A 56,583-nucleotide genomic window follows, 5' to 3' on the forward strand; every position below is an offset into this window, starting at 1 on the left:
ATACGGTAGGAACGAGCAAAGACATTCCGGGCGTGCGCAAATATATCGCGGTGGACGGCGGCATGACCGACAATCCGCGTCCGGCGCTTTACGAGTCCAAATACGAGGCGCTTCTAGCCAACCGTGCCAACGACGCAGCGGAGGAGGTCGTCTCCGTCGCGGGCAAATGCTGCGAGAGCGGCGACATGCTTATCTGGGACTTGAACCTGCCAGCCGTTCAATCCGGCGACCTGCTCGCCGTGTTCTGCACGGGAGCTTACAACTATGCGATGGCCAGCAACTACAATCGCATCCGTCGCCCTGCCGTCGTATTCGTTAAGGACGGCCAAGCGGATCTCGTCGTCGCTCGCGAGACGTACGAGAACATCGTCGGCAACGACGTCATTCCGGCCCGCTTGCAGAAGCAGGCGGTCGCGAAATAAAATTTTCTTCCGGCGTAGAGGCTGTCTCATAAGTGACTTATGAGCAGCCTTTGCTTTATCTCGATTAGTGTTTTTGTGGGGATGTATCTCCTTCCGGTTGCTGTTGGAATCGTGAAATCGGAATGGGTAAACTCGTAACAAGGAGATTTCACGATTCCAAAGGCAAACGCTCCGCTCCTCCAGGAGATACATCCCCCCTTCTTTTCATCGAGATTAACTACGAAAAACACAAAAAGAAACCGTCCTTTGGTAAAATGGAGGTACCACCCACCCATCTCAGAAAGGAACGGTTTCTTTGTACATTCACTATACCATGGACCAAGAAGCCTCTCAAAAGGCAGTTCGCGTTCTCTGTAAGGATCTGCTCCCACGTCTACAAAAGTATGAACAGCATCAAGAGATCCTCGGAGAACGGAACAGCTTTAGCAAAACAGATTTGGACGCGACGTTCATGCGGATGAAGGAAGATCACATGCGCAATGGTCAACTGAAACCGCTGTTTCGCTGCGAGAGCAAGGAAACAACGGAAAGTGGATTTGAAATTCGGAAGAGGCACTACCGGAGTGCGGGCTGTGAAGGTTGTCGACTTAAGGACGCCTGCACAAAAGAACAAGGGAATCGGGAAATCAGCGTCAGTCTGAGGGATTTGCGTTACAAACAGCAAGCACGGGAAAGACTCCGTAGCGAAGACGGGTACGCACAATCGGTTCGGCGGATGATTGAGCCGGAGAGTTTGTTTGGGCAAATGAAGCATAACCGGGGATTCCGGCGTTTTCTACTTTGCGGCTTAACAAAATTAAGCTTAGAGGTCGGATGGCTTTCGCTTGCCCATAATTTGCGTAATGACGGCGCAGGGTTAGCCCCCCAACGCCGCCATTTTTCAATCAGGCACCTTTTTTCTCCAGCGAGCTGTTCTAAAAGTGAGCTAGAACTTACTTTTGCGACAGCTCCGTTTTTTGCTGCGCACGATGGCACGGCTGCGTGGAAATGTTGTAAAATGAGATGAACCGAACTAGAGGAGGCAGATTGTTTTGGCTAAACAAGCGAGTATTAAAATGGCGGACGGCAACGAAATCGTCCTTGAGTTGTTCGATCAGGACGCTCCGAATACGGTGGCAAACTTCGAGAAGCTGGCTAACGAGGGCTTCTATGACGGCATTCCGTTCCACCGCGTCATTCCGGGCTTCGTCGCGCAAGGCGGTTGTCCAAACGGAAATGGGACGGGCGGCCCCGGTTACACGATCAATTGCGAGCACAACCAGAACAAGCATGAGCGCGGCAGCTTGGCGATGGCTCACCGCGGACCGAATACCGGCGGCAGCCAGTTCTATATTTGCTACCGGCCTCAGCCGCATCTGGACGGCGTACATACTGTATTCGGCAAAATAACGTCCGGTATGGAGCACGTGGATGCGTTACAAGGTCAAGAGAAGATGGAATCGGTGCGCGTAAGCTGACAATAATTCCAACCTAACTGCTTGCAAATTGGCAGGCGGAGTGATACACTGACTAACAATAGTTGCTTATCCTTCGGGGCGGGGTGCAATTCCCCACCGACGGTGATCGGCAGCGTCCTCGGCCATCGATCTCATCGAAGCCGCTTGCGCCGCCGTCAGTCCGTGACCCGTCATTGCCGCTTCCGGTCCAACCGGCGACGGCTTTGCGGTGGACCTGGTGAGAATCCGGGACCGACAGTAACAGTCTGGATGGGAGAAGGAAGCACAGCGGCCATGCCGTATTCTTGAAAAGCGTCGACTCGTGGTTGGGAGAAATCAGAGAGATCTTTTACGGCTTTGATTGTTCCTTTTTTCACAAACCTGCGATGGAGACGGGTTGTTTCAGCATGCTTTCGATCTTGTTCTATTCGATCGTAACGAGCTGTTCTCTTTGCTTTTCGAAATACGACTGAAGGTCTGTTTAACGCTGTGCATTTAACGCCCCCTGGAGAATTTACGCCCGGGGGCTTTTTTGTTTGATCTCGGCGGGAGAGGAGGAGACGGATGGAAATACTGAATGACGAATACTACATGCGGCTAGCCTTGAATTTGGCGGACGGAGCCTCCGGTCAAACCGGCGTCAATCCCGTAGTCGGCTGCGTTGTAGTCAAAGAGGGTCGGATCGTCGGCTTAGGCGCGCATCTGAAGCGGGGGGAGGGCCATGCGGAAGTTCATGCGCTTAATATGGCTGGAGAACAGGCCAGCGGGGCGACCGCTTATGTCACGCTTGAGCCTTGCAGTCATTACGGGCAGACCCCGCCTTGCTGCGAGCGTCTAATCAAGGAAGGCGTATCGCGCGTCGTCGTCGCTGCGGTCGATCCGAATCCGCTCGTTGCCGGACAGGGGCTTGCAAGACTTCGGGAGGCTGGCATCGAGGTGTTGGCAGGCGTCCTGGAAGCGGAAGCTGCGGTTCAGAACGAGGCGTTTAACAAGTTCATTCGCACCGGACTGCCCTTCGTCACGCTTAAGACGGCGATGAGTCTGGACGGACGCATCGCCACCCGCACCGGCCACAGCCGATGGATTACGGGAGCAGCCGCCAGGGAGGCCGTACATACGCTGCGGCATCGTCATAGCGGAATTATGGTCGGCGTTCAGACGGTTCTGGCCGACGACCCGGAGCTGACGACCCGCCTCAGCGTGCCCGCGCTTCATCCGGCTCGCATCATTGTCGATTCCAAGCTGAACATCCCGATTACGGCGAGAGTGCTGAACGAAGCCGCCCCGACAATCGTGTTGACTACGCTTCGCGCAGATGAAAGCCGTGCCGAACGTCTTAGGCAGCTTGGCGCCGAGGTGCTGCGTTGCGGCGATGGCGAACGCGTCGATCTCGTGGCGGCGATGAGGGAGCTGGGGACGCGAGGCATTAGCTCCGTGCTGCTGGAGGGCGGAGGCGTGCTCAACGGCGCTATGCTGGAGGCGGGCCTCGTCGACAAGGTTAACTTGTTTTACGCTCCGATTATCGTCGGAGGAGAAGGCGCTCCATCCGCGTTCTCCTATGTCGGCCCGAACGAGATGTCCGCGGCGCTTCGGCTTTCCGGAGTGTCGATGCAAAGCTACGGGGACGATTGGTGCGTGAACGGGTATCCGAGCAATCGGCTTGACCGACCGGCGAACGAAGCGGGATCGCAGGAGCGCGCAGGTAAGGGGGATGTTCAAGATGTTTACGGGACTTATTGAAGAGATGGGCGTTCTGCGCTCCGTGCAGCGCAGGGGAGAAGCAATGATTATGGGCGTCTCGGCCTCCAAGGTTCTGGAGGACGTCAAGCTCGGCGACAGCATCGCAGTTAACGGGGTGTGTCTAACCGTCGTGTCGTTCGACCGAACGAGCTTTGAGGTGGATGTCATGCCCGAGACGTATCGCCATACGAACCTTAGCTCGCTGAAGCCCGGCGCTCCCTTGAATTTGGAACGGGCGATGCAGGCGGGAGGCCGCTTCGGCGGGCATCTCGTGCAGGGCCATGTCGATGGCGTCGGAACGATCAGAGGACGAACGGCGGAAGCCAATGCCGTCGTCTTCGCAATCGAGCCCAACGATCCGGCCATGCTGCGCCACGTCGTGCAGCAGGGTTCGGTTACGCTGGACGGCATTAGCTTAACGGTCGTCTCGACGAATCGGGACGAGGCAATTTTCACGGTATCGATCATTCCGCATACGCTGCGCGAAACGGTTCTGCAGCACAAGCACCCCGGCGATTCGCTGAATATCGAATGCGATATTCTCGGCAAGTACGTCGACCACCTGCTTGGCTGGAGAGATCAAGCGGCCAGCACGCGTAAAACTGGCGGCTTGACCGAATCGATGCTGCGCGACAACGGGTTTATGTGAAAGGAGCGACCAACATGACAGAGCAACATTTTGACCGGATCGACGACGCGATCGAGGACTTGCGCCAGGGGAAAATCATTATCGTCGTCGACGACGAGGATAGGGAGAACGAAGGGGATTTGATCGCGCTGGCCGACAAGGCGACGCCGGAAGTGATCAACTTCATGATCAAGGAGGCCAGAGGGCTGCTTTGCGTGCCGATTACCCAGGAGCGGGCCGAAGCGCTTGACTTGCCGCCTATGGTCAATCACAATACGGATTATCACGGCACCGCGTTTACCGTATCGGTCGACCACGTGTCTACGACGACGGGAATATCCGCTCATGAGCGTTCGTTGACGGTTCAGGCGATGATCGATCCGGCGGCAAGGCCAAGCGACTTCCGCAGACCGGGCCACATTTTCCCTTTGATTGCCAAAAACGGCGGCGTGCTCAGAAGAGCCGGGCATACGGAAGCGGCGATCGATCTGGCAAGAATGAGCGGGTCCGCGCCTGCGGCCGTTATCTGCGAAGTTATTAAAGAAGACGGGACGATGGCAAGGCTCCCCGATCTGCAGACGTTCGCCAAGGAGCATTGCCTCAAGCTGATCACGATCAAGGATCTGATCCATTATCGCAATGAGAAGGAGAAGCTGGTCAAACGCGAGGTCGCGGTCAGAATACCGACCGATTTCGGAACGTTCCAAGCAGTCGCCTACACGAACGAAGTCGATCGCAAGGAGCATGTCGCTTTCGTCAAAGGAGAGCTAGACGGTTCAAAACCGGTGCTTGTCCGCGTGCATTCGGAGTGCTTGACGGGCGACGTCTTCCATTCTCATCGCTGCGATTGCGGTCCTCAGTTGGAAGCGGCGCTCAGACAGATCAACGAAGCGGGCAGCGGAGTACTACTCTATATGCGCCAGGAAGGCCGGGGCATCGGTCTGATCAACAAATTGCGCGCTTACGAGCTGCAGGAGCAGGGATTGGACACGGTGGACGCGAATATTCAATTGGGATTCGCTCCGGATCTTCGCGATTACGGCATTGGGGCGCAAATTTTGAAAGATCTCGGCATTCGCGACATTCGGCTGCTGACGAACAATCCGCGCAAGATCAAAGGGCTGGAAGGCTACGGTCTGAACGTCGTCGAGCGCGTTCCGATACAGATGCAGGAGAACGAAGACAATACGGGATATTTGCATACCAAGAAAGCCAAGCTAGGCCATCTGCTATCGTTCCAAGGCGAGCCTGACTACAACATTTGAGGGGATGAACGTACAATGTCAATCGTATATGAAGGTCACTTAGTATCCAAAGGGTTAAAATACGCAATCGTCGTCGGAAGATTCAACGAGTTTATTTCGTCCAAGCTGCTCGGAGGGGCGCTAGATGCGCTGAAGCGTCACGGAGCGGAGGATAGCGAAGTGGAGATCGCATGGGTTCCGGGAGCTTTCGAAATTCCGCTGATCGCCCAGAAGCTTGCGGAGAGCGGCAAGTACGATGCGGTCATTACGCTGGGCGCGGTTATTCGCGGCTCCACGCCGCATTTCGACTACGTCTGCAACGAAGTGGCCAAGGGAGTCGCCGCTATCTCGCTCAAGACGGGCGTGCCGACAATCTTCGGCGTGCTGACGACGGACAGCATCGAGCAAGCGGTGGAGCGCGCGGGAACGAAGGCTGGCAACAAGGGCTGGGACGCGGCTACGACGGCCATCGAGATGGCGAATTTGACGCGGGCGATCTCGGGCTGATAAGATTTCATTTTAGAAGGTAATAGGGACGTGCGTGAAGGCAGGAGGAAACCCGCGTGGCAATGCTGTACAAGCTGGAGACGTTCGAAGGTCCGCTCGATTTGCTGCTCCATCTGATCGACAAGGCGGAAATCGACATTCAGGACATCTCGATCAGCGACATTACCGATCAATATATGGAATATTTGGCGGCGATGCAGGAGCTCGAGCTTGACATTACCAGCGAATTTCTTGTGATGGCGGCGACACTGCTCTCCATGAAGAGCAGGCAGCTGCTGCCTAAGCCTCCGGTTACCGAGGAACCGTGGCTAACGGTCGATGAGGACGACGATCTCGACCCTCGCGAGGAACTGATTCGCAAGCTGATCGAATACCGCAAATTCAAGTCGGTGGCCGGACAGCTGCGCGAGAAGGAATGGGATCGCAGTCAGGTGTACACGCGAGAGCCAACCGACCTAACCCCCTTCGAGAAGGCGATCAAGACGAATCCGGTCGAAGGACTGCACGTGGACGATCTCGTCAAAGCGTTCCAGAAAGCGATGAGAAGACTGGCCGGACGAAACCGGGTTTCTTCGATTCGCAAGGACGAAATTTCGGTCAAGGATCGAATTCTCGACATTATCCATACGCTCAAGAGCCGTTCGACCGAAGGAAAGCTGCTGTTTTCGCAATTGCTCAGGGAAGAGGAAGATCGCGAGGAAATCGTCGTCACCTTCCTGGCAATTCTGGAATTAATGAAGCGGAAATGGATTTCCTGCCATCAAAACGCACTGTTCGATGAAATCGTGTTGTCGTGGACGGGGAGAGAAGAGAACGATGAATTACTCGACATTGAAATCGGTACTTGAAGGCCTGTTGTTCGTATCCGGAGACGAAGGGATCAGCGCGAAGACGGCCGCCGAGGTCGTCGAGACGGACGTAGCCGTCGTGGCGGACGTGCTGAAGGATTTGCAGAAGGATTTCTCCAAAAAAAGCCGCGGAATCCGGATCGCCGAAGTGGCCGGAAGTTTCCGGCTGACGACGGCCAGCGAGCATGCGCCGTTTTTCGAGAAGCTGGCTTACTCTCCCTCGCGTTCTTCGCTGTCGCAAGCAGCGCTTGAGACGCTGGCGATCATCGCCTACAAGCAGCCGATTACACGGATCGAGATCGAAGAAATACGCGGAGTGAAGGCGGATCGGCCGCTTCACCATTTGGTGAACAAGGATCTGATCGAGGAGAAGGGCAGAGCTGATGCGCTTGGCCGTCCGATCCTATACGGCACGACTAAAGCGTTTCTCGACTATTTCGGATTGCCCGGCATCCAAAGCCTGCCTGAACCGACGTTCGCCGACGGTGACGACGAGCTGGAGGAGAGGACAAAGCTCCTGTTCGACCGAATCGAAGGTCGACAGCTTTCTCTGGAAGATTTGGAACGGGAATTGGAATGAACGAAAGCCAGAAGGCCATACTACCCCTATGAAAGGCGGGGGAGGTATGGCCTTCTGGCTTTGGATCGCCTCGGCGGCAGCTGCGGCGGCGCTGGTCGCGGCATGGTTTTCGCCAATCAAAATCCGCGTCCGATACTCGCGCAGCGGTCGATTGGATCAGTTGGTCGTTGTCGTTCAAGCGTTGTTCGGTCTTTTCCGTTATCGGATTCTGCTCCCGTCGGTTGTCATTCGCGGCTGGAACGTCGTATACCGCGAACAGAGGACCGGCGGATTGCCTGGAAGGACGCAAGGAAGCAAAGCAAAGCGGATAGTGGGCAGAAAAACGATTATGCGGTACATAAGAGCTTACCGCTCGATACTCGTTTCCACGAAGAGGTTCAAACAATGGGCGAGACAAACGCTGAAGAAAGTGGAATGTACCCGGTGGAGACTCGATTTTCGCGTAGGCACGGGGGACGCGGCATCGACTGCGACTTTGACGGGCTTGCTGTGGGCCGTATCCGGCTGCGCTTCAGGCATCGCTAGCCGCATGCTCGCTTTCCGTACCTCGCCGTATGGCGAGGTGACGCCGAACTATTCCGCACCCGAGTTTACGGTTGTATGGGAAGCGGACTTTCGCATTCGACTGGGAACGCTCCTAAGGGCATTTCTTAAACTCGGGGTAAACAGGATTCGCGTCGGCAAGGCGCTGCGGGCATGGCGGAGCTGGCTGACGCCTCCCAAGGAAGGTTTAAGCTAGTCGACACGAAGCTTGAACATCCCGCAGCAGGCAGCAAGTGGACGCATAAAGGCGTAGGGGATTCGGGCAAATTAGGTACACGAAAGGAGGAGTTGAAGATGTCACAGCATCAGCATCCGATTAACGGCTTAATGCAAACCGCAATGGAAAATATCAAGGATATGGTCGACGTCAATACGATCGTCGGAGAACCGGTGCAGACTCCCGACGGGAGCGTTATTATGCCGATTTCTAAAGTCGGCTTTGGCTTTGCGGCGGGCGGTAGCGAATTTTCGGCGATGGAGGATGGATCCGACCATTCCGGAAAATCCCGTTCTCACGAACAAGAAGGTCACCATGCCTCGGTTTCGCTTCCGTTTGGCGGCGGCAGCGGCGGCGGCGTATCGATTACCCCGATTGCCTTTCTAGTCGTCGGCTCTCAAGGGGTTAAGGTCGTGCCGCTGGACAATCAGACGCATCTGCTGGAGCGACTGATCGACGCCGCCCCGGAATGGGTCGACAAGTTAAAGCACGCCTTTATGCGTAATCCGAATTCTACGGAGACCATTCGAACGGTCGAAACGAAAACGTCGAACGATTCCTCGTTAATGTAAGTTCCGAAATACCGACGAAGCGCCGACTCCTGAATAACGTCAGGAGGCTGGCGCTTTTTTGAGCCCGGAAGGAATCTATCCTCATACTTTAGGACATGCATACATAAAATGGAGTCAGAAGTGCCGTGAGCGTTCGATGCGTCCGGTAATCAAGTTCAAATTCGAGGAGGATCGGCATGCTGCTGTTTTTGGCCCGTCGTTTCAATATTTATCGTTTGTACGTGCTTAGCATCTGTCTGACAATTGCCGCAGCATTGTCCGCCTCGTCGGCAGCCGGAGCCGCTCGCCCGTCAGAGAAGCCTCCCGCGAATCAAGCCAAAGCCGCCGCGCTTGCCGATGTCGCATCCGGGCGGATTTTGTACAGTCAACATGGGGACGAGCCGATGAAGATCGCCAGCTTGACGAAAATTATGACGGCAATTGTGGCGATTGAACACGGCAATTTGGAGGATAAGGTAAAGGTGAGCAAACGGGCGGCCGGCAAGGAAGGTTCCTCGCTCTACTTGAAAGCCGGAGAGACGATCACGCTGCGCAACGCGCTGTACGGCCTGATGCTGCGCTCCGGCAACGATGCCGCAATCGCGATCGCCGAGCATGTTGGCGGTTCCGTCGAGGGCTTCGCTTTTCTAATGAACAAGAAAGCCGAGGAGCTCGGCCTGGAGAACAGCCATTTTATGAATCCGCACGGACTGGACGAGCCAGGTCACCATTCCTCTGCCAATGATCTGGCCAAGCTTGCCGTGTATGCGCTGCGCAACCCCGAATTCAAGAAGATCGTCGGAACGCAGGTACGATCGGCGCCGAATCCGAACGATTCCTGGGATTACAAATGGGTGAACAAAAATAAAATGCTGCAAATGTACGAAGGGGCGGACGGAGTCAAGACCGGCTACACGAAGCAGGCGCTGCGAACGCTGGTCAGCTCCGCGACCCGGGGCGGCCAGCAGCTGGTGGCGGTTACGCTCAACGACCGGGACGACTGGAAGGATCACGCCAGTCTGCTGGATTACGGCTTTGCCCGATTTCCGCTCGTTCGCGTTGTCGGCGCGGGGGAACCGTTGAAGGAATATCCTTTCGAGACGGCAGAAGGCTTTGCCTATCCGTTCGCGGAGGAGGAGCGCGAACGTCTGGAAATCCGACTCGTTCCGCTTAATCCGGAATCCGTGCAGTATCGTCTAGGCTATCGCGGCCAGCTTAAGTTCATGCTGGACGGCCGCCAGGTCGGCGGAGTGCCGTTAGTGGCCGACGCAGAGCGAGAAGCTTCTACGCCGAAGTCCGGTCAAGCGCAGCCTCAGGCCGATCGCCCGTCCGTGGCCGCAACTGCCTCGCAGCGCACGTTCGGAACAGCGTTTCAAACGGTTCTGAAAGCTTTGTTACTGCAAGGAGGGGAATGAGCAGTGGTAAACTGGATATGGATGGGAATGATCGTGTTCAGCGTTATATACGGCGCCGCGAACGGGAAGATGGAGAAGGTTGCGGAAGCGGCGTTCGGCGGAGCGCAAACTGGCGTAACCGTATGTCTCGGGTTGATCAGCATACTTGTGTTTTGGATGGGGCTAATGCGAATCGCCGAGGAAGCGGGCCTTGTCCGTAAGCTGGCGCAGTTGATGGCTCCAATCGTCCGCAGGCTGTTCCCCGACGTTCCCGGGGATCACCCGGCAATGGGCTACATTTTATCCAATATGAGCGCCAACTTGCTCGGTTTGGGCAATGCGGCCACTCCGATGGGCATCAAGGCCATGCAGGAGCTTCAGAAGCTCAATCCCGAGCCGACCGTCGCCACCCCGGCGATGTGCACGCTGTTGGCGCTTAATACGGCCAGCATTACGCTCGTGCCGACGACGATTATCGCCATCCGGATGAATTTTGCGGCCGTTCATCCCGCGGACATTGTTGCGCCGACTCTGTTGGCTACATTGATCTCGACCGGGGCAGCTATTTTGGCGGACAGATGGTATCGCCGCCGCAGCAAGCTTCCGCCTGCCTTTAAAACAAACTGGGGCAACGGCGCGGGCGGCGCCTCTGTCAATCCGCCTTCCGCGTCCGCCGGAGGGGGCTGAGCGCATTGATCTCGATCATTCAGATCGTCTCCACCTGGACGATTCCCGTACTTATCGCTTTTATTCCTCTTTATGCATCGCTTCGCAAAGTGCCGGTTTACGAGACGTTTGTGGATGGGGCGAAGGATGGCTTTGGAACGGCGATCGGCATCATTCCTCATCTTGTAGGAATGATGACGGCGATCGGCATGTTTCGGGCCTCCGGCGCGTTGGACGCTCTAATCGGCGTCATTCGCCCGGCGCTTGAGCTGATAGGCATTCCAAGCGACGTATTGCCGCTTGCCCTGCTGCGGCCGATTACGGGAGCGGGGTCGCTCGCCTTCGTCACCGATCTGATCAAGGAGCAGGGACCGGACTCCTTCGCGGCGCGTGTAGCGTCTACGATCCAAGGCAGTACCGACACGACCTTGTACGTCTTGACTGTCTACTTTGGGGCAATTGGCATTCGCAATGCTCGCTATGCGCTCAAGGTTGGGTTGTTCTCCGACCTTGTCGGATTTTTCGCCGCGGTATTCGCTTGCTGGTTGTTGTTCGGCTTGGTATGATGGGTTAGAGGTGAAAGTCGTGGAGGAAAGATTACAGAAGGTTCTTGCGAACGCAGGCGTCGCTTCTCGGCGCAAATGCGAGGAACTGATAACGGCCGGCAAGGTGACGGTCAACGGAAAAGTCGTGACCGAGCTCGGTGCCAAGGCCGATCCGGCCGTGGATACGATTACGGTGTCCGGCAAGGCGATCAAGAAGGAAGCTAAAATTTATTTGATGTTCAATAAGCCCAAAGGAGTCATCACAAGCGTCTCCGATCCCAAGGGCCGGAGCGTTGTGACCGATTACTTGAAGGAAGTTAAGGAGAGGCTGTATCCGGTAGGCCGGCTCGATTACGATTCGGAAGGGCTGCTGCTGCTGACGAACGACGGAGATCTGGCCCACAAGCTGACGCATCCAAGCCATCGCGTGCCGAAGACGTATCATGCGACGGTTGAGAGAGTGCCGCACGGAAACGCTTTGGAGAAGCTCGCGAAGGGCATCAAGCTGGACGACGGCATGACCGCTCCGGCGGAGGTCGAATATCAAGACATCGATCCTGAGGGCAAATACGCCACCATAGCTATAACGATCTACGAAGGTCGCAACCGGCAGGTGCGCCGGATGTTCGAAGCGATCCGCCATCCGGTGACGCGGCTGAAACGCATCTCCTTCGGCGGTCTGTATCTGGACAACCTCCAGCGAGGCAAGCACCGCAAACTTACCGCGGAAGAGCTGGGGAAGCTTCGCGAGATCGCGGATTCGGTTCAACTTGAAGAAAAATAGGATAAACCGTCGAGGGGCTTAGGCTTTTTGGCGGTTTTTTCTTTTTGGAAGGTCTCTTTAGCCCCTTTTGAAAGCCATTTTCACTCTACATTCTCCCCGCGAAACTCCATGTCGCCTCTCGAATTTCTCCCGGCCCAATTGTGCTAATTTAGACAAACAAAATAATGAAATGCCCGTAAAATCAACGTATACTTGATGTGGTTGATTGAAGCTAGACAAACTATCCGGTAAAATGGAACTAACCGAAACGCAGGTGGTGTTGACACGATTATGGGACGTTATCGGAAGCCGATTCAATATGCGATTTTAGCCGTCGTGATCCTGATCGGAGGATTCGCGATCGGCAATTCGTTGTTTTCGAAAAGCGTGGTCCTTGCGAAAGGCGACAAGCCGCCAACCTTTCGTCTGGCCGACCTGAACAGCCAGGTGCACGACATGACAGATTACGAGGGACAGCCTCTCATAATCAATTTTTGGGGAACCTTCTGTCCGCCGTGTCGCAATGAAATGCCCGCTTTGCAGCACCAGTACGACAAGTGGAAGGATCGGGGACTGAAGCTGATTGGCATCAATCTGAGCGAAGACAGACTGACGGTCCAAAGCTTCATTCGTCAGATCGGCGTCGATTTTCCGATTTTGTTGGATAAGGACAAGCAGACGGAAAGGAAGTACGGACTCAAGCAGTATCCGACAACGTTTTTCATCGCTCCCTCCGGAGAAATCCAGGAGGTCGTGATCGGCGGCGTGCTGACGGAGGAAGAGATCGAGCAAAGGATAGAACGACTCATTCAGTCGAAGTCGTGACGCCAGTCAGGGAGGATTAACCGTTGTTTCAGAACACGAAGTGCGAATGCGGCCATCAAAATCCTGTCGGAACGGTGTTGTGCGAGTCCTGCGGCAAACCGCTCGACGAAGCGCTGCTGAAGGATGAGAAAGCGCTGCTGGAAATGAGGTACGACGGCGTGGCCCGGAGATCGCAGAAAGCGAATCCGCATTTCGTCGATCGGATATGGAATTTCTTTTCATCGGTAAAAATTGCCGTTTATTTAATCGTAATTACGCTGATCGGCGCGTCGCTGGGAACGATACTGCAGCAGGAGAGCACGCTCATCAACTTGACCGAGCGCTCCGAATTTGCCGCTTATTACAAGGAGCAGCACGGTACGTTCGGCGTGATCTATCATGCGCTGGGACTGTCGCGGACGTATGAATCCTGGTGGTTTATCGGGCTGCTCGTCATGATCGGAACCTCGCTAGTCGTCTGCAGCCTCGATCGTGTGCTGCCGCTGTACCGTGCGCTGTCCAAGCAGCAGATTCGCAAGCATATGCAGTTCATCAACCGTCAGCATGTCGTCTACTCCGGAGAGCTAACGGAGGACAAGCAGGCGTGGCTCGATCGGTTCGCGAAGGAACTGAAACGCAAGCACTATCGCGTCTTGCAAGAGGACGGAGCGCTGCTGGGGGAGAAAAACCGGTTCAGCCGATGGGGACCGTACATTAACCATATCGGCCTTATCGTTTTTTTGCTGGCGGTGCTCGGCCGGAGCATTCCCGCGTGGCACATGGATCAATACTTGACCCTCTACGAGGGGGAGACGCGGCAAATTCCGGGAACCAACTACTATATTAAAAACGACAAGTTCACGCTTGACTATTATTCGGAGGAAGAGCTGGCGAATAACCAGAAGGGCACGAAAGTTGTCAAGCTGTACGAGACGAAGGCACGCCTGTACGAATGCACAGACGCCTGCAACGATCTGACGCAGGAACCTGTTCTGAAAGAGGTTAAGCAGCACGACATTCGCGTGAACAGCGCCCTTACCTATGATGGGCTCAGAATTTATCAGAACAGCTATATGGAAAAGGTTCGCTTCATCTCGGTGCATCCGACACTGAAGGACGTCGCCGGAGGAAGCGATATCGGCAGCTTCGATCTGAGGATGGATCAGCCGGAGGCGGAATATAAGCTTGGGGATTATACGCTTAAGCTCATCGATTATTATCCCGACTTCGGATTGGACGAGCAGACGAGGCCGATGACCAAATCGCGCGATCCGAACAATCCGGCGTTTGTGTTCCGAATCACGGGTCCCGACGTTCAGGACAAAGGCGAATTGCATATTTACTTCGCTATGCCAAGCGAGAAGAGCAAGTATTACGAGAGCATTCTGAACGAGAGCTTTAAGCAACGAGGAGACAGTTCGGGGCGCTTCTCCATTCAAGTGGAGAACCCGATTGTCGACGGGAAGATGAACAATATTGAATATTCCGCTTTCACCACCTACCTGAACATTCGCATGGACAAAGCAATGCCTTACGTGTGGGTCGGCGCGGCCATCTCCATGATTGGTCTGATTATGGGCTTTTATTGGCAGCACAGGCGGATATGGGTCCGGATCGACGGCGATTCGCTGTCGCTCGGGGGACATACGAACAAGAATACTTACGGCTTAAGAGCCGACGTGGCGGGAGCGCTGGGCAAAACCGGCATCGCCGTGGATCCCAAAACGCTCGATAACAGGAGGAATGTACGTTGAGTTGGTTGGATTTTAGCAGTGACGCATTTATCGCAGCCTTTTTTCTGTATTGCGCGTCCTTTATCAGCTATGCGATCGCGGTCGGCGGCAAAAAGTGGAGCAACCGCAAGCCGGCCGAGCATGCCGCTCGCTGGGGCAAAATCGCCTTCGTGCTTGCCGCGGTCGGCTGGCTGGCCCACCTGACGTTTTTCTTTACTCGTTGGTACGGCGGCGGCCATATTCCGACGAGCAATATGTATGAATTTATGACGTTCCTCGGCATGGCGATCATGTTTGCGTTTATTGTCATCTATGCGATTTACCGCAACATGATGCTTGGCGCGTTTACGCTGCCTCTGGTTATCATCATCATAGCGTACGCATCGGTATTTCCGTCCGAGGTTCAACCGCTTATTCCGCCGCTGCAAAGCATATGGCTAAAAATTCACGTGACGATGGCTGCAACGGGCGAGGCGTTCTTCGCGATCGGATTCGCTGCAGCTCTCGTGCAGCTGATCCGCGTCGTCGATTTTACTCGTACGGATAAGGCGGGACGTCGCGCTCAATTTTGGACGGAGTTTTCCCTGTACGTCATCATCGTGCTCGTCGGCTTCATTGTAGCGGTATTCGCTTTCCGCGGCGCAGGGTACGAAGCGACCTTTAAGCAAGAGACGGTCACGATCGACGATGCCGGCAATGCGCTCACCAACACAGGCGAAGTGAAGTACACCTTGCCTCCGATAGTTGCGCCGTATAACAGCGAGACAGTCTCTTTCCAATCCTTCATAGGTCTTGAGAAGCCGCTGTTCGAAGCGCCGTCCTGGATGAACGGAGTCAACGCGGGTCGCAAGCTGAACACGGTTATCTGGTCCGTCATTGCCGGTTCGCTGCTCTATGGTTTACTGCGGCTCATTACGCGCAAGAAGCTGACGGCGGCGATCAATCCGCACCTTTCGGACATCGATCCCGACGATCTGGAGGAAATCAGCTATCGTGCCATCGCGATCGGATTCCCGGTGTTTACGCTTGGGGCGCTAATCTTCGCCATGATCTGGGCGGAAATCGCCTGGTCGAGGTTCTGGGGATGGGATCCGAAGGAAGTGTGGGCGCTTATTACGTGGCTGTTCTATAGCGCTTATTTACATCTTCGTCTGTCGAGAGGCTGGCAGGGAACGAGGTCGGCTTGGCTTGCCGTCATCGGTTTCCTCGTCGTGATGTTTACGCTGGTCGGCGTGAATCTCGTCATTGCTGGATTGCATTCGTATGCCGGGGTATAATGGGGCACATAGGGTATAAGAGTCGAGAGGAGCGTTTGGACGCATGAATACGGGAAGTCGGATTTTGGTCGTGGACGATGAGGAACGCATTCGCCGATTGCTGAAGATGTATCTGGAAAAAGAGGGCTACGAGATCGAAGAGGCGGAGGACGGAGAGACGGCTCTCCGCAAAGCGCAGGATGAGGACTTCGATTTGATCGTGCTCGACCTGATGCTTCCGGGAATCGACGGGATCGAAGTGTGCTCCCGTCTGCGTCAGCAGAAGGCCACTCCTGTGCTCATGCTGACGGCCAAAGGCGAGGAGGTCAACCGCGTACAAGGGTTTGAGGTCGGCGCCGACGACTATGTCGTCAAACCGTTCAGTCCGCGGGAAGTTATCTTCCGCATTAAAGCGATTTTGCGGCGGTCTTCGGCCACGGCGTTCCTGTCGAAGGAATTGAATACGAGCAATAACATCGTCTTCCCTCATCTGGTCATTGAGCATGACGCGCATCGCGTAACGGCGAGCGGCCAGGAAGTGAATTTGACGCCGAAGGAATACGAATTGCTGCATTATCTGGCCAGCACGCCCGACAAGGTGTTTTCCCGCGAAGAGCTGTTGAAGGACGTCTGGAACTACGACTTCTTCGGAGATTTGCGGACGGTGGACACGCACGTCAAACGGCTGCGCGAGAAACTCAATCGCGTCTCGGCGGAAGCGGCGGCGATGATTACGACCGTATGGGGCGTGGGCTACAAGCTGGAGGCGACGAAGTAAAGCATGGCCATTCTGCGAACCGTCGTCGGCAAAATGTGGCTGACGATCATGGGCTTGGTCGGCGTTGTCATTATCACCATCGGTTTCTTTTTGCTCGAATATATCGATATCAAATTTGCTAACCCGGTCATGATCAAGCATCTGTTCATCTACTCTGGAATCGTCGGCTTTCTGTTAACGACTTTCTTCGCCTTTTTCCTGTTGACCAAAATTACGAACCCGCTTCGCGAAATGAAGGACGCGGCCAACCGAGTCGCGCAGGGTGACTATACGACGAGGGTAGCGATTCGGTCCACCGACGAGATCGGGGAACTGGCGAATACGTTTAACCAGATGGCTTCGGAGCTGCAGACGCTGATTCGGGACATTCAACATGAGCGCGATCATCTGAGCAGCGTGCTTCGCAGCATGACGGATTCGGTCATCTCGTTCGATTCCGAGGGCGAGGTTATTCTAACGAATCCGCAAGGCCAGCAGCTGCTCAAGGATTGGCAGACGGTCGACTGGGCAGAACAGGACGAAGAGGCTCAGCAGCAGGATGAGCGCGTTCCCGGTCCGCTTCGGGAAACGTTCCGCAACGTCATTGCGGAGGGCAAAGAGCTGACCGTCAAGGTTCATGTCAAAAGCGGGGTTTGGTCGGTCGTCATGACTCCGCTCGTCTCGGCCGATTCCGTTCGCGGAGCGGTTGCGGTGCTGCGGGACGTGACCGAGGAATTCCGCGTCGATAAGATGAGGAAGGATTTCGTCGCCAACGTTTCGCACGAAATCCGTACCCCGCTGTCGATGGTGCAGGGCTATAGCGAGGCGCTCGTGGACGATATCGCGTCAACTCCGGAGGAACGCAGGGAGCTCGCGCAGGTCATTCACGACGAGTCGCTGCGGATGGGACGGCTGGTGAGAGATCTGCTCGACTTGGCCAGAATGGAAGCCGGCTACTTGGAAATGAATTTTCAACCGGTCGACGTGAATGCGCTTGTATCCCGGGTCTATCGAAAGTTCGCCGCGCTTGCGAAGGAAAGGCAGATCAAGCTGACGAAATCGGCGGACGACCCGGAGCTCACGCTCGAGGAAGGCGATGCGGATCGCCTGGAGCAAGTGCTGACGAATCTGATGGACAATGCGCTGCGCCATACCCCAGCGGGAGCGGCGATCGCCCTGGAAGCCAGCCGAGTCTCTGCCGTGCAAGGCAAATGGCTGGAGCTTAAAGTGATTGATCAAGGTCAAGGCATCCCGTACGAGGACTTGCCTTACGTGTTCGAGCGATTCTACAAAGCGGACAAGGCGCGCAAGCGCGAGACGACCGGCGGCGGCACGGGACTTGGACTGGCCATCGTCAAAAATCTGGTCGTTGCACACGGGGGGACGATTAGCGTATCGAGCGAACCGGGTGCGGGAACGACTTTTACAATTATGCTCCCTATGATGACAACCCGTAGAGCAGGCGGGGGAAGTTCGCAATAATGAAGAGAAGTTAGCAAGGAAAGATAAGCGATTCGCAACTTGGTTTTCCGCCGAGGCTTGCGGGTCGCTTTATTTATTGGAGGTGTGCTATGTGGAGATTATTAGCGATTGTTGCCGCCGTATTTTTAATAGCAGGCTGTCAGAATAAAGCTATTCAAGACCCGTACACCTTGCCTAAGCTCCAACAAGTGGAGCCGGCAGAACATCAGGTAATCGTTCGACTATTGAACGATGCTATGCTAGGGAAGGAAGTATACTCTCTCAAAGATTTGGTAGTAGACCCCGAATCGTATAAGAACGGTAATATTCAACGCGGCGATGTCGTTTATTTCTTCTATCCGGCTGAAGTTTTATCGAAGTACCCCGAGATTGAACTGCAGCAGGCGTTGCGGGTAGTAGCCCTAAGCGGCGAAACGATCAGCATGAAACGGGGACAAGTTTTTATCAACGGCGACAAGCTCGACGCTTTCTATGGCAAGGATATGAATAATGATGTGAAAGTGTTGAAGAAAAAGCTTAAGGAACCCGATTTGTTTGATTTTGAAAAGGAAAACTTCAATAATTTGATTCGAACGGTTGAAAGCGAAAATTTGGAGGAGCAGGTTGTTCCCGAAGGCATGTTGTTTTTGCTTGGGGACAATCGAATGCGCGCCTTAGACAGCTACTTTTTCGGACCGATCGCTGAGGAGAATATTATAGGTAAGGTAATCGGTTATACGAAGTGATCGTTTTTTTGATTATGCCAAGCCAGGGCAGTCCCGGAGCAGGTAAGGGGGCAGTCCTGGTTTTTTCAATCTATGGTTTGAGTATGGACGCGATTTCACAATAATACGCTATATGGACGACCGGAGAGCAGCGCTACAATAAATAGAATCCATACGGGAGCGGACCTGTCCGAATGCTCAGACGACCGGAATCAGAGGAGGGCGAGGCATGGCGCTGATCGTGAGTTTCAGCCGGGCTCCCTTGCACTTCCCTTCACTGCGCGCTTCGAGCTGATATCAGCTGAGAATCTGCGCGCTGACTGGCGCGATGCTGGCAACCGGGCTTGCCGTCCTGTCCGTACCGTTATCCCGCTTGCAGCTTCACCAAGCGCTGAAGCTAGGCGAAGATTAAGCAGATTTATCTAGATAGGTGATGGGCAAATGTTGGCGGTTGCTTTATAATAACATAAGGAATTCAAAGTAAAAGCAAACAAAAACAACTGGGAGGAATTTACTTATGCCGAGTTTACGTTTTAGAGAAGACGGTACTTTTACAATTGTTCAGTTCACCGATTTGCACTGGAAAAACGGGGACGAGAAAGATTTGCAGACGCGCTCGCTTATGGAATTGGTCTTGAAAGAGGAAGCGCCCGATCTGATCGTGTTTACCGGGGACTTGATTTACAGCGAAAACTGCGAAGATCCGAAGCAGTCGCTGCGCGAGGTCGTTCGAACGGCGGAGGAGAGCGGAATTCCATGGGCGGCGGTGTTCGGCAATCACGATTCCGAGGTGACTATAACCCGAAGCGAGTTGCTTGACGCATTGCTGACCAGCAAGAACGGGTTGAGCGGGCATACGCCGAATGTAAGCGGTTATGGAAATTACGCCCTGACGGTCGGGGATAACGACGGAAAAGCCGCGGCCGCCCTATACTTCCTCGACAGCGGCGACTATTCGGATCTGCCGAACGTGGACGGGTACGCCTGGATCAAGCGGGATCAGATCGAGTGGTATGAAGCGGAGTCGCAGCGATTGGAGAAGATGAACGGGGGAACGCCGCTGCCGTCGCTCGCTTTCTTCCATATTCCGCTGCGTGAATACGCCGACGTATGGGAGCGTCAGCCTTGCTTTGGCCACAAGCACGAGAATGTATGCAGCTCGCAGATCAATTCCGGCTTCTTCGAAGCGATGGTGAAGCGCGGAGACGTTGTCGGTACCTTCGTCGGACACGACCATATTAACGATTACTGGGGAGAGCTGTTCGGCATCCGTCTTTGTTACGGGAGAGCCTCGGGCTATAATACATACGGCAAAGAGGGGTTCAACCACGGCGCTCGCGTAATCCGTCTGGCCAAGGGAGAGCGTCAGTTCGAGTCCTGGTTGCGGCTCGACGACGGCAGCATCGACCGGCAGACGAGCGGCAATCAGGAGCGGAAAGGAGACTAAGGCTCTATGAGCAGAAAGCTCAGTTTTCGGGACGACGGAACGTTCGTTATCGTGCAATTTTCCGATGTAGAGTTTATAGCCGACGGGGATCACGATCCGGACACGCCGGACATCAACGCTGAAACAAGAAGAACGATGGAGACGGTCATTGCCGCCGAACGGCCCGACTTGATCGTATTCGCCGGCGATGTGACGGCCAGCGCAAGAGGCAACGACCCGCTTGCCTCTTTCCGGCAGGCTATTGCTCCGGCCGAGGAGCGGGGCATTCCGTGGGCGGCGGTGTTCGGCAACCACGATTCGGAAGGAGCGGTCGCCCGCAGCCGAATGCACGAAGAGCAGCTGGCGCATCAACATAACGTCGCCGAAGCGGACCCGCCCGATCTGAGTGGAGCGGGAAACTTCAGCATTACGCTTGTCGATCGCAGCGGCTCCCCGGCAGCGGAGATGTATTTTCTGGACAGCGGCGACTACAGCGCGCTTCCATCAATCGGCGGCTACGACTGGATTCGTCGGGATCAGATTCGGTGGTACACGGAGCTGTCTCGCGCCAGAGCCGACGCCAACGGCGGAATTTCGCTGCCTTCGCTCGCCTTCTTTCACATTCCGTTTCCCGAATATCGCGAGGTATGGGAGCAGCAGATTTGCGAAGGTCACTGCTATGAAGGGGTAAGCGCACCTCGGATCAATTCCGGAATGTTCGCCGCTATGGCGGAAAGAGGCGATATTATGGGCGCCTTCGTCGGGCACGACCATGCCAACGATTACAGCGGAACGCTGCACGGGATTCGTCTTTGCTACGGCCGTTCGACCCGCTATGTAAGCTACGTTGACGGGGTGCGCCAAGACCGCTTCCCGACAGGGGCGCGCGTCATTCGGCTTAAGGCCGGGGAACGCAGCTTCGAAACGTGGATTCGCCAGAACGACGGCAGCGTCGCCGAGCTGCCTGTGCATCACCCAGAACGCTAACGAGGAAAGGGAGCGATCGGATGAGATGGCAGACGTACGACGCGAACGAATGGCTATACCCGATACGGACATTGCTCTGGACGGAACGCGAGACATCGTGCTGGAAGCGGCGCGGGGCACATCTGTCGGATACCAGATTCTGTGGGAGGAGTTACCGTCCGATGCGGAGCTATCATGGGAATGGGTTTCAGGCGGCGGGGAGCATTCCCTGCGATCCGAAGCCGTTGAAATGTTCCAGTTGGTAGACGCGAAGGTAAGCGAGAATACGGGTCCGGATTACTCCACCGTGCCGGTCGGAACGCCGGCAGACTATGTGACAAGGCTTGCTCCGTTCAGCGTGTACGATGCGCTTCGTCCGGTCGGCCGCGCGTTTCGCGTCGGCGGGAGCAAGACCGCGCTGTACGTCTGCTTTCGTAATCGATGAAGCCTTACCCCCGCAAAACTACTTGGCGCAGGCCAATGGGTGTTCGAGGATAACGTGTGGATTCCCTATTATGCGTCTCGAAAAATGGATGAGGTCGTCGTGCAGCTGCGGGAATTGTACGAGAACGGCGCGCTGGACCCCGATTTCTATTACATGAAGGAAGAGGACGCCTTGTCCAAGTTTGCGCAGGGCCAAGCCGGCGCTCTTGTCTACCGCGCAACTCCAAGCAGTCTAAGCCGGCTGGAAGAGCTGTGGAACGACTATCAGCCGAACCGCAGCTTTCGCGATTCCGTCGATATTTTACGCTTATGGCCGTCTGAGGAGGGGCAGCGTTATTATTATGTCGCGCAGACCTACTGGTCGGAGACGTTTTTTAACGCCAAGATCGGCGACGAGAAAATGAGCCGGGTATTGCAGCTGTACGACTATTTGCTCTCGCCGGAAGGGCAGAGGCTGACGAGCTACGGCCTGGAAGACGTCGATTACCGGTTGGAGGACGGTCATGTCGTAATGATTCGGCCGGTCAACGAAGGCAGCGGCAAGCCGGATGCGATCTCCAGCGTGTATCCATCCATTCCGATTTTCCGTTCGCTGGCGTCCTGGGGCAAGGAAACCGAGTTTCGCTTAAACGAGCTGAACAAGATCAGCTTTGGAGAAGAGAACATCCTCAAAAGCTTGTCCGAGATGGAATGGCTGATCAACAACGCCGTAGCGACGCCCGCTTACCACAAAATCAACTCTCTGTCCACGCCGGCCAAAGACAAATTAAGCGCAATGATTAATCCGCTCGAGGACGTCATTAAAGTGGTGATCAGCGGGGACGATCCGGTCGCCATGTGGCAGGATTACGTGCGGCAGTACAAGGAGCTTGGCTTGGGCGAGGCCATTGCTGAGGTTAATGGGGCGCTGAGCCGCCGAGATAACAGCTAAGCGAAAATGAGAAGGGAGCCGTCCCGTAAGCAGAGTTGCTTACGAGACGGCTCCCTTTTGTGTTCGTTGCGCTGACCCTATCAGTCCAAATGAACTTCCTTAGCGTTATTCAGATCCGGCAGAGCCGTGATCTCGCTCAGCACCTGCTTCGTAACGCCTTTGTCGACGCCCAGCACCATCACCGCTTCGCCGCCGACGATTTTGCGTCCGACCTGCATCGTGGCGATGTTGATGTCCTGCGTACCGAGCAGCGTGCCTACGCGCCCGACGATACCCGGCTTATCGTGATGCGAGATAAGCAGAATATGGCCTTGCGGCTCGACGTCGACCGGAAACTTGTCGACCTGCGTAATCCGCGGTCCGAAACCGTTGAGCAGCGTTCCGGCGACGAGGCGTTCTTCCTTGTCCGTGCGCAGCGTAACGCTGACTTGGTTCGTGAAGCCTTTAGTCGCATGTGATTTGGTGACGACGATATTTACGCCGCGAATTTTAGCCAGGTGCATCGCGTTGACGACATTGACCTGATCGGAGCCGAGGTGATAGGCGAGTACGCCTTCCACAACTCTGCGCGTCAGCGGCTGCGTGTCGACGTCCGCCAGTTCTCCCGCATAAGTGACGGCGATCTCTTTAACCGCGCCCACGGCGATCTGCGCCGAGAAGCTGCCGAGTTTCTTGCCGAGCTGGAAGTAAGGCTCCAGCTTGTTCATGACGTCGGCCGGAACCGGAGGCATGTTCACCGCGTTCTTGAACGGCTCGTTGCGCAGAATGTGCAGCAGCTGTTCGGATACGTCGATGGCGACATTCTCTTGCGCTTCGATGGTCGATGCGCCGAGGTGAGGCGTCACGATGATTTTCGGGTGCTTCAGGAACGGATGCTCGGGAGCCGGCGGCTCTTCCTCGAACACGTCGAACGCCGCGCCTGCAACCTGTCCGGCGTCGATCGCTTCGACCAGCGCCTGTTCGTCTATGATTCCGCCGCGCGCGCAGTTAATGATGCGTACGCCGGGTTTGATTTTTGCGAATTGCTCTTTGCCGATCATATGGCGGGTTTCCGGAGTCAGCGGCGTATGAACCGTGATGAAGTCCGCTTCCGCGATAATGTCCTCAACCGAAGCTTTGCGCACGCCCATTTTATCGGCGCGTTCTTCAGTCAGGAACGGATCGTAGCCGAGCACGTTCATGCCGAACGCCTTGGCCCGGGAGGCGACTTCGCTGCCGATCCGGCCCATGCCGAGCACGCCAAGCGTCTTGTTGCGAAGCTCGACGCCGACGAACGATTTGCGATCCCATACGCCGCCGACCGTTTTCAAATAGGCTTGCGGGATATGGCGTGCAACGGCCATCATCATGGCGAAGGTATGCTCGCAGGTCGTGATCGTATTGCCGTCCGGGGCGTTGATTACGATAATGCCGCGCTTCGTAGCGGCTTCCAAATCGATGTTGTCTACGCCGACGCCCGCGCGTCCGATAACCTTGAGCTGCTTGGCCGCTTCCATAATGCGCTCGGTGACGCGCGTCTGGCTGCGTACGAGCAGAGCGTCGTATTCGCCGATGATGGCGACCAGTTCGTCCTCGCTGAGGCCTGTTTTCTTGTCGATAGTGATATCGGACGCTTCAACCAGAAGCGAGATGCCCAAATCGCTGATCGGATCCGATACGAGTACTTTGTACATGTGGAACCCTCCTTCAAAGTATATATAGGTTAATTCCAACGATTTGGAAGTCCCATTAACCTATATAGAAAACACCCTCAACCCCCGATTGTCCGCATAGGGCGGATTACGGAGCGTAGAGGGTGAATCCGCAAATTCACTGCTTTAAGTATCGACTTGCCACGAGCTTGATTCCAACTGCCTTTCCTATTTTATAGCAATAGGGCGGACAATTGCAATGGTGAATGTGAGACAATTGACGCTTTGTAGCGTTAAAGGACTAAAAAACTATTTTCCTGACGAAAAGAACGGGAGCTGCGGAAGCTGTTCGCTTGCGTACAATCTCGATTTGACTTCTTTGAAGTAATCGCTCGTCACCGCTTCGGTGCTGATCAGCAAATCCGCAACTGCGTTGAAGCTTTTGATCTTCCGTTTGTCGGCTTGGCCGGAGGCGATGAATTGATCGACCTTGGCCGCCAAATCGTGAGGCAAATACTCGGTAAGGGCGGCTTGCCCGGACATATAATCGGAAGAGGCTTTCAGTTTGACGATGAGCGGAAGTTTCTTCCAATCGGCAATCGAAATGGCACTCATGCCGTCGATATTGGCCGGAATGTCCGCATTGACGGCTTCGGCCCACTTCAGCATCGAACCGAAGTAATCCTTCTGTCCGTTCAACGCAAACTTCAGAGCTTCTTTATAGTAAGAGTTGGCATCGATTTTATCGAGCGCGGCCTGGGCGGAGCCTTCGTTTACATTCGCGGCCAAAGCGGCGAAGCCTTCCTCGAACAGCTTTAGGCTTTTCATGTAATTCGTTTGCGCCGATTTAAGCTGCGGGGAGACGGGCGCAACATAAACCCCCTTGATTGCGTCGTATTTAAGCTGGGCGGTTTTGGCGAGTTGCTTAAGCGTGGCCGAGCGGTCGGACGTCGAATCGCTCAACCACTTGTTGCGCGCTTCGAGCCAGTCGTTTTGAAATTCACGATACGACAAAAATACGGTATGATAGAAGGAAACCAAATCCTGCTGCTGGTAGGCGTTTGGCTGCGGAGAGGCGGTCGCCTCCTCGGCTGGTTCGGATATTTGACCGGCTTGAGCGCGGTCGGTGCCCACTTTGACTCCGTAGAAAAAAGCGCCAATCGCGACTACGAGCATGAGCAGGAAGGCAAGGGAAAACATAAGATCAGAACGGTTCAGACGCTTCTCCATCGGTTGCTCCTTTTATTAATGTTCTTTGTAGTGATTAATAGTCCTAGTATAGAAAAAAACGCCACTTTTGAACATACAAAAAAATGCAAAAATCGAGGGATCATGGGAAAATTCGACATTCGCAACATAAAGATTCGTAAAGTCACGGTAGATCAGCTGAACGATAGGATGTTGCTCGCCAATCTCTATGTGACTCAGGCGCTTACTCTTATTATCGGTATTGTATGGATATTATTTCAGCGCAGAAATCCTATAGAGCTGTTTTATTTTCCGGAAACTTGGGAATTTGCCGTCTGGGGCTGCGGATTGACGGGGCTAGTGCTGTTATTCGATCTGTCGATTTCCAGATTCGTGCCCGAGGAAGCTTCGGACGACGGCGGAGTGAACGAACGGATTTTCCGAACTAGGCCGATCTGGCATATCGCAGTCATTTCCTTTGTCGTGGCGGTGTGCGAAGAGCTGCTATTTCGCGGCGCCGTGCAGCATGCATTCGGGCCGTATTGGACCAGCATTTTGTTTGCGGCCATCCATGTTCGCTACTTGCGTCATTGGATCCCGACGGGAATGGTATTCGCGATTAGCTACGGATTGGGCTGGATTATGGAATATACGGGCACTTTATGGGCGCCGATTGTGGCGCACTTCCTGGTGGACTTCATTATGGGTTGCATTATTCGTTTGCGGAGGGAAGAGAAATGAAGGAAGACCAAACGTCCCCCTTATCTGCATGGGAACGTTACGTGTCGGCCAAGAAAGCCGCTTTCGGCGCAGAGAATGACGAGGAAGCGCTGACTCTGGATCAACTGGAGGAGGCGATCGCGCAGGCCGCTGCGAGCGCGGGCGTGCCGGAAACCGGCATGCCCCCTCGCGCGGAAGTCCATCCCGTCAAAAGAAGCCAGATTTCGAAATGGTTTTACTTGACGCTGGTCGTCCTCTTCGCGCTGCTGGTCGCAGGCTTGATCTGGTGGGGACGCCAACAGCAGGTTTACAGCTCGATATCGATTGCGTTGGGATCGACGAACGAATAGCCTTTATCTTCAAGCTGCGTCAGCAGTTCGTCCAGCGCCTTGGCCGTCCAAGGCAGCTCGTGCATGAGAATGTTGCTGCCCGGATGCAGCTGCTCCAGCACATTGTCGATGACCGTTTGAGGACGTTTGTCTTCCGCCAGCTTGTTCATGTCCCAATCCAGCGAACCGTTCGACCAGGTCATGAACAGCAGCCCGTTGTCTTTGGCGATCTGGCGAACGGAATCGTTTGACGCGCCGAACGGAGGGCGGAAGTACACTGGGGCTTTGCCGATCGTTTCCTTGACGATCTCCTGCACGCCTTCGATTTGCTCCTTGATTTTCGGAGCTTTTTCTTTTTTTAGATCGATATGATCCCAAGAATGGTTGCCGATCGGCTGCCCGCGTTCGTCGATTTTTTTCAGCAATTCGGGATTTGCTTTGACGCGGTAGCCGTTGACGAAGAAAATCGCTTTTGCCTGGTGCTTGTCCAGCGTATCGAGCAGAGGGTCGAGCGTCTCGGGAGATTTAGGGCCGTCATCGAAGGTCAGAAGCACGACTTTGTTGTTGGTTGTCTCCTTGTCGATGGGGACGATAAAGTAGTTTTTGTTCATGCGATAAGCCTTCTCGACAGGCGTCGGTTCGGGCTCGGCGCTCGTTGGCGGAGTCGATTCGGCAGGAGTCGACTCCGAGGGAGACGGTTCCGACAAGGCGGACGGGGAAACCGTTGCCGTCGTTTCCGGTACGATTGCGGAAGCCTCGGGCGAAGCCGACGCGTTCGGCTTGCTTGCGCCGCCGCAAGCGGAGACAAGAGCACTGAGCAGCAGCAGGGAAGTGCAGATCGAAATCAGTCGACGATTCATGTTGTAATTCCTCCGTTTGTCATTCATTAGCATGTTTGATTGTAACATATGCCGCCCTGTATCGCCTTATTTTCGACAGAGCCGTTTCCTTAATTTGATCCGCATGTCCGCTGCGACAGGAGCCACACTAACGTTAATAAGGGGGTGGCAATTGTGAAAATAGGGACTTTCGTAATGGGAGGACTGGCCGGAGCTGCGCTTGCCATTTGGTTCCAGCGCAATCGGAACCTGACAGCGGCTATGGCGACCGCAGGCCAGAATGTCAAGGAGCGCATGATGGGGATGAAGGACGACGCTGTCGAGAAGGCGATGAACATGAAGTTCGCGAGCAGCTTCCGTCGCCTTGGCGCAGAAAGCGGCAATGAACAGCATCGGCATCATACCTCTCGCCAAGCTTCTTCGCATTCGAATTTAGACGAAGAGGAAGGCGGAATGGAGCAGATCCGCAAGCTGATCTCGCAGGACCCGGAGGTCGGCAAGGAAGTGGATGCAATTCTTGGTCAGAACGGACATCCTCACAATTAGAACTGCGATTATCGGCGGCATCGTTTCCCCTTGTCGGGAGGAAACGGTGCCGTTTTTTTGCCGTTCGAGGGTTTTCCCTAGTGCATTTCGGCGGGAGAAGTGATAACATGATCTCAAGCAACTTTTCATTCACGCATTATATGCATAATCATAAGCTGTTATCACCGGCAGAAGGAGGATCCTGTCATGAGGATGGAGCGGCTTAGCCAAGACAAAATTCGGATTTTCCTCACGTTCGATGATTTGACGGAGCGCGGGATCCAGAAAGAAGATATGTGGCGCGAAATTCCGAAAGTTCATGAGTTGTTCAGCGAAATGATGGACCAGGCCTATAATGAGCTTGGATTTGATGCATCCGGACCGCTTGCGGTAGAAGTGTTCGCCATGCCTGCGCAAGGAATGGTCGTGATCGTTACCCGCGGCAAGCTGGAACGCGACTCCGAATCCGTCGTCGAAGACGAAGAAGAAGTATACGAACTGGAAGTGACGCTTGAACAAAGCGAAGCCATCATATATCGCTTCAAGGACATCGAGGATGCGATCGGCGCCGCGAAGACGCTTGCCGGCCGCCTAACGGAAGACGGTAAAATGTATCGGTATCAGAACCAGTGGGTACTGGTGTTCGACCCTGCCGGCTTGGAAAGCTCAAGCTATCATGCGCTGATTGCCGTGCTCGCCGAATATGGCGAAGCGACCTCGATTACGCCCGCCGTGCTGGAGGAGTACGGGAAGCTGATAATCGAATCCGACGCGATCAAAGTATTGGCGGAGCATTTTGCGAATTAACCCGTCAGTTCCGTTGTTCGATTCATGAGGAGTCGCCTGCGATTGCGGAGCGACTCTTTTGTAATGAAGCTGGGGAAGGGGGAACGACTGAATGCTGATTGTGTCAGTGCTGGCGGCTGCCATCGTGCCGGGGTTTGCTTTACTGGCCTATTTTTATTGGAAAGACCGCTATGACACCGAACCGATCTCCATCGTGCTGAAAATGTTCATGTTCGGCGTACTGATCGTGCTCCCGATTATGATCGTCCAGCGAAGCCTCGTTCTTTGGTGGGGAGAGTCCCCCTTCGTCTATTCCTTCATCATTTCTTCCGGCGTTGAGGAATTTTTCAAATGGTTCGTGCTGTACCATATTATTTACAACCACACGGAATTCGACGAGCCGTACGACGGCATCGTATACGCCGTCGCCGTCTCGCTAGGTTTCGCCACGTTGGAGAACGTTCTGTATGCCTTCCTGCAGCCGGCGACGTTCGGAACGCTATTTATGAGGGCGTTGCTGCCTGTTTCTGGACATGCCTTGTTCGGCGTGCTAATGGGCTATTCGTTCGGCAAGGCCAAATTTTCCGTCGGCAAGGGCGTCAAGCTGCATTTGTGGCTCGCCTTGCTTGTTCCGATCGTCTGGCACGGTTTTTACGATTTCATGCTGCTGACGTTCCCGCCGACATGGCTCTGGACGGCCGTTCCATTCATGTTCCTGCTGTGGTTTATTGGAATGAGAATGGTGAACAACGCCAACGCGGTGTCGCCTTTTCGCTTCCTTAAGCGCGAGGAAGAGGTTAAATTTTAGCCGATCCGTCGATACTGGGAATGGGAATATCCGGTATGAAGGAGAGGATGCCGTTGTCGCAGCGGCTGAAGGTGACGATCAGGTGCAATCGATGCAACGAAAAATTCGTTTTGCGCGGACGCAAGGAACACGGCAAAGTCGATACCGGCTTTAAAATGTGTCTGTGCAGCAATGCGGACGATTTCGAAATCGTAGAGGAAGCGCTCGGGTAACGATGCTGCTTCCTCTTTTTCATGAATTCCAAAAGTTCGATTTTCAGCACGGAGATGAAAGTTGGCGCATAATGTCAGCCCCTTATTCCCACAATAACGGCATTACCTTGTGGCAATGAAAGGGGTCGGCTTTTCATGTACGCACGTTTAAGCTCCGTTATGTTTCCGATCTTTACGCTTATGTTTGTCGGAGCAATCGTCTGGGGATACCAGGAGCACCAAGAAAAAAATTCAGTATTGATCAAGGCGGAAAACCAGTATCAGCGCGCGTTTCACGACTTGAGCACCCATATGGGGCGGCTTCACGATCAGATCGGGGAGACGCTTGCGGTATCCTCGGTGTCGCACGGCATGCAGCGCAAAGGCCTCGTTAACGTCTGGCGGCTGACGAGCCAGGCGCAGAACGAGATCAATCAGCTTCCGCTCGCCATGCTCCCGTTTAACAAAGCCGAGCAGTTTCTGTCCAGAATATCCAACTTCGCTTATCGGACGGCCGTTCGCGACTTGACGAAACAGCCGTTGACCACCGAGGAAGTGAAGATGATGAAGTCGCTGTACAAGGCGTCCGACGATGTGAATCGGGAACTGGGCAAAGTACAGGATGCCGTCCTTAAAGACCGACTGCGCTGGATGGACGTCGAAGTCGCGATGGCGAGCGAGAACGGGCCTCGGGACAACACGATTATCGACGGCTTTAAGGCGATGGACAAGCAGATGGGCGCCTATCCGGAGACCGATTGGGGACCTTCTGCGATGTCCTCCGATCGTAAGCTAAGCACGTCTGGATTGGACGGCAAACAAATGACTCCCGAGGAAATCAGAAGGAAGGCGCTCGAGTTTTTGGGAGCGCAGGCTCGCGGCGGCGAGGTCAGCGTTAGCGAGGACGGCAGCAAGACGGATATGCCGGCTTACACGGTGTCCGTTCAAGGGAGCGGGGGCGCGACGATTCAACTCGACTACACGCGCAAGGGCGGACATCTGCTCTGGTTTATGAACCCCCGGGAGGTCAAGTCGCGCAAAATCAACTTCGATACGGCCCGCAATAAAGGCTCGCAGTTTCTTGTCAGACACGGCTATCCGGATATGACGCCCATCTCTTACGACGAATACGATCATGTCTCCGTATTCACTTACGCGCGTACGATTGACGGAGTAAAAATCTATCCGGACAAGGTGACGGTGCGAGTTGCGCTGGATAACGGCGAGATCGTCGGCTTGCAGGCCAGAGACCACGTTTTCGCCAAAAAGCTGCTTACTCCCGGCAAGCCGAAGCTGACCAAGGAGCAAGCTCAGAAAGGGCTAAACCCCGACTTCCGGGTCGAGAACCACTCGCTTTCCTTGATCGAGAACGACATGAGGGAGCTGACTTTGTGCCATGAATTTGTAGGCAGAGTCAACGACCACCGTTATCGGATCTATTTGAACGCGGAGACCGGTCTGGAAGAAAACATCGAGCAGCTCACAGACGCGGAAAAGTCGCTCTTTAAATAAATGCATCGGCGAGGCTGTCCCACAAGCGCTTCAAGTTGCTGTGAAAGATAATCGATGCACAAGTGAAGGGGATGTACCTCCTTCCGCTGCTATACGCTCCTGGACCTGAATAGGTAAACCCGTGATAAGGTCGCTTCAGGAGCGTATGAGGCAGTCTCCAGGCCACGATTGACCTCCAGTATTTCCAGATAATTCAAGAAATTATCCGTATAATCGTCGAAGGCGCTTTAGTGACACGCAATCCCTGATCTAGCTTGATTTATATGGTTTTTCCTACAAACGTCCGTCGTTGAGCCTGAGTGGAGCAGCTTTGTATGGTTTTTCCTACAAACGTCCGTCGTATGAGCTTGAGTAGAGCAGTGTTGTACGATTTTTCGACTAACCTAGGGACGGCCTCATTTTCATTCCCCAATGTTCGCCCCCGTGATATAATATGTCGGTACGCAATGAAGTTGCTCCGAACATGTTTGCATGGAGGGTTAGGGATGCTGCCAAAAATCAATCAGATGATGTACATACAAACCGAATCCGAACCCGACTCGGAGTCCGTCACGCTCCGTTCGCGCGTAGCCGACGTGGACGACAGGAATATTTATATCGAAATTCCGTTGAACGAGAAAAACCGCCGTTTATACCGCACGAGCGTCGGTGAGCAATTGTTGGTATACTATTTTACCCAGGACGGAGTTAAGCATCTGTTCAACAGCTCTGTGCAAGGATTTCGCAAGGAAGCGGTTTCCCTTGTCGCCATTCGCAAGCCCGACCCGGAACAGATCACGAAGGACCAGAGACGCAGCTATTTGAGAGTGGAAACCAATCTGGAGATCGGCGTCAAACTTGGAGACAAGCTGCGCTTCGTAGCCGTAACCGAAGACCTTGGAGGCGGAGGCGCTTCTTTCCTCTGCGAACGCAGGTGGCCGATCGAGCCGAATGTTACGCTCTCTTGTTGGTTATTATTAAGCTATAGGGGCGGATCGATCTCGCATGCGAAATTCGAAGGAGAAGTCGTCAGAGTGCTTCCCGTCGAACCGGACAAAAATCTGGTTATGCTGCGTTTCGCGGATATTACCGAATCCGACCAGCAGAAAATTATTCGCTATTGCTTCGAGCGCCAATTGGAGCTGCGCAGGGATTAACGCCTGCCGCACAGCCGACGGTTCCGCGTCTTGAGGCTAAGCTTGGAGGCAGCGGAATGGCGGCAAAAAGCAACAAAATCGATCCTGCCGATTTTACGGCGTGGTCGGATCGCGCGGAAGCATGGATCGTCAAGGCGATCAAAACTCTTCTCGTGCTTTTGATCCTGTCCCAGGTAGCTTTGCAGTTCCCCGAAATACGGCAATGGCTGGCGTCTGCGGATCACTCCGAAGGGGTTCCCTATCGGAATTCACCGCCTTGACGTCTTGTTTTTTTGCATAGAGTGTAGCCCTGTGGTATAATTTTCTCGATCCGTGCAGGCTCAGCCTGCCTTATTTTTTGATATCAAGGTTTTCTTGTTGTCTGCTGTAGGAGGCTAGCTGTTCGCTCATGGACGTATCTCACACTCATCGGATTAATATCGCGATCGACGGGCCTGCGGGAGCAGGCAAAAGCACGGTCGCCCGCAAGGTGGCAAGCGCCCTTCAATATGTCTACATAGATACGGGGGCTATGTACCGAGCGGTTACGCTGAAGGTGCTCGACTCCGGGGTGCCGAAGGATGACGACGAAGCTGTCGGCCGATTGGCGGACGGACTGGATATTGTTCTTCTGCCGGGAGGCGACGGCCAGCAAGTGCGCGTGAACGGCGAGGACGTTACGGCTAAGCTGAGATCGCTCGAGATCAACCGCAGCGTTTCGTATGTTGCGCGGTTGTCGCGGGTTCGCTTGCGCATGGCCGAGCTTCAGCGCAATATGGCTGCAGGCAAGGGCGTCGTCATGGACGGTCGGGACATTGGAACGCACGTGTTGCCGGACGCTGAATTGAAGGTATTTCTGACCGCGACTCCGCGAGAGCGGGCGAAGCGGCGTTTCCTTGAGCTGGAACCGGGAACGGAGATTACGCTGGATCAATTGGAACGAGAGATTGAGGAACGCGACCGGCTCGACAGAGAGCGGGAGATAGCGCCTCTCCTCCAGGCTGCGGACGCCCGCTTGCTGGACTCCACGGGCATGACGGTGGACGAAGTGGCGGAAGAAATCGTACAATGGGGACTTGCGGCAGTAAGAACCATTTCAGCGGAGGAGAAGTAGACTATGTTATACCGGATTGCCAGAGCCATTCTCCGAGTCTTGTACGCGCTTCTCTATCGGCTGGAGGCCAGAGGAATCGAGAACATTCCCCGCGAAGGCCCGGTAGTGCTGTGCAGCAACCACAGGAGCTTGCAGGATCCCATCACTTTGGGGGTATGCGTACCCCGCAAAGTTCATTATATGGCCAAGGAAGAGCTGTTTCGCATTCCGCTGTTCGGATCGTTGATTCGAGGAGTAGGAGCGTTTCCTGTTAAGCGCGGAGGCGTGAGCAAGGAAGCGATTCGCACAGCGATTACGCTATTGCAAGGCGGCAATGTGATGGGAATTTTCCCGGAAGGCACTCGCAACGAAGCGGTGGGCATGGGCAAACGCGGGGCCGTTACGATGGCAGTTCGCGGCAAGGCCATTGTCGTTCCGGTTGCACTGGTCGGCGAATACCGTATTTTCCGCAAGATGGTTGCGGTATACGGCGCTCCGATCGATCTGAAGCCTTTCGCGGAGCAAGGCACGACCGAAAGCATGGAGGAAGCGACCGAGCTGATCATGTCCAGAATTAAGGAAATGATGAAGACGGGACAGCCGGCGTCTTGACGGATGCATGTTTCTTGTCGGAAACCCTCATACTAAAGGCATTATTTGGTTCTCATGTTTTCGGGTAAGTAAGATTTAAGCGCCGCGAAGCGCGAGCCTGCTGGCCGGGCTGCGCGGGTTTAAATAAAGTTGGGGTAGATCTGAGGAGGTAATTTTCATGTCTGAAGAAATCAACGTTCAGGAAAACGCGGCAGAGCCGGTGGCGGATAACGTCAGCCAGGACGCGCTGGAAAATGTCGTAACCTTGAAGAAAGGGGACACCGTGAAAGGTACGGTGGTCAAAATCGACGACAATCAAGCGTACGTTAGCCTTGGATATAAATACGACGGCGTTATTCCATTGCGCGAGCTTTCTTCCGTGAACATCGACAACGCGGCTGAAGCAGTGCAGATCGGCCAAGAGGTCGAAGCGAAAATCGTTAGCATCAACGACGCCAAGGAATCGCTTGTGCTGTCCAAGCGTCAAGCGGACGCACCGCGCGCCTGGGATGAGCTGCAAGCGAAGTTCGACAACGGCGAAGCTTTCGAAGTCGTCGTAACCGACGTCGTTAAAGGCGGCCTCGTGGCCGACGTAGGCGTACGCGGATTTGTTCCGGCTTCCATGGTAGAGCGTCATTTTGTAGAGGATTTCAGCTCCTACAAAGGCCGCACGATCAAAGTCAAGGTGAAGGAAATCGACCGCGAGAACAACAAGGTCATTCTGTCCGCCAAAGACGTTCTGGAAGCTGAGTACGAAGAGAAGAAACAACAGATTATGGGCAGCCTGGAGCCGGGCCAAGTGCTGGAAGGCAAAGTTCAACGCCTGACTCCGTTCGGCGCGTTCGTCGACATCGGCGGCATCGACGGTCTCGTCCACGTTTCCGAGATCGCTTGGCAGCACGTTGCCCATCCGGCGGATGTCGTATCCGAAGGACAGGACGTTAAAGTAAAAGTGCTGAAAGTCGATCCTTCGATCGGCAAAATCTCCTTGAGCATCAAGGCCGCTCAACCGGGTCCATGGGAATCGGCTGTAGGCCAATTCAACATCGGCGACACGGTAACGGGCGTCGTTAAGCGTCTCGTTAGCTTTGGCGCATTCGTTGAAATCGCTCCTGGCGTCGAGGGACTCGTTCACATTTCGCAAATCGCGCATCGCCATATCGCGACGCCTTACGAAGTGTTGAAGGAAGGCCAAGAAGTTCAAGCTAAAGTTCTGGACTTCAACCCTGCGGAGAAGCGCGTCTCCCTTTCTATCAAAGAAACGGAAGAAGCCCCGGCTCGTCCGGAGCGCGAAGCTCGTGCGCCTCGCGCGCCTCGCGAAGAGTCGAACCTGCCTCCTGCGGAAAGCATGAGCTTTAACCTCGGAGAGCGCTTCGGCGACAAGCTGAGCAAGTTCAAGTAATCGTTACATCGTTAATCGATGGAGCCGTCCCGTATTCGGGACGGCTCTTCTTTATTTTCTCGCGGCGATAATTTTACACAAAAGTGCCTTTCATTTTCTTCCTGTTTAATAAATGGCGTCTAGAATGAACTTGCAGTCAACCATTTTGGGAGGGAAATAAAAAATGATTAAGCTGACAAGGAAGCTTACGGCACTTCTGCTTACTTTATCGCTTGCAGCCGCCTCGTTGCTGGCCGGTATTACCGGAGCAGTCGCGGCCGATACGGCTCCGACGATTACGATCGCTCCGATCGACCGCGCGATTGTTCTAGCCGGACAGAAATTCGACTTTCGGGTAGAGCTGAACGGAGCTGCGGTTAAAAAAAGCGAGCTGAAGGTAACTGTAAACGGACAGGATGCGGAAGCTTATTTCGGCAAAAAAGGCGTATTCACCAACGCGAACGCTAACAGCTCCGAGCTTACGATCCGTCAAGTCAGCTTCTCCAAGGCGGCGAAAATCGGAATTAAGGCCGAAGCGAAGGCGGCCGGCAAAACGGTAAAAAAGACCGTGTTTTACGAAGTATACGAAGCGGTAGGCAATCCGAAGAAGGCGAAAAACGTCGTTCTGATGATCGGGGACGGAATGAGCGCCAACATCCGCACCGCCGCTCGCGTCGTCTCGAAAGGAATCGACGAGGGCAAGTTCAACGGATGGCTGGAAATGGAGAAAATGGAGTACATGGGGCTAGTCACGACTTCCGGAATGGATTCGATCGTGACGGACTCCGCCAACTCCGCTTCCGCTTATGCGACCGGCCACAAAACGGCGGTTAACGCCGAAGGCGTATACCCGGACAATACGGAAGACCCGCTTGACGATCCGCGTGTCGAGAACATCGTAGAGCTCGTTAAGCGAACGAAGAAGATGTCTACTGGCGTAGTTACGACGGCGGACGTAACGGATGCGACTCCGGCGGCGATGGCGACTCATACCCGGAAAAGAAGCGCATCGGAAGCGATCGTGAACATGTTTCTGGAAGCGGGCTCGCGGCCTGACGTAATTATGGGCGGCGGTCTCGAATGGTTCCTGCCGGAGAGCGCCGGAGGCAAACGCAAGGACGGAACGAACAAAATCGATGCGTTTAAGTCGCTCGGCTACACTTACGTGACGAATGCGACGGAGCTGAATAAGGCAAATAGCGCCTCCAAGCTGCTTGGCTTGTTCAAAAAAGGCAATCTCGACGTCTACTTCGACCGCGAATATACGAAGCCGGTGAACAAGGCGATCGTCGGCGAATATACGGATCAGCCTACGCTGCTGGAGATGACCTCGCAAGCACTGAACGTGCTCGGCAAAAACAAAAACGGCTTCTTCCTGATGGTCGAGGGCGCTTCGATCGACAAGATGGCGCACCCGATGGATCTCGAACGCTTGATCTGGGATACGATCGAGTTCGACCAAACCGTCGGCTTAGTGAAGCAATATGCGGCCAAGCATCCGGACACGCTTATTATCGTAACGGCGGACCACGGCCATTCGATGACGCTTAACGGCACGTACAATACAGAGGCGGCAAAAGGCAAGACGGGCGAAGAACTGAGAGAGTTCGTCGGCACCTACGCGGATTCCAATTTCCCGACCTACGTCGACGCGAACAAGGACGGGTTCCCGGACGACCCGGATTCGACCTGGAAGCTGGCTGTAGGCTGGGGCAACCATCCGGATCACAACGACGACTTCCTGACGAATCCGACGCCAATTAGTCCGACGATTCAAGACCCGAACGTTACGGATAAAGCCTGGTACATCGCCAATCCGGACAAGGACCCGAACGGTATCCACTTTACGGGCAACATTCCGCATGACGAGGCGGTAGAAGTGCACACTTTCGACGACGTGCCGGTCAACGCTTCGGGTCCGGGGGCTCAGCTATTCTCGGGTTACATGGACAACACTCAAGTATTCCGCAACATCGTAACGGCGCTGGGCATTAAGGCGACCTCCAAGTAACGCTATAATATCGCAAGCAGGAGCCTCCGGAATTACCGGGAAGGCTCCTGTTTGCATAGACGAGGTACTATGACTACCCTGCCCAGTATGAGCGTCTACGTCAGTTGCACTCAAGCAGTTGAACCGCCGTGTACCGAAGGGTATTGTACGGTGGTGTGGAAGGTCGGCTGCTCAATTAATAGGTAGCCTCCTATCCGATTGATTAGGGGGATGAAATACCTGCTTCGATTAGTAAGGCATCGATTTGCTCAATCGAACTGTCGATTAAATGATAATGATCTCCTTGAACTTCGATCATGCTGTATCTTTCTGCATTGTAGTAACTAATCTGTTTGCTCGATTTATTCTTATAGATGATCTCGAACTCAAAATTGGGTCCAATAGCAACAATAGCACCTGTAATTAATTGAGCGCTTTTAACTGCATCGGACAACTTGGTGTACTGCTCTAATGTATCAAGCTTTCCGACTAAGTTAGACGTACTCCCGCCTTCATAAATGTTTATAGTTGATATGAGGGATGGCGAGAGCTCGCCCAGCAATTGATCTTCGTGAATCCTATACACGGGCTCATCAATATCTGGCGATTGCGATTCTTGAGACGCTTGAGTACTGCAACCTGCAAAAATAGTCAAAAAGAGAGGTACAGTGACAAACACCCGTCTGATCTTATGCATGATAAATTCCTCTCAGCGAATGGAACATTAGGATATCCATCGTACTATTTATTTGGATTTACAGGCTTATTTGTATTAGACGTGTACAAGGTTACCCCATAGTCTGCAAGGAAGTTAACTAATTTCGTTGTGTATGCGACGGAACTTCCTGTGGAGTCGTTTACTCCACCTGAATAGGGTCCGATAATACCATAATTATAAGCAGTAAATACAATAGAACCACTATCTCCGCCTATACCTAAGTACGGGAGACTTGCTTTAGTGAACTTAACTGTGTTTGTCAAAGGAACGCCGCCCACAGTTACGGATGCATCAATTTTCTCAATTGTTCCGCAAGTTACTTCTGATGAAGCACCAGATTTACATACGAGAGCTCCTACAATCGACGGTCCAAGTCCCGAGTGTGTACTGTCGTATTCGCAATTGGAACAGGGGTTATAATAAAATTTATTCGTTATACTTCTGGTGGTATCTGTAAGTAATATTAAACCGATATCATAATTGCCCGAAAAAACAGATAGATGTTGGGTTCCGACCGATGTTGTATATTGATTAACGGTACTTCCGATACTTGTTAAACAATGTCCAGCTGTAATTAAAAACTCTTTCAAATCTTTAGTTGCAGTGGCCGTAGTTGAACAACCGCCGGTACTAATCTTGATACCTCCACCTAATGTTGTAAAGTTAGCGTCCCGTGCAAGCATTGGTTCTGCCTGCATGTTTGTTTGAACAAATTCGACATTTTGGGATTGTGTTGAAACAGATATTTTGCCATTTCTTCATTTTTCACTTCAACTATAATTTTCTGATTATCGTCATCGATATAAGAGGAGATAAAATTACTAAGATCACTCTTAAATAATGTCGTATCGACTTCTTGTTGGATTTTCACAAGTTCTGCATGAGATTTATTAACAGATTTAAACTTTAAGAGATGAATAGGAACCGCACTGCTAATGGCTTTGATGAAATGATCGGTAATATCATTGTTCTTCGAGAATAAAAAAACATACTTAAAACCATCATTATTATTTTCAATTTTGAAGAATCCGTATTCGTATAGGGATTCCAAGCTTCCGAAGTGCTCTGAGATTACTGATAAGACTACGTCATTATACTGTTGTTCAATACTTAACTGTAATTCTTGAGATGATGTTAGTGGCAACACCGGTTTAACTGGTTGCTGTGAAAGATCCATATTACTATTATCTGCAGAAACCAATTGCAAACTACTTATTACAAAAATCAATGCAATCAATAAAGTTATTAGAGTGCGGAAACGTGATTTTTTGCTGTGCATGTGTGGAGTGCCTCCCTAAAAATGTTAGTTTTACGTCAAGAACTATACCTAAATTAAAATTTTTTACACCCCAACTCCTTTCCCCTGTTATTACACAAAATAATACATCTTTTATACTCATATGGAAATGGGTGTAAAATCATAATTTGTGTGTAAATTCATGTCGACTCGTGTTGTTTTTTCTGGTTTTCCCCTAATCCATGTTTGACAATATGCGAATCGCTCACTTCGCAGCATTTTTTCCGACCGGTAAGGCGCATACTACGCGAATGGAGGTGGGGAGATGTCGCCATTATTCGGCGCCGCATTTCTGTGGCTGGTCGCCGCGATCTTGTGGTGGAGCGGCTGGAGGGAGGAATCGACGGATGATTTGCCGGGTTGGGCGGTTGGGTTGTTTCTGGCCGTATGGCCGTTGGCCTGGCTGGGAAAAGTTCCTCTTACCGGCTCCTTATCGGTAAATGGCGCATCGGTATGGACGTTGTTTTCCATCGCGCTGGTCAGTTGGCGATTGCCGACGGCAAGAGGTTGGACAGCCGTATGCGGAGGACTGCTGATCGGTTCGGTAGCGGTATTGGCCGGTAAATTGGCGTATATCCCTTCCGGCTTTGCTCCCGCCGGATCGTCTTGGGCGATCGCTGCGCTGATTGGCTGGCTGGCTGCGCTGCTGCTTCGTACCGCCTCCGAGCAAGCTCTGGCTGTTACGGTATGTCTGTTCCTGATCGAGGTCGCTCACGCTTTTGCCCGCGCCCAATCAGCCGAACTGCCGGTCGCGGTGCCGGATGAGGGGCTGCTGGCTTGGTGGATCGCGTTGTTCTGCGCCAGATTGTGGACGGCATTTGTCAAAGCGGCGGGCGAGTGGGTCAGAAAAGGGGCGGTTAAGACAGGCGGAAGATGAGGAGGACAAAAGATCATGATGCTGGATTGGCTGCATTCTCACAAGGAGCTGACCGCCGTCGCGATGGGGACGGCATTCGGTATGGCCGCCCGCATCGCCATGCTGCGCAGCGATTATCGGCAGTACCCGGCGTATCCGCACGGCAAAATCATTCATCTGGCGCTCGGGCTGATCGCCGGCGCGCTTGGCGCGGTCGCCGTTCCGGCCCTGTTCAATAAGGATTACACGGCAATCACGTTCCTGTCGCTTGCAGCGCAGCAGTTTCGCGAAGTGCGCAATATGGAGCGCAATACCCTGACGGCGATCGACGAGCTGGAGCTTGTGCCGCGAGGAGCTGCCTACATCGAAGGGATATCCGTTGTGTTCGAAGGCCGCAATTATTTGGCGATCTTTACAGCGCTGCTGACGAGTCTGTTCGCTCAATGGATTGCTTGGTGGGCGGGTTTGGGTGCCGGCGTTCTCGCGCTGGTCGTCTCTCATTTTTTCATGAGGGGGAAAAAAATTTCCCATATCGCTCATGTCCAAATGGCTCCGATCAAGCTGGACGGGCCGAATCTGTATATTGGCGATATCTACATGATGAACGTCGGTCTGGACGAGAACAGGGACATTATCCGCGAGCAGGGAATCGGATTTATACTGACGCCTAAGAGCGACGACGCCCGCGTGACAATCGCCAATCTAGGACAGCGTCAGGCGATTCTCCACGACGTCTCCACTCGTCTTGGCGTGTACCGCGACGAAGGAGACCCTGGGCTTCTGCCGATTGCCAAGCTCGGCTTGCGAACGGGACAGCTGGGTCTGCTCGTGCTGCCCCGGGAGAAGGATACGGACAAGGCCTATGAAGCGGTGAGAGGCGTTCCGTTGCTGGAAGCGGCGGTGCGCAAGCCGACGAAGGCGAACCGCAAAAGCTTGGAGGCGAAATCCAATGGCTAGAATCGTGGGCATTGTGACGACCAGGCGGGAGGAGGTCGGAGGAGGGGCGCCGATCTTCTACGCGGAGGACAGGGCGCGTTTGCAGCAAGTTTCTCATCTGCTGGAGAAGATTTTGGACTGCGCCGCCCATACGATCGACGAAGACTTGTTCATTATTGTAGAGCGGGAATAGCGAGAAAATGGCAATATCCGTTAGCCAAGCCGCCCGATTTTTGGTATGATGAAATTTGCGATTGTTTCAGATGCCGAACGCGCCCTGCAGGAGGACGTGCGGATTTATTGAGGAGTGGAAACCAATATGGCAAGACCGATTATTGCGATCGTAGGGCGGCCCAACGTAGGCAAATCTACGATTTTTAACCGGATTATCGGCGACAGACTGGCGATTGTCGAGGATAAGCCGGGCGTTACGAGAGACCGGCTATACGGAACGGGCGAATGGAACGGGCGTTCCTTTAATATTATCGATACCGGGGGCATTGAGATCGACGGAGAGGACAGCTTGCTCCGCTCCGTACGCATGCAGGCCGAGTTGGCGATTGAGGAAGCCGACGTCATTATTTTTATGGTCGACGCCAAAGCCGGAGTCACGAACGCGGACGAAGAAGTGTCGCAGATGCTGTTCCGCTCGCGCAAGCCGATCGTGCTTGGCGTGAACAAGGTCGACAATCTCCAGCGCATGGACGATATTTACGAGTTCTATTCGCTTGGTTTCGGGGACCCGCTGCCCTTGTCCGGTTCGCACGGAACGGGAATCGGCGATTTGCTCGACGCGGCGGTAAGCAAGCTGCCGGTCAAGGAAGACCAGGAATACAACGACGACGTCATCAAAGTCGCGTTGATCGGACGGCCCAACGTGGGCAAATCTTCGCTCGTGAACGCGATCCTCGGGGAGGAGCGCGTGATTGTGAGCAATATTGCGGGCACGACGCGCGATGCGATCGATACTCCTTTTGAGAAGGACGGCCAGAAGTACGTGCTGATTGATACGGCCGGCATGCGCAAGCGCGGCAAAGTATACGAATCAACGGAAAAGTACAGCGTCATGCGGGCCATGCAGGCCATCGAGCGGGCGGATGTCGTGCTCGTCGTCATCAACGGGGAAGAAGGCATTATCGAGCAGGACAAACATATTGCCGGTTATGCGCACGAGAACGGCAAGGCCGCTATTTTCGTCGTGAACAAATGGGATATCGTCGAGAAGAACGACAAGACGATGCAGCATTTTACGAACTCGATCCGCGAGCAGTTTCTGTTTATGACCTATGCTCCGGTCGTATTCTTGTCCGCGCTTACGAAGCACCGTCTGACGAAGCTGTTCCCCGTCATCAATCATGTGGCGGAGCAGCATGCGCTTCGCGTGCCGACGAACGTGCTGAACGATATTTTGACCGACGCGATTGCGATCAACCCGCCTCCGACGGACAAGGGACGCAGACTGCGTATTAACTACATGACGCAGATTGCCGTCAAGCCGCCGACGATGCTTATATTCGTCAACGACCCCGAATTGATGCATTTTTCTTATGAGCGTTACTTGGAGAACAAGATCAGGGCGGCATTTGCGTTCGAGGGTACGCCGCTCAGGCTGTTCACTCGTAAGAAGTCCGATCAAGAATAGGGGAGACCGTACGTGGTAAACACGATTATCGCGATTATCGTCAGTTATTTGCTTGGCTCGATCTCATTCAGCATTCTCGTCGCCCGCTGGCTCAAGAAGATCGACATCAGGGATCATGGAAGCGGCAATGCGGGAGCGACGAACACGTTGCGCGTGCTGGGCAAGGGCCCTGCTATCCTCGTCTTCTTGCTCGATATCGCCAAAGGCTCCGCAGGCGTGCTTATCGGCTCTTGGCTTAGCGACGGCAGCGCAGCGGTGGAAGTCGCTTGCGGCTTGGCGGCGATCGCGGGCCATAACTGGCCGATCTACTTCCGCTTCAAGGGCGGTAAAGGGATTGCGACTACGGTCGGCGCATTGGTGGTTTGGGCATTTCTTCCGACGCTGATCGCCGGCGTCGTAGCCATCCTCGTTATCGCGGTGACGCGGTACGTTTCGCTAGGCTCGATGATTTTCGCCGTGCTGCTTCCGATTCTCGTATTTTTGTTTGACAAGGATACGGCGTTTCTGTGGGGAGCGCTCGTCGTCGCCGTGCTGGCGATCGTCCGTCACCGCAAAAATATTACGAAGCTGATCAACGGCACGGAAAATAAACTCGGCAGCGGCAAAAAGGGTGAACCTCATGGCGCATAAGAAGGTAGCCGTCCTCGTGGCGGGCAGCTGGGGAACGGCGTTGTCGCGCGTGCTTGCGGACAACGGGCATCGCGTCCTGCTCTGGACGCGAAATGCGGCGCAGGCCGACGAAATCAATCGACTGCGCCGCAACGAGAAGTTTCTGGCCGGCGCGGAAATTCCGGAAGGCATTACGGCGACGACGGATATGGCGGAGGCGGTTAGCGACGCCGAGGCGGTACTGTTCGTGTCTCCGTCGGCGGCGATGCGCGACGTTGCCAGACAAGCGGCGGCATACATAGGCCAAGACGCGTTGGTCATCCATGCGACCAAGGGCTTTGAAACCGATAGCCTGAAACGGATGTCCACCGTTCTGTCGGAGGAGCTCGGACGGTCCGAGCAGCGCATCGTCGTTCTGTCGGGTCCGAGTCATGCCGAGGAAGTGATCCGCCGGCATCCTACGACGATCGTCGTAGCGGCCAAAGAAATTGCCTGTGCCGAATCGGCGCAGGATTTATTCATGAACAGCTCGTACTTCCGCGTCTACACGAACCCCGACTACGTAGGGGTCGAGACGGCGGGAGCGATCAAGAACATTATCGCGCTGGGCGCGGGCTTGTCCGACGGTCTCGGCTACGGAGACAACGCCAAAGCCGCGCTTATTACGCGAGGCTTGGCGGAGATCGCCAGACTGGGCGAAGCGATGGGCGCCAATACGCTTACGTTTGCGGGCTTAGCGGGGGTGGGCGATTTGATCGTCACCTGCACGAGCCAGCACAGCCGCAACTGGCGAGCGGGTTCCATGCTAGCACAGGGACTGCCGCTGGACGAAGTGCTGCAGCGGATGGGGATGGTGGTCGAGGGAGTCCGAACGACGAAGTCGGCCTACGTGCTTGCTCGTCAGCACGGCGTCGAAATGCCGATTACGGATCAGCTCTACGCCGTCCTGTTCGAAGGACGTCCGCCGGAGCAGGCAGTGGAATCGCTGATGGGACGCGTGAAGACGCACGAGATCGAAGAAGTCGCTTCGGAAGCCAGTCGCGGCCGCACATTGCGCTGATGCGCATATGCCTGCCAAGAAATAAGAAACGCCCACACCTTCCCGGCTATCTCCTCATAGGATGCAGTGCAAATACCCGGAGGAGGGGAAGCATGGATAAATTTCCGAAGGACCTGCTTGGCGCGGTCAACAAAAAGTCGGGCAAAAACATTTCCGAAAAATCGGTCAAAAAAATCGCCAACAATGTGACTTCCACTACGATGCAAAGCGAAGCGCAGATGCGGCAATTGATCAAACAGGTGTCCGCGATGGCGAACGTTCCGGTAACCGAAGAGACGATCAAGGAGATCATCGGCACCGTGAAGAAGAGCGGAATGAACTTGAACAGCTTGGAGTCGCTCGTCAAAATGATGATCAAGAAGTAACCTGCCCGCGTGTCGCCGCTTGGTCTAAGCTGGCGGCGCGCGGGTTTCTTGTGGGCGTTTTTTGTCATCTATCGTGTCGAATGGTATAATATTAAGCATTTGAGCTTGTTGGAAGAGGGAGGCGACAAATAATGGTTCTAATGCTTCAAGCATATGCGGCGGCCAAGCTGGACCCGATGAGTAAAATGTGGATGTCCTTCATCGGGATCGGACTGATGGTAGTCGCGGCTCTTATTATTACATACGCTCGCACCAAAACGAAGGGCTGGGTTCGACTCGTTCTTACGCTTGTTGCGGTCGTCGTGCTGATCTACGGCATGATCAGCGGCTTAATCTCTATTATATAGTTCTTTTTTTTGCAGGAACGGGGGAGACTGGCATGATTACTTTAACGGGACGAACCGTAACGAAAACCGTCGAGACGCAGTTGGGCAAAACTCTGCTCAAGATCGCCCAGGAAGCGTCGATAGACTGGCAATTCAATTGCGCGAGAGGAACTTGCGCGAGATGTCGATGCATCGTGCAGGAGGGGGCGGAGTTGCTCGCGGAATCGAGCGACGCCGAGTGGGACCGTCTCGGTCCGGACGAGATGGACGCCGGCTATCGGCTTGGCTGTCAAGCGATCGTAGAGCGGGAAGGCGTTATAGTTGCTGTCAATAAAACGTATTTCTAAGTTGGAAATGGAAGTGGCCGATATGGGGAGCGATGTTCCGACAGACGCCCTGACCGAGCTGGCCTCGGTGCTGAAAGACGAGGAAGTGCGATTCGTAATCGGAGGCAGTACGGGGCTGGCGCTGCGGGGAGCAGAGCTGGGACGGCCGCCTCGGGATCTTGACATTTATATCGACGAAGAGGATGTCGGCTTGGCGCACAGGCTGCTGCGGGCCTATGCTCTGGACGAGCCGGAAAGCAGCGTGACGGACCGATACCGTTCCACGCTGTCTCATTATCGGATAGCAGGAGCGATGGTTGAGCTGGTCGGCGGCTTTCAGGTAACTGCCTGCGATTCGGTGTACTTGACGGAGGTCAGGGAGATGCTGCATCCGGCATGCGATCTGATCGATCTAGGCGGCATCGGGTTGCCGGTCGTTCCGCTCGGACACGAGCTGATTTTTAATTTGCTGCGCGAGCGGCAGGATCGTGCCGAAGCTGCCGGCAAGCTGATCGCCGCGGATCCGGCGAGACATATTACGAAGCTGCGGTTGCTGCTGGAACGAAACCGGATGGCAGAGGGCGTCTCGGGACTTGCGCTGAAGCTGGCGGGAGCGGGAGAGCCTACGGGCTTGGCGGAGCTTTCGAATCGGGAGGGACGGCCGTGACGGCGCGACATGTGGTCACATTCGAGCCGGACGGACGAAGCGCATCCGTCCGAATCGGTTCGACGCTGCTGGAGGCCTCGCGCAGAGCCGGCGTTTCAATCCGCACCCGCTGCGGAGGCGTCGCAGGATGCTTGATGTGCAAGGTAAACGTGTCCGCTGAGCAAGCGGCATGCTTGAGCTCCCCTACGCCAGCCGAATTTCGTAAGCTGGGTTCGCTGCTGTCGGAGGGCGTTCGCCTGTCGTGTCAGGCGAGGACGAAGGGAGACGTCACCGTGGTCGTGCCTGAAGATCCGCTTAAAGCGGCGATTCGCAAGAAGCTGGCGGAGCAGCAGGAAGACGATTGGTGGAGTTAATCGATGAGGCAGGGGGAAGTAAGGTGAAGGCTCGTTTTATGCAATTCGTCGGATTGGCGTTTTCCGCGCTGCTGCTTGTCGCTTTGACGGGCTGTCTGTATCCGGAGGATCGAACGCCTCGCAATGACGCGACTGCCAGAGAAGCGGTGCTGACCATTCAGGACGCCGTCGATCGTTTTCAGGAGCAGACCGGCGTGCTGCCGATTCAGAATGCGGCCGAGACGGTGCCGCTGTACGAGAAATATAAAGTCGACCTGGGCAAGCTGAAGCGGATGGGCTATATCGGCCATATTCCGTCGGCCGCTTTCGAGAACGGAGGCGCTTATCAGTTTCTGATCGTCGACGAGGAGAAGAAGCCTCTCGTTAGGCTGCTTGACGTAACCGCGTTCCAGGCGGTAGACGGCGTACAGAAGAAGATGGACCAATACCGTTCGTCCCGAGGAAATCGGCTTGCGGCGGGAGACGAGGCTTATCCGGGGTTCCGTACGGTCGACTTTTCCAAGCTGGGCATGAGGGACCCGGAAATTCGCAGCATGTTTTCCAATCAGACGCTGAACTGGCTTGTCGACGATCAAGGAAAAGTATATGCGGACTACGGGATTGACATTGCGACGGCGATCCAAAAGGCGGGTACGCAGCCTAGCGCTAACGAAGATATGCGCCGCGAGCTCGTGGAAGCCTCCTATTTCGTTCCCGTGCGTTCCCCGGAGTATCGCTGGGTCGACGGAGAGCCCCGGGCTATCGCACCGTAACTTAGCTGCGCTATTCTTGTAATATTATAAAAAAGACGAAGAGAGATGACATACGTGTCTCTCTTTTTTCATATGCTCAGGAGGGAAACGAAGGAGAGCGCGGCGAGCGGTGGCTTGTCAGCAAACATTTTGTGCGGACGGCGTCATAATCGTGACATTCGCACATACAATGTTACTAGTCCAAGTTCGTGTACGAGTTCCGCCCTGACGGCGGGTCACGAAAGTTTCGCGATTACGATGGGAGGGAATCTCAGTGGAAAAAGTGGACATTTTCAAAGATATCGCCGAACGCACCGGCGGCGACATCTACCTCGGGGTCGTGGGTGCCGTCCGCACGGGCAAATCGACCTTTATCAAACGGTTTATGGAAACCGTTGTACTGCCTAATATTGCTTCGGAGGCCGATCGGGTCAGAGCGATCGACGAACTGCCGCAGAGCGCGGCGGGCCGCACGATCATGACGACCGAGCCTAAGTTTGTGCCGAACAATGCGGTGCAGCTGAAGGTGGCCGAGGGGCTGGAAGTAAACGTGCGTTTGGTCGATTGCGTCGGCTATACGGTCGATGGGGCCAAAGGCTTTGAAGACGATGGCGGGCCGCGTATGATTACGACGCCTTGGTTCGAAGATCCGATCCCCTTCCAGGAAGCGGCTGAGATCGGCACGCGCAAGGTGATCCAGGAGCATTCGACGCTGGGCGTCGTCGTGACGACGGACGGCTCGATTGCGGAGATTCCGCGCAGCGCCTACGTGGACGCCGAAGAACGGGTCGTCAGCGAGCTGAAGGAAGTCGGCAAGCCGTTCGTACTGATCGTCAACTCCGCGCGGCCGAAGAGCGAGGAAGCCCAAGCGCTTCGCAGCGAGCTGGCCGTTAAATACGATATTCCGGTTATGGCGGTCAGCGCCGCCACAATGGGCGAAGAGGACGTCATGGGCGTGCTTCGCGAAGTGCTGTACGAGTTCCCGGTACACGAAGTCAACGTGAACCTGCCGAGCTGGGTTATGGTGCTCAGCGAAGGTCATTGGCTGCGCTCCGCTTACGAGAACTCGGTTCGGGAGACGGTCAAGGACATCCGGCGTCTGCGGGATGTGGAGCGCGTCGTCGCGCAATTCATGGAGTACGATTTCGTTGCCCGCGCCGGCCTCAGCGGCATGAATATGGGGCAAGGGGTCGCCGAAATCGATCTGTACGCTCCCGACGAGCTGTACGACAAAATCCTGATGGAGGTTGTCGGCACGGAAATTCGCGGCAAGGATCATCTGCTGCAGCTGATGCAGGAGTTTTCCCACGCTAAGCGGGAGTACGACCGGTTCTCGGAAGCGCTCGAGATGGTCAAGACGACCGGCTACGGCATTGCGGCGCCTTCTCTGGCCGAGATGGCGCTTGACGAGCCGGAGCTGATCCGTCAGGGTTCGCGCTTTGGGGTGCGGCTGAAGGCAACCGCCCCTTCGATTCATATGATCCGCGTCGATGTCGAGTCCGAATTCGCTCCGATTATCGGCACCGAGAAGCAGAGCGAAGAGCTCGTTCGCTATCTGATGCAGGATTTCGAGAACGATCCGATCAAAATTTGGGAATCCGATATTTTCGGACGCTCCTTGCATTCGATTGTCCGCGAAGGCATCCAGGGCAAAATCGCGATGATGCCGGACAACGCCCGCTACAAGCTGCAGGAGACGCTTGGCCGTATTATCAACGAAGGCTCCGGCGGGCTGATTGCTATCATCCTGTAAGCGGCGCTTAAATCGAGGCTTTCCCGTAAGTCATCTTTCAGGTGACCGAGGGAGGGCCTCTTTTCTTTGTCGATGGGAGGTGAACAGGACGGCAATGCAAGGGCGGGAGATCTCCGAGTTCCATCCTAGGAAATGTAAGCGTAAAACTATTGTCGATTAAAAGAAGTTGCAAACTTGGATATTGTCAATCTGCGAGAATTCTCCTAGAATGATTTGATCAGCGAAGCTGGACAGGTTGTTGCTGCATACATAACGAATAGAATCACTTTAATATTTTATAAAACCGATTGACATACTTGGATTAAATGATTATAGTAATTCTATCATCCAGCAACATATGAAATGGGAGGCTTACTTAGAGATGAAACAACCGAAATTCAAACGATCATGGCTCGCGCTTGCATTGGCGCTCGTAGTGGTGCTCGCAGCCTGCGGCAAAAAAGAAGAAAACAACGCAGGCGGTTCCTCGCCAGCGGCATCGCCGTCGGCATCCGCTTCCGAATCGGCTTCGGCGGATCCTTCCGCTGACGCGGGCATCGAAGCGCTTAAAGGCAAGAGAATCGCGGTTGTTATGCGCTTCAATACTGGCACTTTCTCGGCTCAATACGTAGACGGCGTCAAGAAGCAAGTGGCGAAATACGGCGGCGAAGCGACGATTCTCGCTTCCGAGAACGACCTGGCGAAGATGGCGGCCAACTTGGATTCCGCCGTTAACCAGAAGTTCGACGGAATCCTCGTCGACCACGGCGATGCGGCAGCGCTGACGAACGGGCTGAACAAGGCGAAAGAAGCCGGCATTCCGATCGTAGCGTTCGACTCCGGCCTGAATAGCTTTGAAGGCATTACGAACCTGGCGCAGAACGACCAGCTGTTGGCCGAGTTCACGTTGGAGAAGCTGGCTGAAGAAGCCGGCGGCAAAGGCAACATCGTTAAAGTATGGGTAGCGGGCTTCCCTCCGATGGAGAGCCGTCAAATCTCTTACAAAGCGTTCACGGAGAAATATCCGGACCTTAAAGAAATCGCGGCATTCGGCGATGCCAGCAACCCGCAGCTCGATACGCAGAACAGAATGGAAGCCGTTCTGAAGCAGTATCCGAACAAAGGCGATATTACAGCGGTGTGGGCGGCTTGGGACGAGTTCGCCAAAGGCGCGGCTAACGCGATCAAGCAAGCCGGACGCGATGAAATCAAAGTGTACGGCATCGACCTTAGCGACGAGGACTTGAAAATGATTCAAGATCCGACCAGTCCGTGGGTGGCCTCCGCAGCGGTAGATCCGACTTCAATCGGCACGGTTCAGGTCAGATACCTGTACCAAAAGCTTCACGGCGACAAGACGGATGCAGAAGTGCAGCTGGAGCCGGTATTCGTGCATCGCGACGCGCTTCCTACCGACAAAGTTATTACGACGGCAGAGCTGTCGCAATATGTCGAAGGATGGGGCAGCAGCGATCTCGGCAACACGGACTACCTGAAGGCGCTGGAGCAAGCAGTCGGCGCGCAATAATTTCAAGCAAGCGAAGGCTGGGCACGGCGCGGGAGAATACCGCGCCGTTTCCTGCTGTCCGAACGATATATCATTCTTCGAGGAAAGGGCGGGGTTCCGATGGCGTTGGCCGATCAAGCCTCCGTGCTGCACATGAACGGCATTTCCAAGTCGTTCGCGGGCGTTCAGGCGCTAGATAACGTGGATTTTAACGTTCGCGGCGGAGAGATCCACGCGTTGCTCGGCGCCAATGGCGCAGGCAAGAGTACATTGATGAAAATTTTGTCGGGAGCCTATGAGTCCGACGAAGGCACAATCGAGGTTGGCGGGGGCTCGTACGTTTTCCGGACCCCGGCGGAATCCAAGAAGGCGGGAATTCACTGCGTCTATCAAGAAGTGGACACTTCCTTGGTCGCTCATCTCACCGTGTCGGAGAACATCTTTCTTGACCGGCTGGCGTCTTCCGGGCAGTCAGCCTGGCTGCGCTGGGGCAAGCTGCACGAGGAAGCGGGCAAGGTGCTTGAGCGCATCGGGCTGACGCTGTCGCCGCGGACTCTGGTTCGCGATTTGACCTTGTCGGAGAAACAGCTTGTGCTGATCGCAAGACTGTTCGCCGAGAACGCCAAATTCGTCATCCTGGACGAGCCGACTGCGCCGCTCAGTCTCGAAGAGACGGAGAAGCTGTTCGAGATTATGCAGGGCCTCAAGGCTGCGGGCATCGGCGTCATTTTTATCTCGCACCGCCTCCCGGAAGTATTCCGCATCAGCGACCGGATTACCGTCATGAGAGACGGTCAGCGTGTGCTGACCGAGGACAAGGAAAATATTGAAGCTGCGGGCATCGTTAAGGCGATGCTCGGCAGAAGCTTTGAGGAGGAGTATCCGAAGCTTGAGACGGCCTTTGGCGAGCCGGTGCTTCAGGTGAGCGGGCTTCGGTCGGGAAGGCGCGTTCGCGGTGTGGACCTGGAGGTGAGGCGCGGAGAAATCGTGGCCGTCGTCGGGCTGGTCGGCGCAGGGAAGACGGAGCTGTCCCGCGTTCTGTTCGGGGCGGATCAAGCCGATCAAGGAACGGTAACCGTCGCCGGCAAGGCGGCCGATCTAAGCTCGCCAGCCGAGGCAGTGCGCTCCGGCATAGCGCTTGTGCCCGAAGAGCGGCGCAAGGAAGGCATTCTCGTTCGCGAGTCCGTTCTCCACAATTTGAGCGTTCCGCTGCTTCGCTCGATCAGCAGATTCGGTTTTATGTCCGGGAAGTCCGAGCGGGGTTACGCCGACAAGCAAATTGCCGATTTGGGCATCAAAACGCCGTCCGTATCGCAAATCGTCGCTTTTTTGAGCGGGGGCAACCAGCAGAAGGTGGCGATTGGCAAATGGATCGGCACCGGAGCGGACGTTTATTTGTTCGACGAGCCGACCAAAGGCGTCGACGTCGGGGCCAAAAGCGATATTTTTCGGATTATCGGAAAGCTTGCGCAAGAGGGAAAGGGGATTTTGTACTTGACGTGCGAATTTGCCGAAGCGCTCGGCTTGGCGGACCGCATACTCGTCATGTGCGACGGGACGATCGTAAAATCATTTAACCGCGGCGAAGCTACGCAAGAAGATCTCTTGTACTACGCGAGTGCGGGACGGGAGGAATTAGCGTGAAAAATCGCCTGCTGCCGTTTACGTTCAAATACGGCGCGCTTATTTTTATCGGCTTGGTCATTTTGTTTTTCTCGTTGTCGAACGAATACTTCTTCACCTACAGCAACATTACCGATATTTTGCGTTCGATTTCCATTGTGACGTTTGTTGCGATCGGAGTAACGATCTCGCTGACCGTAGACGGCTTCGACCTGTCGGTTGGCGCAACGGTATCGCTGTCTACCGTCGTAACGGCGACGATGATGGTCTGGTTCGAAATGCCGCTTGTCGTCGTGCTGGTCGTTCCGCTGCTCGTAGGAGCGCTGGTAGGGCTGCTTAACGCCTTGCTGATCGTCAAGATTCGGATTCCCGACCTGTTGGCGACGCTGGCGGTGATGTACATCGTCAATGGCGTTCACAAGACGTATACGAAGGGGTATTCGATTTACAGCAACATGCCGCTGTCGGACGGCTCGACCGCACCGGGCGTTATGGATCCGTCCTTCCTGTGGATCGGCCAAGGCAAGCTGCTCGGCATTCCGTTCCCGGTAATTCTCATGCTGCTGGCAGTGATCGGGGCGCATGTATTTTTTAAGTACACCCGCTGGGGCCGGCAATTGATCATGACGGGCGGCAACGAGGAAGCGGCTCGACTGTCCGGCCTCAAGGTCAAGCGCGTTCGTGCGCTCGCCTACGTCGCCTCCGGCGTTTTCGCGGCGATCGGCGGCATTCTGTTCGCTTCACGGATCGGCTCCGGCCAGATCGAAGCCGGCGCGCCGATGCTGATGGAAGCGGTCGCCGCCGTGTTCGTAGGCTATTCGGTATTCGCCGCCGGCCGCCCGAACATTATCGGGACGTTCTTCGGCGCAGTATTGATGGGCGTACTCGTTAACGGCCTGACGATGATGAACGTTCAGTATTATACGAACGACATCATCAAAGGAGCGGTGCTCGTTCTGGCGCTGGCCGTCACCTTCATCCACCTCAATCGTCGAAAAGCGGGCTAAATGGGCTCTAAAACAGCCGAAAATCGCGCCGCGCTTGAAACTTCGCGATTGCGGAGTGTATAATTTCTGAAGAAACGGATAAAAAGATAACATGCCATCCTATCTGTCGGGGAGGTGAATGAATTGAATAAAACCGAATTGATTGCCAAAGTGGCCGAATTGGCCGAACTGTCCAAGAAAGACGCGACGCAAGCGGTAGACGCCGTTTTCGACGTCATTTCCGAAGCGCTGCAAAACGGCGATAAAGTCCAACTTGTCGGATTTGGCAACTTCGAAGTTCGCGAACGTTCCGCCCGTAAGGGCCGCAACCCGCAAACCGGAGTTGAAATCGAGATTCCGGCCGGGAAGATCCCTGCTTTTAAGCCGGGCAAAGCTCTCAAAGAAGGAATCAAGTAAGATCTTCGCGGCTCTCCGGCCTTCTGATGAGGCCTTATACGCCCATAAGAAACGCCAAGACTATCTTTTGCAAGCTCCTTCGGGAAACGCAAGAGATAGTCTTTTGTTTCTGTTGCTAGCTCGGATTGCCGTGTGCTATAATTCGAGCTGTATCTGTAACGGGACGTGGCGCAGCCTGGTAGCGCGCACCCTTGGGGTGGGTGAGGTCGAGAGTTCGAATCTCTCCGTTCCGACCATAACATTGCGGCGACTGTCTTCTCCCCGATATCGTCTCGGGAGAGGGGGCAGTTTTTGTTTGACATTGCTCCGTCTTTTCCTTCATCATGAAGCTATAAGGAGGCTGCGAATAATGGAAAGAGAACAAGAATACATCGTCATTAAAGCCAAGGATAGCGGAGTGCAGGTCATCGGATTGACGCGAGGCCAGGACACGAAGTTTCATCATACGGAGAAGCTGGACAAAGGAGAGGTGCTGATCGTTCAGTTCACCGATCATACGTCCGCGATGAAAATAAGAGGAAAGGCAACGATTCTCACGAAACACGGAACTGTGGAGACGGATGCCTGATTAACCTAAATAAGCTTCGCAGGGGCGCAGGCATAGCCTGCCCTTTTTCTATGTACAATGGGTATGGAGGAACCTCTAGAGGTTGCACTTGTAGCCTCTCGAAAGGAAAGGGGAAATCGCCATGCGTATTGGCCGTTATCTTTCTTGGATCGCGTTCGTCGCGACGGGATTCGCCGTTGTACTGCTTCTTTCCCGACTGCCCGCCGCCGAGCAAAACCTTAATCACCGACTGTCCTCGGTATCTGTCTTCGAACCGGAGTCGGCCGCGAGATTGACCGACGATCGGCTTGTGGACGCGTTGTCGGCGATTCCGCTGAGCAATCGGCCGATTAGACTGGAATGGAATCATGGCATTCTGGCCGTCGATCTGCGAGGAGAAGAGCCCCGTCTTCTTAATCGCGATATCGCGCTGCTGCTCGGCTTTGCCTATTCCGACGTTCGCAACGTTAAACAAGTGCTAATCCGAGCGTTCGAATCGCGAGGAGAGCGGAAGGTGCTGCTGCTCGCGGCGGAAACCCGTAAAACCGATTGGACGGAAGAGGAACTGGCTCTGCTGAGACAATCTGCGGACAACCCGGGTTCGGAGCTTGCCGGGCGTTCAACCAACATACGATGGACGATCACGGCGGCAGGCAAGCGTTGGTTCGGAAATTTTGCAAATTCATGAACAAAATCCTTGGCTTATGCGAGCTTTTCTAGGATATGTTATACTAGTTGGGATAAACGTCGGAAATGGTGTGTCGGCAGCTAGTTCGGAGGCGGAAGCAATGAGCAGATCACGTATTGACCAATTGGCAAGTAAGTACATGAGCCACGATATGATTAGCCTGCATACGGAATTACCCGATTTCCCGAATGGCAGGATTTCTTTGCTATACACCTTGCTAAGCCATCAGCCGCAGGCGGCTTCTCACAAGGAATTGCTTTCGGTCGTCACCTCCCTCGTACAGATGGGGCTAGATACGCACGACATGGTCGAAAATGCAACCGGGGCTGCTGCGGTCGGCACGCTAGGGATGCGTACTCAGCAGTTGCGGGTGTTAGCTGGAGATTATTTCAGCAGCCGGTTTTACCATCTGCTGTCTCAGGCTGGGCAAATCGAGACGATTCGTCGTCTGAGCGAAGCGGTCTGCGACATTAATCGGCTGAAGATGAGCTTCTATGGCAAAGCAAAACAAATGAAGATGAATGCAGAAGAATATCTTCAATACGGCGTTGATTTAAAAGCCGGGCTTTTTCTTTCTTTTACGGACGCGATGAACGGATTGCACGCCAAGCTGTGGCCGGAACTCGTCAGCCGGTTCAGCCGCTGCGAGCTGCTGCTGCAGGAGATCGGCAAAGTGGAGCAAACGTCGTCGTTGTCCGATAGCTGGGGCGTTTGGCATATTTTGCAGGAGGGTACGGAAGAGGATCGCCGTCAGCTCGAGGACGGCCAGGCCGATTCGGGAATGATCAAGGCGCTGATGAACAAATACGGCGTCTCTGAGAAGCTGGGCGCGCTGCTGCGGCAGTCCGTGGCCCAACTGCAGACGCTTGTGCAGAGGTTTCAGTCGGACAAGCTGACAAAGGAGCTGCAGCCGCTGCTTGAGCCTTTCTTGACCGCGACGGGTCAGATCAGGGCAACCGCATTGAAGGAGCTGGGATAGACGTAATGATGGACGCGAAATCGAAAGAGCGGCATGTGCATGAAGTGTTCGAGCGCATCGCTCCCAAATACGATCTGATGAATGACATCATCAGTTTCAGAAGGCATAAGGCATGGCGCCGATTTACGATGCGCAAAATGGACATCCAACCGGGACAATCTTCCCTGGATCTATGCTGCGGCACGTGCGATTGGACGATTGCGCTGGCCAAGGAGAGCAAGGGCGGCCGTACGGTAGGACTGGATTTCAGCCGTAATATGCTGGAGATCGGTCAGGCGAAGGTGGACAAGCTCGGCTATAGCAACCAAATCGAGCTTGTCCAAGGGAATGCGATGGAGCTTCCCTTCGAGGACAACAGCTTCGACTTCGTGACGATCGGCTTCGGATTGCGCAACATACCGGATATCGTCAAGACGTTGAAGGAAATGAAGCGCGTCGTGAAACCCGGCGGCAAAATCGTCTGTCTGGACATGTCCAAGCCGACGTGGCAGCCTTTCAAGAGCATTTATTATTTTTACTTCGAGAGAGTAATGCCCTTATTCGGAAAATGGTTCGTCAAAAGCTACGAGCAATACCGGTGGCTGCCGGAGTCGCTTGCGTCTTTTCCCGATCTTCAAGCTCTTGCCGAGCTGTTCCGTGAAATCGGCATGCGCAACGTGAAGGCCTATCCGTTTTTCGGAGGCGTAGCCGCGCTGCATATGGGCACGAAAGGGAATGAAATCGTATGATCGCCAAATTGCGCGTTTTTCTAGAAATGATTAAGTTTGAACATACGCTGTTCGCGCTTCCTTTTGCCTATGTCGGGGCTATTCTCGGCGCGGTAACCGTCGAGAAGCGGCTTCCGGAATGGAGCGAGTGCGGCTGGATTTTGCTAGCGATGGTCGGCGCCAGAACGGCGGCGATGGGACTGAACAGGCTGATCGACAAAGCGA

The 56,583-nt window shown here is 54.4% G+C and carries 65 protein-coding genes, 1 tRNA gene, 1 pseudogene and 1 riboswitch (2 of these 68 running past the window's edge); of the genes and pseudogenes, 61 read left to right on the forward strand and 6 right to left on the reverse strand.

Annotated elements, in window-relative coordinates; all coding sequences use genetic code 11:
* The 25 genes and pseudogenes from lysA to J4772_RS10685 form a co-directional block, all read left to right on the forward strand.
* A protein-coding gene (gene lysA, locus J4772_RS10565; protein WP_209075177.1) for a diaminopimelate decarboxylase crosses the window boundary here: on the forward strand, positions 1-422 show its end. 910 nt of this gene lie to the left of the window's left edge; only the last 422 of its 1,332 coding nucleotides appear in the window; its start codon lies off the left edge, out of view; it ends in the stop codon at positions 420-422.
* Between the two features lie 388 nt (positions 423-810).
* Positions 811-1,428 (forward strand): annotated as a pseudogene (locus tag J4772_RS10570) (transposase); the annotation flags it as partial.
* A 25-nt stretch (positions 1,429-1,453) separates the two neighbouring features.
* Positions 1,454-1,879, forward strand: a complete 426-nt coding sequence (locus J4772_RS10575; RefSeq protein ID WP_209075178.1) for a peptidylprolyl isomerase — start codon at positions 1,454-1,456, stop codon at positions 1,877-1,879.
* Positions 1,880-1,944: 65 nt separating this feature from the next.
* Positions 1,945-2,144: riboswitch (FMN riboswitch) on the forward strand.
* A 278-nt stretch (positions 2,145-2,422) separates the two neighbouring features.
* Positions 2,423-3,598, forward strand: a complete 1,176-nt coding sequence (gene ribD / locus J4772_RS10580; protein ID WP_209075179.1) for a bifunctional diaminohydroxyphosphoribosylaminopyrimidine deaminase/5-amino-6-(5-phosphoribosylamino)uracil reductase RibD — start codon at positions 2,423-2,425, stop codon at positions 3,596-3,598.
* Entirely contained in the window at positions 3,579-4,247 is a 669-nt protein-coding gene (ribE, locus tag J4772_RS10585) for a riboflavin synthase (protein WP_209075180.1), read from the forward strand. Before ribD ends, ribE (J4772_RS10585) begins: the two co-directional genes overlap by 20 nt.
* A 14-nt stretch (positions 4,248-4,261) precedes the next feature.
* Positions 4,262-5,491 (forward strand): bifunctional 3,4-dihydroxy-2-butanone-4-phosphate synthase/GTP cyclohydrolase II, encoded by a 1,230-nt coding sequence (locus J4772_RS10590; protein WP_209075181.1) that lies wholly within the window; start codon positions 4,262-4,264, stop codon positions 5,489-5,491.
* A 15-nt stretch (positions 5,492-5,506) separates the two neighbouring features.
* A complete protein-coding gene (gene ribE, locus J4772_RS10595; RefSeq protein ID WP_116065252.1) occupies positions 5,507-5,977 on the forward strand; it encodes a 6,7-dimethyl-8-ribityllumazine synthase in 471 nt (156 codons plus the stop codon).
* A gap of 62 nt (positions 5,978-6,039) precedes the next feature.
* Entirely contained in the window at positions 6,040-6,825 is a 786-nt protein-coding gene (locus J4772_RS10600; protein WP_371822893.1) for a segregation and condensation protein A, read from the forward strand.
* Positions 6,794-7,405 carry an SMC-Scp complex subunit ScpB gene (scpB, locus tag J4772_RS10605; protein WP_209075182.1) on the forward strand — a complete coding sequence of 204 codons (612 nt, stop codon included), beginning with the start codon at positions 6,794-6,796 and terminating at the stop codon, positions 7,403-7,405. Before J4772_RS10600 ends, scpB begins: the two co-directional genes overlap by 32 nt.
* Positions 7,406-7,451: 46 nt before the next feature.
* On the forward strand, positions 7,452-8,144 hold the full coding sequence (locus J4772_RS10610; protein ID WP_209075183.1) for a DUF2953 domain-containing protein: 693 nt from the start codon (positions 7,452-7,454) through the stop codon (positions 8,142-8,144).
* Positions 8,145-8,242: 98 nt separating this feature from the next.
* Positions 8,243-8,737 carry a GerW family sporulation protein gene (ytfJ, locus tag J4772_RS10615; RefSeq protein WP_116065256.1) on the forward strand — a complete coding sequence of 165 codons (495 nt, stop codon included), beginning with the start codon at positions 8,243-8,245 and terminating at the stop codon, positions 8,735-8,737.
* Positions 8,738-8,913: 176 nt separating this feature from the next.
* Positions 8,914-10,131, forward strand: a complete 1,218-nt coding sequence (locus J4772_RS10620; RefSeq protein ID WP_209075184.1) for a D-alanyl-D-alanine carboxypeptidase family protein — start codon at positions 8,914-8,916, stop codon at positions 10,129-10,131.
* A 3-nt stretch (positions 10,132-10,134) separates the two neighbouring features.
* Positions 10,135-10,797 (forward strand): nucleoside recognition domain-containing protein, encoded by a 663-nt coding sequence (locus tag J4772_RS10625; protein ID WP_209075185.1) that lies wholly within the window; start codon positions 10,135-10,137, stop codon positions 10,795-10,797.
* A gap of 5 nt (positions 10,798-10,802) precedes the next feature.
* Positions 10,803-11,342 carry a spore maturation protein gene (locus tag J4772_RS10630; protein WP_116065259.1) on the forward strand — a complete coding sequence of 180 codons (540 nt, stop codon included), beginning with the start codon at positions 10,803-10,805 and terminating at the stop codon, positions 11,340-11,342.
* Positions 11,343-11,361: 19 nt separating this feature from the next.
* Positions 11,362-12,105, forward strand: coding sequence for a pseudouridine synthase (locus J4772_RS10635; RefSeq protein WP_246017036.1), 744 nt, complete (start codon positions 11,362-11,364; stop codon positions 12,103-12,105).
* A 270-nt stretch (positions 12,106-12,375) separates the two neighbouring features.
* Positions 12,376-12,909, forward strand: coding sequence for a redoxin domain-containing protein (locus J4772_RS10640; protein WP_116065261.1), 534 nt, complete (start codon positions 12,376-12,378; stop codon positions 12,907-12,909).
* Positions 12,910-12,932: 23 nt separating this feature from the next.
* Entirely contained in the window at positions 12,933-14,642 is a 1,710-nt protein-coding gene (locus tag J4772_RS10645; RefSeq protein WP_209075186.1) for a cytochrome c biogenesis protein ResB, read from the forward strand.
* Positions 14,639-15,898, forward strand: a complete 1,260-nt coding sequence (gene ccsA / locus J4772_RS10650; protein WP_209075187.1) for a cytochrome c biogenesis protein CcsA — start codon at positions 14,639-14,641, stop codon at positions 15,896-15,898. The genes J4772_RS10645 and ccsA overlap by 4 nt, the downstream gene beginning before the upstream one ends.
* A 43-nt stretch (positions 15,899-15,941) precedes the next feature.
* Positions 15,942-16,655, forward strand: coding sequence for a response regulator transcription factor (locus J4772_RS10655; protein WP_116065264.1), 714 nt, complete (start codon positions 15,942-15,944; stop codon positions 16,653-16,655).
* Positions 16,656-16,658: 3 nt separating this feature from the next.
* Entirely contained in the window at positions 16,659-18,116 is a 1,458-nt protein-coding gene (locus tag J4772_RS10660) for a HAMP domain-containing sensor histidine kinase (RefSeq protein WP_209075188.1), read from the forward strand.
* An 89-nt stretch (positions 18,117-18,205) separates the two neighbouring features.
* Positions 18,206-18,841 (forward strand): signal peptidase I, encoded by a 636-nt coding sequence (gene lepB, locus J4772_RS10665; RefSeq protein ID WP_209075189.1) that lies wholly within the window; start codon positions 18,206-18,208, stop codon positions 18,839-18,841.
* 496 nt (positions 18,842-19,337) lie between these two features.
* Positions 19,338-20,267: a metallophosphoesterase family protein gene (locus J4772_RS10670; protein WP_209075190.1), complete on the forward strand. Its 930-nt coding sequence runs from the start codon at positions 19,338-19,340 to the stop codon at positions 20,265-20,267.
* Between the two features lie 6 nt (positions 20,268-20,273).
* Positions 20,274-21,233 carry a metallophosphoesterase family protein gene (locus J4772_RS10675; RefSeq protein WP_209075191.1) on the forward strand — a complete coding sequence of 320 codons (960 nt, stop codon included), beginning with the start codon at positions 20,274-20,276 and terminating at the stop codon, positions 21,231-21,233.
* 25 nt (positions 21,234-21,258) lie between these two features.
* Complete coding sequence (locus tag J4772_RS10680; RefSeq protein WP_209075192.1) at positions 21,259-21,657, forward strand: hypothetical protein; 399 nt, start codon at positions 21,259-21,261, stop codon at positions 21,655-21,657.
* A 39-nt stretch (positions 21,658-21,696) separates the two neighbouring features.
* Positions 21,697-22,587, forward strand: a complete 891-nt coding sequence (locus J4772_RS10685; RefSeq protein WP_209075193.1) for a type 2 periplasmic-binding domain-containing protein — start codon at positions 21,697-21,699, stop codon at positions 22,585-22,587.
* 80 nt (positions 22,588-22,667) lie between these two features.
* Here J4772_RS10685 and serA read toward each other — a convergent pair whose 3' ends face one another.
* Complete coding sequence (serA, locus tag J4772_RS10690; RefSeq protein ID WP_209075194.1) at positions 22,668-24,260, reverse strand: phosphoglycerate dehydrogenase; 1,593 nt, start codon at positions 24,258-24,260, stop codon at positions 22,668-22,670.
* 267 nt (positions 24,261-24,527) lie between these two features.
* Positions 24,528-25,448, reverse strand: a complete 921-nt coding sequence (locus tag J4772_RS10695; RefSeq protein WP_209075195.1) for a hypothetical protein — start codon at positions 25,446-25,448, stop codon at positions 24,528-24,530.
* Positions 25,449-25,550: 102 nt separating this feature from the next.
* Between J4772_RS10695 and J4772_RS10700 the strand changes: the two genes are divergently transcribed.
* Entirely contained in the window at positions 25,551-26,147 is a 597-nt protein-coding gene (locus tag J4772_RS10700) for a CPBP family intramembrane glutamic endopeptidase (RefSeq protein ID WP_116065282.1), read from the forward strand.
* Positions 26,144-26,476, forward strand: a complete 333-nt coding sequence (locus J4772_RS10705) for a hypothetical protein (protein ID WP_209075196.1) — start codon at positions 26,144-26,146, stop codon at positions 26,474-26,476. The genes J4772_RS10700 and J4772_RS10705 overlap by 4 nt, the downstream gene beginning before the upstream one ends.
* On the opposite strand, the gene J4772_RS10710 is transcribed toward J4772_RS10705, so the two are convergent.
* Positions 26,434-27,315: a polysaccharide deacetylase family protein gene (locus tag J4772_RS10710; RefSeq protein ID WP_209075197.1), complete on the reverse strand. Its 882-nt coding sequence runs from the start codon at positions 27,313-27,315 to the stop codon at positions 26,434-26,436. The genes J4772_RS10705 and J4772_RS10710 overlap by 43 nt on opposite strands.
* 153 nt (positions 27,316-27,468) lie before the next feature.
* Between J4772_RS10710 and J4772_RS10715 the strand changes: the two genes are divergently transcribed.
* The 11 genes from J4772_RS10715 (at position 27,469) to J4772_RS10765 (ending at position 37,307) form a co-directional block, all read left to right on the forward strand.
* Positions 27,469-27,840: a YtxH domain-containing protein gene (locus tag J4772_RS10715; protein ID WP_209075198.1), complete on the forward strand. Its 372-nt coding sequence runs from the start codon at positions 27,469-27,471 to the stop codon at positions 27,838-27,840.
* Between the two features lie 186 nt (positions 27,841-28,026).
* Positions 28,027-28,626, forward strand: coding sequence for a genetic competence negative regulator (locus tag J4772_RS10720; protein WP_209075199.1), 600 nt, complete (start codon positions 28,027-28,029; stop codon positions 28,624-28,626).
* A 91-nt stretch (positions 28,627-28,717) separates the two neighbouring features.
* Positions 28,718-29,413 (forward strand): glutamic-type intramembrane protease PrsW, encoded by a 696-nt coding sequence (gene prsW / locus J4772_RS10725; protein WP_209075200.1) that lies wholly within the window; start codon positions 28,718-28,720, stop codon positions 29,411-29,413.
* A 53-nt stretch (positions 29,414-29,466) separates the two neighbouring features.
* Positions 29,467-29,625, forward strand: a complete 159-nt coding sequence (locus J4772_RS10730; RefSeq protein ID WP_209077679.1) for a hypothetical protein — start codon at positions 29,467-29,469, stop codon at positions 29,623-29,625.
* Positions 29,626-29,760: 135 nt separating this feature from the next.
* A complete protein-coding gene (ypeB, locus tag J4772_RS10735; RefSeq protein ID WP_116065289.1) occupies positions 29,761-31,116 on the forward strand; it encodes a germination protein YpeB in 1,356 nt (451 codons plus the stop codon).
* Positions 31,117-31,601: 485 nt separating this feature from the next.
* Entirely contained in the window at positions 31,602-32,252 is a 651-nt protein-coding gene (locus J4772_RS10740; RefSeq protein ID WP_116064418.1) for a flagellar brake protein, read from the forward strand.
* A 56-nt stretch (positions 32,253-32,308) separates the two neighbouring features.
* On the forward strand, positions 32,309-32,512 hold the full coding sequence (locus tag J4772_RS10745) for a hypothetical protein (RefSeq protein ID WP_116064419.1): 204 nt from the start codon (positions 32,309-32,311) through the stop codon (positions 32,510-32,512).
* Positions 32,513-32,640: 128 nt separating this feature from the next.
* The gene (gene cmk, locus J4772_RS10750) at positions 32,641-33,345 is read left to right on the forward strand and encodes a (d)CMP kinase (protein ID WP_116064420.1); all 705 of its coding nucleotides are present in this window, start codon (positions 32,641-32,643) and stop codon (positions 33,343-33,345) included.
* Positions 33,346-33,348: 3 nt separating this feature from the next.
* Entirely contained in the window at positions 33,349-33,936 is a 588-nt protein-coding gene (locus tag J4772_RS10755; RefSeq protein WP_116064421.1) for a lysophospholipid acyltransferase family protein, read from the forward strand.
* A gap of 157 nt (positions 33,937-34,093) precedes the next feature.
* Complete coding sequence (gene rpsA / locus J4772_RS10760) at positions 34,094-35,317, forward strand: 30S ribosomal protein S1 (protein ID WP_116064422.1); 1,224 nt, start codon at positions 34,094-34,096, stop codon at positions 35,315-35,317.
* Positions 35,318-35,480: 163 nt separating this feature from the next.
* Entirely contained in the window at positions 35,481-37,307 is a 1,827-nt protein-coding gene (locus J4772_RS10765; RefSeq protein ID WP_209075201.1) for an alkaline phosphatase, read from the forward strand.
* 202 nt (positions 37,308-37,509) lie between these two features.
* On the opposite strand, the gene J4772_RS10770 is transcribed toward J4772_RS10765, so the two are convergent.
* Genes J4772_RS10770 through J4772_RS10780 form a run of 3 tightly spaced genes read right to left on the reverse strand, consistent with a single transcriptional unit; the run spans position 37,510 to position 39,283 of the window.
* On the reverse strand, positions 37,510-37,983 hold the full coding sequence (locus tag J4772_RS10770) for a hypothetical protein (RefSeq protein WP_209075202.1): 474 nt from the start codon (positions 37,981-37,983) through the stop codon (positions 37,510-37,512).
* Positions 37,984-38,027: 44 nt separating this feature from the next.
* Complete coding sequence (locus J4772_RS10775) at positions 38,028-38,687, reverse strand: chymotrypsin family serine protease (protein WP_209075203.1); 660 nt, start codon at positions 38,685-38,687, stop codon at positions 38,028-38,030.
* On the reverse strand, positions 38,654-39,283 hold the full coding sequence (locus J4772_RS10780) for a hypothetical protein (protein ID WP_209075204.1): 630 nt from the start codon (positions 39,281-39,283) through the stop codon (positions 38,654-38,656). The genes J4772_RS10775 and J4772_RS10780 overlap by 34 nt, the downstream gene beginning before the upstream one ends.
* 283 nt (positions 39,284-39,566) lie before the next feature.
* On the opposite strand from J4772_RS10780, the gene J4772_RS10785 reads away from it, so the two are divergent.
* The 23 genes from J4772_RS10785 to J4772_RS10895 all read left to right on the forward strand — a co-directional run.
* The gene (locus tag J4772_RS10785; RefSeq protein WP_209075205.1) at positions 39,567-40,178 is read left to right on the forward strand and encodes a hypothetical protein; all 612 of its coding nucleotides are present in this window, start codon (positions 39,567-39,569) and stop codon (positions 40,176-40,178) included.
* Positions 40,179-40,196: 18 nt separating this feature from the next.
* Positions 40,197-41,114, forward strand: a complete 918-nt coding sequence (locus tag J4772_RS10790) for a YIEGIA family protein (protein ID WP_116064517.1) — start codon at positions 40,197-40,199, stop codon at positions 41,112-41,114.
* Positions 41,107-41,286, forward strand: coding sequence for a capping complex subunit for YIEGIA (locus tag J4772_RS10795; RefSeq protein WP_116064425.1), 180 nt, complete (start codon positions 41,107-41,109; stop codon positions 41,284-41,286). Before J4772_RS10790 ends, J4772_RS10795 begins: the two co-directional genes overlap by 8 nt.
* Before the next feature lie 126 nt (positions 41,287-41,412).
* Positions 41,413-42,735, forward strand: coding sequence for a ribosome biogenesis GTPase Der (der, locus tag J4772_RS10800; RefSeq protein WP_116064426.1), 1,323 nt, complete (start codon positions 41,413-41,415; stop codon positions 42,733-42,735).
* 12 nt (positions 42,736-42,747) lie between these two features.
* The gene (gene plsY, locus J4772_RS10805) at positions 42,748-43,365 is read left to right on the forward strand and encodes a glycerol-3-phosphate 1-O-acyltransferase PlsY (RefSeq protein ID WP_116064427.1); all 618 of its coding nucleotides are present in this window, start codon (positions 42,748-42,750) and stop codon (positions 43,363-43,365) included.
* The gene (locus J4772_RS10810) at positions 43,355-44,404 is read left to right on the forward strand and encodes an NAD(P)H-dependent glycerol-3-phosphate dehydrogenase (RefSeq protein ID WP_209075206.1); all 1,050 of its coding nucleotides are present in this window, start codon (positions 43,355-43,357) and stop codon (positions 44,402-44,404) included. The genes plsY and J4772_RS10810 overlap by 11 nt, the downstream gene beginning before the upstream one ends.
* Before the next feature lie 92 nt (positions 44,405-44,496).
* A complete protein-coding gene (locus tag J4772_RS10815; protein ID WP_116064429.1) occupies positions 44,497-44,769 on the forward strand; it encodes a stage VI sporulation protein F in 273 nt (90 codons plus the stop codon).
* Between the two features lie 131 nt (positions 44,770-44,900).
* Positions 44,901-45,116, forward strand: coding sequence for a DUF2768 family protein (locus J4772_RS10820; RefSeq protein ID WP_246016896.1), 216 nt, complete (start codon positions 44,901-44,903; stop codon positions 45,114-45,116).
* Between the two features lie 32 nt (positions 45,117-45,148).
* Positions 45,149-45,442 (forward strand): 2Fe-2S iron-sulfur cluster-binding protein, encoded by a 294-nt coding sequence (locus tag J4772_RS10825; RefSeq protein ID WP_209075207.1) that lies wholly within the window; start codon positions 45,149-45,151, stop codon positions 45,440-45,442.
* The gene (locus tag J4772_RS10830; RefSeq protein WP_209075208.1) at positions 45,417-46,088 is read left to right on the forward strand and encodes a nucleotidyltransferase domain-containing protein; all 672 of its coding nucleotides are present in this window, start codon (positions 45,417-45,419) and stop codon (positions 46,086-46,088) included. The genes J4772_RS10825 and J4772_RS10830 overlap by 26 nt, the downstream gene beginning before the upstream one ends.
* Entirely contained in the window at positions 46,085-46,441 is a 357-nt protein-coding gene (locus tag J4772_RS10835; RefSeq protein ID WP_209075209.1) for a 2Fe-2S iron-sulfur cluster-binding protein, read from the forward strand. The genes J4772_RS10830 and J4772_RS10835 overlap by 4 nt, the downstream gene beginning before the upstream one ends.
* 23 nt (positions 46,442-46,464) lie before the next feature.
* The gene (locus J4772_RS10840; protein ID WP_209075210.1) at positions 46,465-47,193 is read left to right on the forward strand and encodes a hypothetical protein; all 729 of its coding nucleotides are present in this window, start codon (positions 46,465-46,467) and stop codon (positions 47,191-47,193) included.
* Positions 47,194-47,446: 253 nt separating this feature from the next.
* A complete protein-coding gene (spoIVA, locus tag J4772_RS10845) occupies positions 47,447-48,925 on the forward strand; it encodes a stage IV sporulation protein A (protein WP_116064434.1) in 1,479 nt (492 codons plus the stop codon).
* Positions 48,926-49,286: 361 nt separating this feature from the next.
* A complete protein-coding gene (locus tag J4772_RS10850; RefSeq protein WP_116064435.1) occupies positions 49,287-50,432 on the forward strand; it encodes a sugar ABC transporter substrate-binding protein in 1,146 nt (381 codons plus the stop codon).
* Between the two features lie 99 nt (positions 50,433-50,531).
* Positions 50,532-52,055 carry a sugar ABC transporter ATP-binding protein gene (locus J4772_RS10855; RefSeq protein ID WP_209075211.1) on the forward strand — a complete coding sequence of 508 codons (1,524 nt, stop codon included), beginning with the start codon at positions 50,532-50,534 and terminating at the stop codon, positions 52,053-52,055.
* Complete coding sequence (locus J4772_RS10860; protein ID WP_209075212.1) at positions 52,052-53,041, forward strand: ABC transporter permease; 990 nt, start codon at positions 52,052-52,054, stop codon at positions 53,039-53,041. Before J4772_RS10855 ends, J4772_RS10860 begins: the two co-directional genes overlap by 4 nt.
* Positions 53,042-53,164: 123 nt before the next feature.
* Complete coding sequence (locus J4772_RS10865) at positions 53,165-53,437, forward strand: HU family DNA-binding protein (RefSeq protein WP_116064437.1); 273 nt, start codon at positions 53,165-53,167, stop codon at positions 53,435-53,437.
* 159 nt (positions 53,438-53,596) lie between these two features.
* Positions 53,597-53,673, forward strand: a tRNA-Pro gene (locus J4772_RS10870).
* Between the two features lie 113 nt (positions 53,674-53,786).
* The gene (gene mtrB, locus J4772_RS10875) at positions 53,787-54,005 is read left to right on the forward strand and encodes a trp RNA-binding attenuation protein MtrB (RefSeq protein ID WP_116064438.1); all 219 of its coding nucleotides are present in this window, start codon (positions 53,787-53,789) and stop codon (positions 54,003-54,005) included.
* A 121-nt stretch (positions 54,006-54,126) separates the two neighbouring features.
* A complete protein-coding gene (locus J4772_RS10880; RefSeq protein ID WP_209075213.1) occupies positions 54,127-54,672 on the forward strand; it encodes a hypothetical protein in 546 nt (181 codons plus the stop codon).
* 100 nt (positions 54,673-54,772) lie between these two features.
* Entirely contained in the window at positions 54,773-55,651 is an 879-nt protein-coding gene (locus J4772_RS10885) for a heptaprenyl diphosphate synthase component 1 (protein ID WP_209075214.1), read from the forward strand.
* Positions 55,652-55,659: 8 nt separating this feature from the next.
* Positions 55,660-56,379 (forward strand): demethylmenaquinone methyltransferase, encoded by a 720-nt coding sequence (locus J4772_RS10890; RefSeq protein ID WP_209077094.1) that lies wholly within the window; start codon positions 55,660-55,662, stop codon positions 56,377-56,379.
* Positions 56,376-56,583: the 5' portion of a UbiA-like polyprenyltransferase gene (locus J4772_RS10895; protein ID WP_116064441.1), read on the forward strand. Its footprint extends 668 nt past the window's final position; 208 of the gene's 876 nt are visible here — the first part of the coding sequence; it begins with the start codon at positions 56,376-56,378; the stop codon falls past the right edge of the window. Before J4772_RS10890 ends, J4772_RS10895 begins: the two co-directional genes overlap by 4 nt.

It is taken from the genome of Cohnella sp. LGH, from assembly GCF_017671885.1.
Taxonomy (GTDB): Bacteria; Bacillota; Bacilli; order Paenibacillales; family Paenibacillaceae; genus Cohnella; species Cohnella phaseoli.

Coding starts and splice junctions, on each gene's coding strand:
- ribD (WP_209075179.1), top strand. CDS start 2,423: ATGGAAATACTGAATGACGAATACTACATGCGGCTAGCCTTGAATTTG.
- ribE (WP_209075180.1), top strand. CDS start 3,579: ATGTTTACGGGACTTATTGAAGAGATGGGCGTTCTGCGCTCCGTGCAG.
- J4772_RS10590 (WP_209075181.1), top strand. CDS start 4,262: ATGACAGAGCAACATTTTGACCGGATCGACGACGCGATCGAGGACTTG.
- ribE (WP_116065252.1), top strand. CDS start 5,507: ATGTCAATCGTATATGAAGGTCACTTAGTATCCAAAGGGTTAAAATAC.
- J4772_RS10600 (WP_371822893.1), top strand. CDS start 6,040: ATGCTGTACAAGCTGGAGACGTTCGAAGGTCCGCTCGATTTGCTGCTC.
- scpB (WP_209075182.1), top strand. CDS start 6,794: ATGAATTACTCGACATTGAAATCGGTACTTGAAGGCCTGTTGTTCGTA.
- J4772_RS10610 (WP_209075183.1), top strand. CDS start 7,452: ATGGCCTTCTGGCTTTGGATCGCCTCGGCGGCAGCTGCGGCGGCGCTG.
- ytfJ (WP_116065256.1), top strand. CDS start 8,243: ATGTCACAGCATCAGCATCCGATTAACGGCTTAATGCAAACCGCAATG.
- J4772_RS10620 (WP_209075184.1), top strand. CDS start 8,914: ATGCTGCTGTTTTTGGCCCGTCGTTTCAATATTTATCGTTTGTACGTG.
- J4772_RS10640 (WP_116065261.1), top strand. CDS start 12,376: ATGGGACGTTATCGGAAGCCGATTCAATATGCGATTTTAGCCGTCGTG.
- J4772_RS10655 (WP_116065264.1), top strand. CDS start 15,942: ATGAATACGGGAAGTCGGATTTTGGTCGTGGACGATGAGGAACGCATT.
- J4772_RS10660 (WP_209075188.1), top strand. CDS start 16,659: ATGGCCATTCTGCGAACCGTCGTCGGCAAAATGTGGCTGACGATCATG.
- lepB (WP_209075189.1), top strand. CDS start 18,206: ATGTGGAGATTATTAGCGATTGTTGCCGCCGTATTTTTAATAGCAGGC.
- J4772_RS10670 (WP_209075190.1), top strand. CDS start 19,338: ATGCCGAGTTTACGTTTTAGAGAAGACGGTACTTTTACAATTGTTCAG.
- J4772_RS10675 (WP_209075191.1), top strand. CDS start 20,274: ATGAGCAGAAAGCTCAGTTTTCGGGACGACGGAACGTTCGTTATCGTG.
- J4772_RS10680 (WP_209075192.1), top strand. CDS start 21,259: ATGGCAGACGTACGACGCGAACGAATGGCTATACCCGATACGGACATT.
- serA (WP_209075194.1), bottom strand. CDS start 24,260: ATGTACAAAGTACTCGTATCGGATCCGATCAGCGATTTGGGCATCTCG.
- J4772_RS10695 (WP_209075195.1), bottom strand. CDS start 25,448: ATGGAGAAGCGTCTGAACCGTTCTGATCTTATGTTTTCCCTTGCCTTC.
- J4772_RS10700 (WP_116065282.1), top strand. CDS start 25,551: ATGGGAAAATTCGACATTCGCAACATAAAGATTCGTAAAGTCACGGTA.
- J4772_RS10705 (WP_209075196.1), top strand. CDS start 26,144: ATGAAGGAAGACCAAACGTCCCCCTTATCTGCATGGGAACGTTACGTG.
- J4772_RS10710 (WP_209075197.1), bottom strand. CDS start 27,315: ATGAATCGTCGACTGATTTCGATCTGCACTTCCCTGCTGCTGCTCAGT.
- J4772_RS10720 (WP_209075199.1), top strand. CDS start 28,027: ATGAGGATGGAGCGGCTTAGCCAAGACAAAATTCGGATTTTCCTCACG.
- prsW (WP_209075200.1), top strand. CDS start 28,718: ATGCTGATTGTGTCAGTGCTGGCGGCTGCCATCGTGCCGGGGTTTGCT.
- ypeB (WP_116065289.1), top strand. CDS start 29,761: ATGTACGCACGTTTAAGCTCCGTTATGTTTCCGATCTTTACGCTTATG.
- J4772_RS10740 (WP_116064418.1), top strand. CDS start 31,602: ATGCTGCCAAAAATCAATCAGATGATGTACATACAAACCGAATCCGAA.
- J4772_RS10745 (WP_116064419.1), top strand. CDS start 32,309: ATGGCGGCAAAAAGCAACAAAATCGATCCTGCCGATTTTACGGCGTGG.
- cmk (WP_116064420.1), top strand. CDS start 32,641: ATGGACGTATCTCACACTCATCGGATTAATATCGCGATCGACGGGCCT.
- J4772_RS10755 (WP_116064421.1), top strand. CDS start 33,349: ATGTTATACCGGATTGCCAGAGCCATTCTCCGAGTCTTGTACGCGCTT.
- rpsA (WP_116064422.1), top strand. CDS start 34,094: ATGTCTGAAGAAATCAACGTTCAGGAAAACGCGGCAGAGCCGGTGGCG.
- J4772_RS10765 (WP_209075201.1), top strand. CDS start 35,481: ATGATTAAGCTGACAAGGAAGCTTACGGCACTTCTGCTTACTTTATCG.
- J4772_RS10770 (WP_209075202.1), bottom strand. CDS start 37,983: ATGCATAAGATCAGACGGGTGTTTGTCACTGTACCTCTCTTTTTGACT.
- J4772_RS10775 (WP_209075203.1), bottom strand. CDS start 38,687: ATGCTTGCACGGGACGCTAACTTTACAACATTAGGTGGAGGTATCAAG.
- J4772_RS10780 (WP_209075204.1), bottom strand. CDS start 39,283: ATGCACAGCAAAAAATCACGTTTCCGCACTCTAATAACTTTATTGATT.
- J4772_RS10785 (WP_209075205.1), top strand. CDS start 39,567: ATGTCGCCATTATTCGGCGCCGCATTTCTGTGGCTGGTCGCCGCGATC.
- J4772_RS10790 (WP_116064517.1), top strand. CDS start 40,197: ATGCTGGATTGGCTGCATTCTCACAAGGAGCTGACCGCCGTCGCGATG.
- J4772_RS10795 (WP_116064425.1), top strand. CDS start 41,107: ATGGCTAGAATCGTGGGCATTGTGACGACCAGGCGGGAGGAGGTCGGA.
- der (WP_116064426.1), top strand. CDS start 41,413: ATGGCAAGACCGATTATTGCGATCGTAGGGCGGCCCAACGTAGGCAAA.
- J4772_RS10810 (WP_209075206.1), top strand. CDS start 43,355: ATGGCGCATAAGAAGGTAGCCGTCCTCGTGGCGGGCAGCTGGGGAACG.
- J4772_RS10815 (WP_116064429.1), top strand. CDS start 44,497: ATGGATAAATTTCCGAAGGACCTGCTTGGCGCGGTCAACAAAAAGTCG.
- J4772_RS10820 (WP_246016896.1), top strand. CDS start 44,901: ATGGTTCTAATGCTTCAAGCATATGCGGCGGCCAAGCTGGACCCGATG.
- J4772_RS10825 (WP_209075207.1), top strand. CDS start 45,149: ATGATTACTTTAACGGGACGAACCGTAACGAAAACCGTCGAGACGCAG.
- J4772_RS10850 (WP_116064435.1), top strand. CDS start 49,287: ATGAAACAACCGAAATTCAAACGATCATGGCTCGCGCTTGCATTGGCG.
- J4772_RS10855 (WP_209075211.1), top strand. CDS start 50,532: ATGGCGTTGGCCGATCAAGCCTCCGTGCTGCACATGAACGGCATTTCC.
- mtrB (WP_116064438.1), top strand. CDS start 53,787: ATGGAAAGAGAACAAGAATACATCGTCATTAAAGCCAAGGATAGCGGA.
- J4772_RS10880 (WP_209075213.1), top strand. CDS start 54,127: ATGCGTATTGGCCGTTATCTTTCTTGGATCGCGTTCGTCGCGACGGGA.
- J4772_RS10885 (WP_209075214.1), top strand. CDS start 54,773: ATGAGCAGATCACGTATTGACCAATTGGCAAGTAAGTACATGAGCCAC.
- J4772_RS10890 (WP_209077094.1), top strand. CDS start 55,660: ATGGACGCGAAATCGAAAGAGCGGCATGTGCATGAAGTGTTCGAGCGC.